At 37.8% G+C, this 57,671-nt stretch carries 42 protein-coding genes, 2 tRNA genes and 5 pseudogenes (2 of these 49 only partly in view); 11 read left to right on the top strand and 38 right to left on the bottom strand.

Translation table 11 applies throughout. The annotated features are described in order from the left end of the window. Window positions 1-64: the start of a phosphoserine transaminase gene (locus tag MF1_RS01350; RefSeq protein WP_042995301.1), read on the bottom strand. 1,100 nt of this gene lie to the left of the window's left edge; only the first 64 of its 1,164 coding nucleotides appear in the window; the start codon lies at window positions 62-64; its stop codon lies beyond the left edge, outside the window. A gap of 402 nt (window positions 65-466) precedes the next feature. Between MF1_RS01350 and MF1_RS01345 the strand changes: the two genes are divergently transcribed. Then, a tRNA-Phe gene (locus MF1_RS01345) sits at window positions 467-539 on the top strand. A 102-nt stretch (window positions 540-641) separates the two neighbouring features. Here MF1_RS01345 and MF1_RS01340 read toward each other — a convergent pair. After that, a pseudogene (locus MF1_RS01340) lies at window positions 642-991 on the bottom strand (exocyst complex component 4). 267 nt (window positions 992-1,258) lie between these two features. On the opposite strand from MF1_RS01340, the gene MF1_RS01335 reads away from it, so the two are divergent. Further along, on the top strand, window positions 1,259-1,555 hold the full coding sequence (locus MF1_RS01335) for a hypothetical protein (RefSeq protein ID WP_161510295.1): 297 nt from the start codon (window positions 1,259-1,261) through the stop codon (window positions 1,553-1,555). A 267-nt stretch (window positions 1,556-1,822) separates the two neighbouring features. On the opposite strand, the pseudogene MF1_RS06750 reads toward MF1_RS01335, so the two are convergent. The 5 genes and pseudogenes from MF1_RS06750 to MF1_RS01315 all read right to left on the bottom strand — a co-directional run. Further along, window positions 1,823-2,122: pseudogene (locus MF1_RS06750) on the bottom strand (hypothetical protein); the annotation flags it as partial. 1,493 nt (window positions 2,123-3,615) lie between these two features. Next, window positions 3,616-4,170, bottom strand: coding sequence for a biotin transporter BioY (locus MF1_RS01330; protein WP_161510294.1), 555 nt, complete (start codon window positions 4,168-4,170; stop codon window positions 3,616-3,618). A gap of 15 nt (window positions 4,171-4,185) precedes the next feature. Next, complete coding sequence (locus tag MF1_RS01325) at window positions 4,186-4,824, bottom strand: energy-coupling factor transporter transmembrane component T family protein (RefSeq protein ID WP_161510293.1); 639 nt, start codon at window positions 4,822-4,824, stop codon at window positions 4,186-4,188. Next, entirely contained in the window at window positions 4,821-5,501 is a 681-nt protein-coding gene (locus MF1_RS01320) for an energy-coupling factor ABC transporter ATP-binding protein (RefSeq protein ID WP_042995551.1), read from the bottom strand. The genes MF1_RS01325 and MF1_RS01320 overlap by 4 nt, the downstream gene beginning before the upstream one ends. Before the next feature lie 41 nt (window positions 5,502-5,542). Then, the gene (locus MF1_RS01315; RefSeq protein ID WP_161510292.1) at window positions 5,543-6,973 is read right to left on the bottom strand and encodes an amino acid permease; all 1,431 of its coding nucleotides are present in this window, start codon (window positions 6,971-6,973) and stop codon (window positions 5,543-5,545) included. A 183-nt stretch (window positions 6,974-7,156) separates the two neighbouring features. Between MF1_RS01315 and MF1_RS06745 the strand changes: the two genes are divergently transcribed. Then, window positions 7,157-7,477: a hypothetical protein gene (locus tag MF1_RS06745; protein ID WP_151244735.1), complete on the top strand. Its 321-nt coding sequence runs from the start codon at window positions 7,157-7,159 to the stop codon at window positions 7,475-7,477. 1,315 nt (window positions 7,478-8,792) lie between these two features. After that, a tRNA-Thr gene (locus tag MF1_RS01305) sits at window positions 8,793-8,865 on the top strand. A 564-nt stretch (window positions 8,866-9,429) separates the two neighbouring features. On the opposite strand, the gene MF1_RS06740 is transcribed toward MF1_RS01305, so the two are convergent. Beyond that, a complete protein-coding gene (locus tag MF1_RS06740; protein ID WP_244614190.1) occupies window positions 9,430-9,582 on the bottom strand; it encodes a hypothetical protein in 153 nt (50 codons plus the stop codon). A gap of 226 nt (window positions 9,583-9,808) precedes the next feature. Then, window positions 9,809-10,799, bottom strand: a pseudogene (locus MF1_RS01295) (late control protein). 1,011 nt (window positions 10,800-11,810) lie between these two features. Here MF1_RS01295 and MF1_RS06600 point away from each other — a divergent pair. From MF1_RS06600 to MF1_RS01285, 3 genes are all read left to right on the top strand, one after another. Next, window positions 11,811-12,062 carry a hypothetical protein gene (locus MF1_RS06600; RefSeq protein WP_042995297.1) on the top strand — a complete coding sequence of 84 codons (252 nt, stop codon included), beginning with the start codon at window positions 11,811-11,813 and terminating at the stop codon, window positions 12,060-12,062. 721 nt (window positions 12,063-12,783) lie between these two features. Beyond that, entirely contained in the window at window positions 12,784-13,446 is a 663-nt protein-coding gene (locus MF1_RS01290; protein ID WP_161510291.1) for a gene transfer agent endolysin BgtA, read from the top strand. After that, a complete protein-coding gene (locus tag MF1_RS01285) occupies window positions 13,443-13,709 on the top strand; it encodes a hypothetical protein (protein WP_161510290.1) in 267 nt (88 codons plus the stop codon). Before MF1_RS01290 ends, MF1_RS01285 begins: the two co-directional genes overlap by 4 nt. A gap of 1,664 nt (window positions 13,710-15,373) precedes the next feature. Here the strand turns inward: MF1_RS01285 and lldD are convergent. Both lldD and MF1_RS01275 read right to left on the bottom strand, forming a co-directional pair. Beyond that, window positions 15,374-16,525: an FMN-dependent L-lactate dehydrogenase LldD gene (lldD, locus tag MF1_RS01280; RefSeq protein ID WP_014923778.1), complete on the bottom strand. Its 1,152-nt coding sequence runs from the start codon at window positions 16,523-16,525 to the stop codon at window positions 15,374-15,376. A 979-nt stretch (window positions 16,526-17,504) separates the two neighbouring features. Beyond that, a complete protein-coding gene (locus MF1_RS01275; RefSeq protein WP_161510289.1) occupies window positions 17,505-18,593 on the bottom strand; it encodes a 2'-deoxycytidine 5'-triphosphate deaminase in 1,089 nt (362 codons plus the stop codon). Between the two features lie 299 nt (window positions 18,594-18,892). Between MF1_RS01275 and mutL the strand changes: the two genes are divergently transcribed. Then, a complete protein-coding gene (mutL, locus tag MF1_RS01270) occupies window positions 18,893-20,731 on the top strand; it encodes a DNA mismatch repair endonuclease MutL (RefSeq protein WP_014923777.1) in 1,839 nt (612 codons plus the stop codon). Window positions 20,732-20,846: 115 nt separating this feature from the next. Continuing rightward, window positions 20,847-21,083 carry a DUF2093 domain-containing protein gene (locus tag MF1_RS01265; RefSeq protein ID WP_014923776.1) on the top strand — a complete coding sequence of 79 codons (237 nt, stop codon included), beginning with the start codon at window positions 20,847-20,849 and terminating at the stop codon, window positions 21,081-21,083. A 32-nt stretch (window positions 21,084-21,115) separates the two neighbouring features. Here MF1_RS01265 and lpxK read toward each other — a convergent pair whose 3' ends face one another. The 8 genes from lpxK to MF1_RS01225 form a co-directional block, all read right to left on the bottom strand. Further along, window positions 21,116-22,147: a tetraacyldisaccharide 4'-kinase gene (gene lpxK / locus MF1_RS01260; RefSeq protein WP_161510288.1), complete on the bottom strand. Its 1,032-nt coding sequence runs from the start codon at window positions 22,145-22,147 to the stop codon at window positions 21,116-21,118. After that, window positions 22,137-23,459, bottom strand: coding sequence for a lipid IV(A) 3-deoxy-D-manno-octulosonic acid transferase (gene waaA, locus MF1_RS01255; RefSeq protein ID WP_161510287.1), 1,323 nt, complete (start codon window positions 23,457-23,459; stop codon window positions 22,137-22,139). Before waaA ends, lpxK begins: the two co-directional genes overlap by 11 nt. Before the next feature lie 839 nt (window positions 23,460-24,298). Continuing rightward, window positions 24,299-24,544, bottom strand: coding sequence for a DUF4170 domain-containing protein (locus MF1_RS01250; RefSeq protein ID WP_011179065.1), 246 nt, complete (start codon window positions 24,542-24,544; stop codon window positions 24,299-24,301). Window positions 24,545-24,589: 45 nt separating this feature from the next. Further along, the gene (locus MF1_RS01245; RefSeq protein ID WP_042995294.1) at window positions 24,590-25,393 is read right to left on the bottom strand and encodes a 3'(2'),5'-bisphosphate nucleotidase CysQ; all 804 of its coding nucleotides are present in this window, start codon (window positions 25,391-25,393) and stop codon (window positions 24,590-24,592) included. Next, on the bottom strand, window positions 25,380-26,711 hold the full coding sequence (locus MF1_RS01240) for a TldD/PmbA family protein (protein WP_161510286.1): 1,332 nt from the start codon (window positions 26,709-26,711) through the stop codon (window positions 25,380-25,382). The genes MF1_RS01245 and MF1_RS01240 overlap by 14 nt, the downstream gene beginning before the upstream one ends. A 1,305-nt stretch (window positions 26,712-28,016) precedes the next feature. Beyond that, window positions 28,017-28,265 (bottom strand): SRPBCC family protein, encoded by a 249-nt coding sequence (locus MF1_RS01235; RefSeq protein WP_014923771.1) that lies wholly within the window; start codon window positions 28,263-28,265, stop codon window positions 28,017-28,019. A 1,294-nt stretch (window positions 28,266-29,559) separates the two neighbouring features. Next, complete coding sequence (gene rsmD, locus MF1_RS01230; RefSeq protein WP_161510285.1) at window positions 29,560-30,117, bottom strand: 16S rRNA (guanine(966)-N(2))-methyltransferase RsmD; 558 nt, start codon at window positions 30,115-30,117, stop codon at window positions 29,560-29,562. Continuing rightward, window positions 30,098-31,504: a pseudouridine synthase gene (locus tag MF1_RS01225; protein ID WP_161510284.1), complete on the bottom strand. Its 1,407-nt coding sequence runs from the start codon at window positions 31,502-31,504 to the stop codon at window positions 30,098-30,100. Before MF1_RS01225 ends, rsmD begins: the two co-directional genes overlap by 20 nt. A gap of 260 nt (window positions 31,505-31,764) precedes the next feature. Between MF1_RS01225 and MF1_RS01220 the strand changes: the two genes are divergently transcribed. Beyond that, complete coding sequence (locus MF1_RS01220; RefSeq protein ID WP_014923767.1) at window positions 31,765-32,211, top strand: nucleoside deaminase; 447 nt, start codon at window positions 31,765-31,767, stop codon at window positions 32,209-32,211. Window positions 32,212-32,336: 125 nt separating this feature from the next. Here the strand turns inward: MF1_RS01220 and MF1_RS01215 are convergent, their stop codons facing one another. The 17 genes from MF1_RS01215 to gshB all read right to left on the bottom strand — a co-directional run bounded on the left by MF1_RS01215 (window position 32,337) and on the right by gshB (window position 54,541). Next, complete coding sequence (locus MF1_RS01215; protein WP_161510283.1) at window positions 32,337-32,894, bottom strand: hypothetical protein; 558 nt, start codon at window positions 32,892-32,894, stop codon at window positions 32,337-32,339. 202 nt (window positions 32,895-33,096) lie between these two features. After that, window positions 33,097-36,012, bottom strand: a complete 2,916-nt coding sequence (gene ileS, locus MF1_RS01210) for an isoleucine--tRNA ligase (protein ID WP_161510282.1) — start codon at window positions 36,010-36,012, stop codon at window positions 33,097-33,099. Between the two features lie 254 nt (window positions 36,013-36,266). After that, the gene (locus MF1_RS01205) at window positions 36,267-37,604 is read right to left on the bottom strand and encodes an outer membrane protein (protein ID WP_161510281.1); all 1,338 of its coding nucleotides are present in this window, start codon (window positions 37,602-37,604) and stop codon (window positions 36,267-36,269) included. A 498-nt stretch (window positions 37,605-38,102) separates the two neighbouring features. After that, entirely contained in the window at window positions 38,103-38,921 is an 819-nt protein-coding gene (locus MF1_RS01200; RefSeq protein WP_014923763.1) for an outer membrane protein, read from the bottom strand. Between the two features lie 318 nt (window positions 38,922-39,239). Then, a complete protein-coding gene (locus tag MF1_RS01195; RefSeq protein WP_042995291.1) occupies window positions 39,240-40,073 on the bottom strand; it encodes an outer membrane protein in 834 nt (277 codons plus the stop codon). A gap of 1,144 nt (window positions 40,074-41,217) precedes the next feature. Beyond that, complete coding sequence (locus tag MF1_RS01190; RefSeq protein ID WP_161510280.1) at window positions 41,218-41,532, bottom strand: hypothetical protein; 315 nt, start codon at window positions 41,530-41,532, stop codon at window positions 41,218-41,220. Between the two features lie 570 nt (window positions 41,533-42,102). Continuing rightward, complete coding sequence (locus MF1_RS01185) at window positions 42,103-42,723, bottom strand: ribonuclease D (protein WP_011179052.1); 621 nt, start codon at window positions 42,721-42,723, stop codon at window positions 42,103-42,105. Then, on the bottom strand, window positions 42,724-44,112 hold the full coding sequence (locus MF1_RS01180) for a dipeptidase (RefSeq protein ID WP_161510279.1): 1,389 nt from the start codon (window positions 44,110-44,112) through the stop codon (window positions 42,724-42,726). An 83-nt stretch (window positions 44,113-44,195) separates the two neighbouring features. Beyond that, window positions 44,196-45,071, bottom strand: a complete 876-nt coding sequence (gene mutM, locus MF1_RS01175) for a bifunctional DNA-formamidopyrimidine glycosylase/DNA-(apurinic or apyrimidinic site) lyase (protein ID WP_161510278.1) — start codon at window positions 45,069-45,071, stop codon at window positions 44,196-44,198. A gap of 56 nt (window positions 45,072-45,127) precedes the next feature. Further along, the gene (locus tag MF1_RS01170) at window positions 45,128-46,375 is read right to left on the bottom strand and encodes an aminopeptidase (protein ID WP_014923758.1); all 1,248 of its coding nucleotides are present in this window, start codon (window positions 46,373-46,375) and stop codon (window positions 45,128-45,130) included. A gap of 32 nt (window positions 46,376-46,407) precedes the next feature. After that, window positions 46,408-47,268, bottom strand: a complete 861-nt coding sequence (locus MF1_RS01165) for a cell wall hydrolase (protein WP_161510751.1) — start codon at window positions 47,266-47,268, stop codon at window positions 46,408-46,410. A gap of 767 nt (window positions 47,269-48,035) precedes the next feature. Continuing rightward, the gene (phoU, locus tag MF1_RS01160; RefSeq protein ID WP_011179047.1) at window positions 48,036-48,758 is read right to left on the bottom strand and encodes a phosphate signaling complex protein PhoU; all 723 of its coding nucleotides are present in this window, start codon (window positions 48,756-48,758) and stop codon (window positions 48,036-48,038) included. A 21-nt stretch (window positions 48,759-48,779) separates the two neighbouring features. After that, window positions 48,780-49,538, bottom strand: a complete 759-nt coding sequence (gene pstB, locus MF1_RS01155) for a phosphate ABC transporter ATP-binding protein PstB (RefSeq protein ID WP_014923755.1) — start codon at window positions 49,536-49,538, stop codon at window positions 48,780-48,782. A 58-nt stretch (window positions 49,539-49,596) separates the two neighbouring features. Beyond that, complete coding sequence (pstA, locus tag MF1_RS01150; RefSeq protein WP_161510277.1) at window positions 49,597-50,889, bottom strand: phosphate ABC transporter permease PstA; 1,293 nt, start codon at window positions 50,887-50,889, stop codon at window positions 49,597-49,599. After that, window positions 50,886-52,346 (bottom strand): phosphate ABC transporter permease subunit PstC, encoded by a 1,461-nt coding sequence (pstC, locus tag MF1_RS01145; RefSeq protein ID WP_161510276.1) that lies wholly within the window; start codon window positions 52,344-52,346, stop codon window positions 50,886-50,888. The genes pstA and pstC overlap by 4 nt, the downstream gene beginning before the upstream one ends. A gap of 60 nt (window positions 52,347-52,406) precedes the next feature. Beyond that, a complete protein-coding gene (locus MF1_RS01140) occupies window positions 52,407-53,453 on the bottom strand; it encodes a PstS family phosphate ABC transporter substrate-binding protein (protein ID WP_011179043.1) in 1,047 nt (348 codons plus the stop codon). A gap of 149 nt (window positions 53,454-53,602) precedes the next feature. Next, the gene (gene gshB, locus MF1_RS01135) at window positions 53,603-54,541 is read right to left on the bottom strand and encodes a glutathione synthase (RefSeq protein WP_161510275.1); all 939 of its coding nucleotides are present in this window, start codon (window positions 54,539-54,541) and stop codon (window positions 53,603-53,605) included. Window positions 54,542-54,629: 88 nt separating this feature from the next. Here gshB and MF1_RS01130 point away from each other — a divergent pair, with 88 nt between their 5' ends. Then, window positions 54,630-55,418: a molybdopterin-synthase adenylyltransferase MoeB gene (locus tag MF1_RS01130; protein ID WP_161510274.1), complete on the top strand. Its 789-nt coding sequence runs from the start codon at window positions 54,630-54,632 to the stop codon at window positions 55,416-55,418. Here the strand turns inward: MF1_RS01130 and MF1_RS01125 are convergent. Together MF1_RS01125 and MF1_RS07215 are read right to left on the bottom strand one after the other, a co-directional pair. Beyond that, a pseudogene (locus tag MF1_RS01125) lies at window positions 55,364-56,999 on the bottom strand (ATP-binding cassette domain-containing protein). The gene MF1_RS01130 and the pseudogene MF1_RS01125 sit on opposite strands and share 55 nt — an antisense overlap. After that, window positions 56,996-57,671 (bottom strand): annotated as a pseudogene (locus MF1_RS07215) (ABC transporter permease subunit); its annotated part runs 358 nt beyond the window's last position; the annotation flags it as partial. The pseudogenes MF1_RS01125 and MF1_RS07215, both read right to left, overlap by 4 nt.

Below are 57,671 nucleotides of genomic sequence, written 5' to 3'. Positions count from 1 at the left end.
TACAAGGTCCTGAAGAAAAATTAGGATTATTTGGACGACAACTTGGTTTTTTTAACATTATCATTGTTCTCCCCTTTCAAATGGCGTGCCTTTCTTTAAAGAAAAACGCCTTATTATTAAAGGCTGTGCCAATAGTCTCTTTAGACAAAGATCAAATATTCTCGACTTATTTCGTAAGCTTAAGATATGCGGGAACCTGTGTGAAAAATATTCCTCTCAATCATGCTTCATAGATTGATTCTTGAAAAAGATTTCCTCGTGTCATCACCACGATAAGAAAACACCTTGATAAGAAGACACTAACGTATCGCAATATACCTATCAAGTTTATTTGACGGAAAGAGCAATTATAATTGCCCAAAATACGGAAATAAAATTATAAAAAATCAATTATTTTTCTTTTGATGGCTGGACAGAGAAAATTTTAATGTTATAACCGCACACGTTTCACGTGTTTTGTGAAATTGCCCAGATAGCTCAGTTGGTAGAGCAGCGGACTGAAAATCCGCGTGTCCGTGGTTCGAATCCGCGTCTGGGCACCGTTTTCTTTTTTATTATGCATAACCTGTTATTTTTGTTAGCGTTTTTAAACATGAGGGATGCCTAAATAAAAGCGGGCAATAGAATTTTCAAACCTAGCTTTACAAAGCGCGTTCTTTTTTGCTAGCTTTTTCTAGAAATTGTTTGAATTTTGCTAAGTTCTGTTGTGAAAAATACTGCAAATTTCTAACAAACATGCCAAAAATTATTTTACAGCTCAATGAATCTGAAGGCTTTATGGTAAAATCCTTATGATAAGCATCTGCTTCTTTTCTCAATAGTGCTGCTGTCTCTTGACCTAAATCGTACAGCTCTATGATCTTGTCTTCCATTCCAAATGTACACACTTTTTCCCAATCTCTACAGAAGATAAAAACGTTATCAACACACCCAATTTAGAAGACATATCTAGAAGACATTCAGCCCAATCAATGCGAAGTTTGCGTAAAATTTTACCAAAAGTTTCTGTTCACAACTCTAGAATAAAAAAATCCGACGAATAATAATTGACCCCCGCAATACGTTGATCAATCGCAGCATCACGAGGAAAATCAATAATATCCTTCTGAAAACTCATCTCAGGATTTTTTTTACTTTATTTTTTCTTCGTGGATGATAATTGATAACCGCTTATGAAAAGATGCTTAAAGATTTTCGGCCATTGAAGATTTTTTTCTGATGTTAAGAGTAAATTCTGTTCTAAGATTGGATCCCCATTATGATAAGTCTTCAAAAATCTAATTCTATTAAGTACATTAAACATATTACAAACCTTTATCGTATTAAAGCTTTAAAAGACTTTTCTGAAATCAAAGCTGATAATCTCGGCGATTTTATTGAAAAGGAAAGAAACCTATCGCATGAGGATAATTGCTGGGTTTATGATCATACCCGAATTTATGAAAATTCAAAAGTATACAATGATAGTAAAGTTTGTTGTCAAGCTTATGGCAATGTTGTGGCTTTTGGCACGGCTTTCATCTTTCAGCTCCAAATTGGCTACATTTTGTTGTAATATACTTTGATGGGCTTAGCTGTGTAATGGTTAAGAGCGGTGATTGTTTGTCCAGCGGCTAGTCCTATGCCCTTTGTCCGAGCTTACCTGTAAAGATGATGGTGCCATTGCTGACAGGGGATTGAGGAAACAATCCCGCACAGGCAAAAAAAAGCAAGCATGTGAAGGTTGTTGCTCATCACCAGCAGAAAGACTTAAGGCTCATATTCCGATGTATTTTTATAGTCTTTTACAAAAATGCTTATTCAAGCGCTTCTTGAAACTTCACTGAGGGATGACAGCGCCAGGACAACAAATCGGAAGATTCTCTTCTTGAAAATTCTCAAGTTCCCTTCCGTTTATCTTTATCATGGAATCCTGCTTGAACCACGCAAGCATAAATTGTTGCTTTTAGATTGATACTTAACTTTTTTCTGAATCGATATCATAAGGAATTGACATTCCACATTCTAACAATGCTCTTCCTACCTCATAAAGTCTGCACCCCAGTTTCTCCCACCGATATAGCTCTCCTGAAAGAAGCTTGAAGAAATCACATCCAGCAATAGTTAACAGAACCATTCCCATTAAAAACTTCTAGCTAAAAAGCACGATCAGACTGAGAATCTTCACTTTCCATTTTTACCAGAAAACCTGCAAATTCATCTTAAACAAGCAACACTCTACGCAAATTTTTATTCAGCAGTTCACTCGGCTTTTCTACAAGCGCGTCATTCACAATGAAACGCGACATTGAAGTATCATACTTATCTTTGTCATCAACAATAGCATTCACCAAAATTGCACGCGTAACCTCACAATCACTGCTCGTTTAACTGTTGGAAAATTAATAGGATCAATTTGTGCAAAGTTAAAAAATAATTTTCTCAAACAAACTAGCGCCACCCTAATTGTTTCACGAGATCATCAAAATTGTTCTTCCTACATTGTAAAAAATTTGTGGCCTCACTATTATGATCATTTATGTTATTATTGCTTAACGTACTAGACATTTAAATTTGCAACACATACGATTTTATTCATATATGCGTGCACAATATCCACTTCTTACCTTGTTAATAAATCTAACTTTCTTCTCTCAACAAAATTTGAACATTCCCTAAAGCGATATTTACGTTTTTACTGTAGAAAGTAAGCTAAAAAACATTTATAATATATTTTTTTATCATTACTGAAATATGGAAAATAGGGAAGCGTATAAATATAGCCCTAATTTAGTGTACAACTGTCCCAACTTTTGAAACCAAAATCCTACACTTTTCCAAAATACAGTATGGTTACCTGGATGAACCGATATAATAACTTTATTCAATAAAGGATTCACCTGTTTACTAAAAAACAAACCTGTCTCAGAAACAGTATGAAAAATAATATCAGGTCTTGCTTTTTGAATAACTGTATGATCATTCGCTTTTACGACAGAGGAAAAACTTAAAACAATAGCGCATAGAGCAAAGAAATATTTTATATTCATATCTTTTTTATTTGTATAATTTATTTTTTTAATAATCTGTAATGAATTTAATATTAATAACATTTTGTTTTATATATCATAAAGGATATGATTGCAATAAGAATAAAAATATTTCCAAAATTTAGATATTAAAAAAGTATTTTATACATAAATAATATTACATTCTACGTGTTTATAAATAAATCACTTACTCCTATTTTTTAAATAAAATATGATCAGAGTACTAATTTTTATTTTTTCATTTTAACAAAAATTTTGCAAGTTTGTTCATAGAAAAATAATGGTTTATCTTCAAAATATCATCTGAATTTTTAATGATAATACCATTCCCAAGAAAGCATAAAAAATAAGTTATATTGCTTATCAATGTCATTTCCACACTTTTCATATCTCTTAGAATAGATATGAAGTTTACAGTACTTCTCTTCTTTTTGAAATGGTCACTTAGAAAATATATAAGAAGTTTCTTTATCCTCCATATTTCCTCTCCATTAAAGCGCAAATAAACAGGATAAAAACTTTACCATATTAGCTATTTTTACCTTCAGATGTACCGCAATACAAAACCTTATTCAAGATAAAAGAACTACCTTTTCTGTGATGAAATTAGGGAGACGGATTTTTTAACTGTAAGTGCTACAAAGGATGCAATCAGCACTTTTACACAATCACCAATCAGAAAACCTGATGAAGCTACTAAAACTTTCAGTAAAGAGATTTTAGTCATATACGCCGTCCATGAGATTCCAAAAGCATAGACAATCCCTATACCACCCACAGCATTTATCACAATTAATGTTATAAAATTTAACCGATGCCAAAACAATTCAACCATAAAGCCAATAAAAAATGCAGCAAATGGAAAACCTATCAGATAACCACTAGCAACCCCTGAAAAGACACCGATTCCACCACGACCACCAGACAATAAAGGTAATCCAATAGCAACAAGGACAAGGAAAAGAAGCGTTGCTAGAGCTCCTCTTTTTGCCCCAAGTATAGATCCGGCCAACATCGGCCCCATAGATTGAACTGTAATAGGAATCCCAAGAAGGAAAGGAAGAAAAATAGGCGGGAAAAGACCCAAAACTGCATAAATAGCAGCAAATAATGCAATATGTGTCAAATCTTTTGTATCCATTTGATGATTCTTTCATTACGAGCGATTTTTGTTATCGTTAGATACTGAATCAACAGTATCAGCATTATAAGAACGTGCCTCCAATGCCTCCGCAACTTCTGAAGCCATTCTCATGGTTCGTATAATTAAAGGTATTGCAAGAGCTGCAATGTTTGTATTAAATCCACGTACTCGCTGTGCCTCACGCACCTCATTGAACTTTTCACTCAAAAGAGGAATAAATCTGATCGTCATAGAGACAACCATACTCACTTTTAATGGATTTATACCAAAGCAACGAAAGGGCTGAAGCCCTGCTTCAATCGAAGCTATCATATCCGAAACTCTTGTTGTGAATGAAACAAGTAATGATAAAGAAAAAAGAATAATGAGGCGTAATATGACCTCAACACCGATAAGCCAATTAATAAAAATAGCTTGAAACACAAATATAAGGACTAAAAACAGTCCCATTGATTTAAACTGCTTTAACACAGTGCTAAAAGGAACCTTGGCAACTCTATAGAATAAGGCTACGAACAATAAAAGCAGTACCAGAATAGGTATAGATGAAACCATTAATATAGTCGTTCCACACACCGTAAAAAATAATAACTTAATACCTGGTTTCAGTTTATGGATAAACGTCTCCCCGGGAAGATATAAACCGATCATGACATCCTTCTTATATATTCCTTGATAGCAACCAAAGGCACATCATCAACAGCTATCTCCCCCTTATCAAAAACGAGTATTCTATCAAAATTTTTCAAAAATTCCAAATCATGTGATACAACGATCGCTGTTTGTGGTAATTCCTCTATAACTTGTGTAACACGGCGTTTATTTCGTAAATCAAGTAATGTCGTAGGCTCATCAAAAACAATATAGTCTGGCTTCATTGCTACTACACTAGAAATGGCAACGAGTTGTTTTTGTCCACCACTCAATAAATGAACTGCGTGATTTTTAAAGACCTGGAGATCATAACGCTGTAAAATTTCATCCACACGTTTCTTGATTTCATCCTTACTAAGGTTCAAATTTTTTAGACCAAAAGATAAATCTTCTTCCACTAACGGTAATACAATCTGATTGTCGGGATTTTGGAAAACAAATCCTACTTTACGCTTTACCGCCTTTGCATCGCGTTTTGTATCAAGCCCATCAACACTCACAAAACCATTTGATGGAAGTTGTAACCCATTAATAAGACGGACGAATGTACTTTTTCCAGAACCATTCGCACCAATCACTGCAATTCGTTTCTCAGTAAGCTGTACAGTAATATCCCTTAAAACGCACAAATCACCAAAGACCTGTGTGACCTTATCAAATTTTATGATTCCCAAGATCTCTTCCAATAACTCTCTTTATATTGCCTTTCCTATTGCTATCGCTTAAGTTTATAGCCTAAGAGCAAAAGTAAGCACCACAGAGGAATGATAATAACTGCCAAACTCATATCAGGCATCTGTGCAGGGATATATGATTCAACAGAGGATGCACTTATTCCTACCACATTGAACAGTTGAGCCATTAATCCATTTTTCCCAAAGCCACTTACAAACATAATGCAAAACAATGCAGCAAGAAAGCAGAGACAAAGATAGTTGGCGTAAGGATATAAAGCAAACGCATAAATAAATGCCCCTTTTCTGTCTTTATGTACTTTTCGAAACTTTAAATGAACAATAACAATAATAGACCAAGTAATAATTGCCGCTGCGTTCGCAAGAGCCATGATACGCATAAAACTATTATTGGGAACAAAAGCATTCACAACGATGATTATTGCAGTACAGATCGATGAAAAAAGGATAGCAACATAAGGAACGCGGGCAGCACTCAGTTTACTAAAAATATGTGGTGCATTTTTTTGTATAGCTAAACTATAAAGCATACGACCATTAGAATAAATGCCACTATTGTAAACTGAAATAGCAGCCATAATGACCACAAAATTCAAAATATGACCAGCTGCAGGAATTCCTATAATTTCAAAAATTTTTACAAAAGGGCTAACATCTTTTCCGATCATATTCCACGGACTTATCATCATAATAACGCTAATAGAACCAATATAAAAAATTACAATCCTCCACATAACTTTACGAATAGCGATTGGTATTGTTTTTTGTGGGTTTGATACCTCTCCAGCAGCAATACCAATAAGCTCTGTTCCACCGAAAGAAAACATCACCACGCAAGTGGCCAAAACAACTCCCATTGCACCATAAGGAAAAAAACCACCATGATCCCAAAGATGAGAAATACTCGCTTGATTCCCACCTATCTCAGTGACAATGAGAAAAATTCCAAAAACAATCATACCAACAACAGCAGCTACTTTAATCAAAGCCAAGCCAAATTCAAATTCTCCGTAAAAACGAACATTCAATAAATTGATCAATGTTACCAACAAAAGCACAATGAAAGATGACTTCCAGTGATCGATCAAAAGCCAATGATCAAGATAAAATCCGACAACTGTTAGTTCGGTCATACTGACAAGAATATAAAGAAACCAATAGTTCCAACCTGTTATAAAACCAGCTAAACTCCCCCAATATTTATAGGCAAAGAAGCTAAAAGCACCTGAAGTTGGTTCCTCTACTGACATCTCACCAAGCATTCGCATGATGAAATACATAATAAGTCCTCCAAAAAGATAAGCTAAAATGGTTGACGGACCAGCTAATCGTATCGATTCTGTTGATCCATAAAAAAGGCCTGTTCCAATAACTCCTCCCAAAGCAATCATTTGAACATGGCGATTTTGAAGGCTACGCTTCAATTTATTGTGTTTTTCGTCAAACAGCATATCTCATTACTCTGGTTGGATTTAACTTAAATTTTTATCGAGAAAACCAACCGTGATTTTCATATATTTTTTTCAAAAAAAAATCACAAAAAACGAACGTCAACTTATGTTTCTTATCACAATGCAACTAGTTGTCTTTCTCTACGTTATGTGAATGTTTCGTTAAAATGGTTAAGAAAAAATATGCTCCGTCATCTCCTTAAATTAATGGCTTTCATTTTCGTTACATTGACGATTATAGTCCTGGCCCTTGATAGCACGCATTCTGTAAGCGCCTCACATTGGACAACAACCCCTCTCAATAAAATGTTAGTAAACCTCCTCAAAACAGATATCTATGGACTTAATCAATCGATACGTAATATCATGCCACCTTTCTTATCCTCAATTTGTATTACTCTAACTTGTTTACCAGGATGGTCTATTTTAGGAGCTTTAGCAATAGGATTTTGTCTCTTGAATTACAAAAAACAAAAGCCTTTTCACAAAATCTCATATACGTAAGGGAAATACATTTGATATTAAGAGGATTCCTCTAAAATTCATTTGTGTCATCCATAACTGATACATTTTAGAGAATTTCATCTTATCAAAATAGCTTGAAAGTCATTTCGTTCATGGGCATAAATTAAGAGAACCTTATTATGAATCTAGATACCACCTCATGATTGCTATAAACTTATTACATCAACAATAAGCTTATTGGGGTCAATTAAAAGTATTTAGCCACTAGGGAGCTTCACCTGCAATCCCATCGGAGAGAAAAATTTGTACGGGAAGAAACGAACATGTTAAGGGGAGCTAAAATTGTCTATGGCTTCTAGTTTATCTGCTAAAAAAGCTTCTCTTTGTTTTTTCAGTACCGCACTTATATATAAAATGCACCCGAAATAACATCAGCGCTTTTATGGAAATTATGATAATATAGAATTTACAAAAACCATCGCACACTGCACGGACTAAACGAAAAAATCTGAACAGTGAACTGACTGTAATTGCTATAAAAGAGCATTTCGCACTATTGTAGTTCTGCTAAGCATTATAATCTTTGTAAAAACCAAGAAGCTTTACCGGAAAAAAATTTAAAAGCTTCAAGAAAAGCATCAAGCATTCCTATTCATGAAGGAATGACGTAACAATGTTTTCAGAGAAACTTTGTTCTTCTAAATCTGAAAATCGCCTCGTTAAGGCATTAATTTTTCTTAAATATTTCATCTAACCTTTTCCATTGATCAGTTACCATGAAAGAAATTTTTTTCTTGATACGCTAGCGCTCTATTTCTAGTTCTGTCAGCAGATTTTCATCCGACATAGTTCTCTGCTTATTCTATCTTAAATAAAAAAACGCGTCCAATTTTATCAAATTGTTTATTTTATCTTTATTCCTATAAGAATGAAAAATAGCTTTTCTAGAAAACAATTATCACACTAATTTATCTTCATATCATAAAGACTGATGACAGTTTTTTTATTCACCAAATAGGCTTATCAAAAAATTTCTCCCTTTTCGATTCCGAGAAAAAACGCAAATATCTTCATCTGTACAAAGATATCTTAACGCCACTTCCTATCCTTAAAGACGCGTTTTTATATCATCTCCAACGTTGAACGCAATCGTAAATGAAGAAGACATATTGGCAATTTCATAGTATAAAGATCAAAAAATCCTACTTTGCTGCTAATTTCCGCAACCCATTCATTTTACCTCAATGGCTGCAACATCTTATAAATTATCAAATAAATTGCATACTTGCTTTTGTACATTCTTTTAGCTATTACCGTCAAACTAACTTTGGTCTGCTCAATAGTATAAGCCTACGCCGCATTAGCTCAGTTGGTAGAGCACATCATTCGTAATGATGGGGTCGCTGGTTCGAACCCGGCATGCGGCACCGTTTTATTTGCTCAACATATCGAAATATATAGATTTTTTTCTTTAATAATCGGTGTAGCTTATATCAGGGTTTGTTTATTTTTTTCAAAGAGTTTTAAAGAGTTCTCAAAGGGTCTTCAAGGACCTTTTAAAAATCATTTAAAAACCCTTTAAAGAATATTTTTCTTTTTTTAGAAATTACAAATTGGTAACGATCAGTTCCTTAACCGAAATTGTATTATTTGAAGAGCAACATGGATAAAATGCTGTGATCTCTTGTATATGGCAATCAACTGAAAGTTTTTCGGACCTCTGGCACATCATTTCAAAGACAAAGGAAACTTTTCTTTTAGATGTGTAAGCATCATGGCCATTGCCTGATAATCCTCCCGCTTAACCAAATCCTTTCCGTAATAATCCTCAATACCCCCAATAAGGCAGGTCAAGATAAAAAAGGTGTTTAACCGGTCAGGGAATAAAATTAGACCAGTTTAAATGTTTAATGGTAACACCTGCTAAATAATGGTAAATATTTTAATAAGGCTTCAAGTTTGAAAGTATTAAACTGTGCACTCCAACTGATTTAAATTCCAATCGGACGATTGGTCACCTGACCACTAAAGCTTAACCCCTGCAAATATAAAAACTGGAAAGCCCACTCTAAATCAGTGAGAGTTTCTGGATCTTGCATGCGGAAATGTTGAAACTCTTCACAGCCACTAATCTGGAACTCCAACAATTCCATAAAAGGTTTAATGACGTTGCAATACCTGAAAAAAATTCACCGTATCTCCGAAAGATTATTGATAATTTCAGCAGGTGGTATTAATTTCTACCTCAAGAAAATCCACCCGTGAAAAATATTTTTCCAAGTGATTAAGAAGTGGCCACGATATCAGGCTTTCTGGTATCAGACGAGTGCTTGCAAATTATTCCTGTCGGCTGGGTGACTAACCCAGCCCCTATTCTGTGCTACTTTTCTTTCCCTTGTTCGGGTCTTCTAATATGATTTCTGTGGGATAGCCGCTCGTCTTCTCATAGCGATGGGGCACGGCAGCAGCATCCCATGAACCATTGATTTCCTTACGAAATCCCTGCAGAAGAAGGGGCTAGATAGCCATGATTTCGGTGTGCCCCTCGAGTGCCAAAGGACCACTGCCCACAAGCACGGCAGAACCTATCCCCTTCTGATGCAGCCACCACTAAAGACTCCTCCTCACAAGTGTAACAGTTGTGTAGACAGCGAATGGGACCGGTAAAATCCGTTTGATGCTTGACTTGATGCTGTTCCCCCTTGGCATGATCAAAATAACGCGCTTCAATGATGCTGTATTGGATGCAAGACTCTCAAAGTGTAAACTCCCAATGAGAGCAGTCACATTGATGAATTTCTTGTATGAGGAAATTGTCGCCGCTTAAAAACAAAAACTTCTTGTTTTTGAGCAAAAAACGCATCTGCATCCAGTCTGCAAAGCGTGTTAAAAAATCAAGCGCTGACTGATCTGTACGAATCGCATAAAGCAAGACTTGTTTAATGAATTACTGACTTATTTTTGTTTGATAACCATGACATTTGGCTAATGGTTCGACAATCTTCCCAATGGTTTGATTATCGAAATGTTCACTGCTCTGGTCCTTAATCTCTTTATGCATCAAAGTGCTTTTGCCACAAAGGCGCAAAATTTCTACATCACTGCTGCCACAACCAACTCCACAATAAACGTCCCATAAAAGCAATAATGTTGTTCTCATAGCAAAAGATGACTTAATAGAGTGCTATCTTAATGGAATCTCTAAACCATTGCCACTATCATCAAATGCTGCTTAAAAACTATCTACTTCATTGCAAACATAATCCCATGACGGTTGCCGTTATTAAAGACGCTGGTAAAAAAACTGATGAACAAGCCTGTCTCCTAACTTGACAAACACAATAAAGGAGCGTGTACGCATTAATCTCGTAGCCGCTTCACCGTGCTTTGGAGCTTGTGAATACAAATCAGGCAGAAGATGAGATTTTTTTATGAAGACGTTCGCAATGGCGCTTATCTTGGATTCTAGATGGTATAAGACTGATCTGTCAAACGAAGTAGTAGTGTTTGCATCAGGAGCATTTATCACAAAAAGTGATCGTTGGCTCCTTCATACAGATGCCAACCAAGCAGCAGATAAAGGAAGCATTCATCGAACTATCTACCCTGATAAAATAGGTTGCGTATGATGATGAACAAAATACCTATGCATTGACCATCAAAATCAGGAGGGAAATTTATCCTTCCGATCTCTTATCGCGTATTGATAAAAAGCGATAGCGCTACGTTAGAGCTGAGAAAACCAGAGGACATAAAGATTGCCTCAAAAAGTGACCTCAGTTTAAGCTTAAAGGTAAGTATTATCCTCCACAAATGAGTGGTGATGTTTCACTCACTTTGAATGACAATATTCTCTTCATTTAGGGTATGATGTTTCCCTCCATTCAAAGGCATTAAGACATAACGGTAAAAATGTAGGCGCAACACATATTCAGCGATGTTGCTCCTAGTGCCTTTATGACAGGAGGTCCAAATTGAACAGGGAAATGGATCGGACAACAGGACAGCCATTATCCGGTATTGATTATTTTCCTGGTCGATCATTGATATCTTGTCAAACACGGATTGTTACACGTGTGATGTAGCATGATTAAGTCCACGCGTTGCTGAACTAATTTATACAGCGTTTTTTTAACTAATATCGTTGGTTTATATAATTATTATTTCCCAAATATGTTGTGTTTTTATTCAAAAACAACCCCCATAAGAGAAAAATCAGCTATAGCCGTTATGTTTCTTATTATTGATTTTTTTGAGGCAATTAAGGCAATTAGAGAGCAAAATTAAAGAATAGTCAAATTAACTGTAGATTTTTTTGCTAAGACATGTATAATACATTACGTATTTTGAATATGGATTGTGAGGCACTTTAATGAATACGAAACGTTTAATTATAGTATCTTTTTTTGCCTTGATGACGATTTCTACAATACAAGCAGCGGGTGTTATAGTTCTTCAAGATTCTACACCTATTATTTCATTCATTATTCTAATCCCTACTCTTTCTTGGACAGATTCTTACCTAAGTGTACAGATTGATGGTTTGTCAAGTAAAGCTACTCTAAAGCCGCCAATGCTGGAAGATAAATATGGGTTGATGAAAATTCGTTATTTAAACTTTTAAGGGCTCATGGAGGATTTTTGTGCAGATTCTAATAGATTCTAATATTGGCCTCAGAAATAGGTTTATTCTGAGTAGCGGTCGAGATGTTGTATAGCTTGGTAACGAGGATGACGGAAAACAATGATTGATTATACCCTTGGTATTGGTTTTAACTTTGCAACAATCAGCAATGTGGCTATGTGCACTGAGTGTTATTACTCAGGTTTTTGCAAAAGAAGGTCACAAAGGACAAGCTGGAAATTAGCTCAAGACCAATGATTTCCTTATTGGTATAGCTTAAATTCTACTTTATCCGACGTGCCGTAAAATTTGTTCTTTAGAGCAGTAATATGAAGGGCATGTAATTTAGTTGATCAAATTTTTACATTGTTTGATGTGTTATCGCAAAGATGATTTCTCATTCAGATAAATAAATATTCAAGACAGAATTTGCACTGAAGTCAGTGGTGGAATCCCATTGAGAGAAGCCCTTCTGATTACGAATTGGATCGAATAAAATTGTTTTTTTCAAGTAGAGAGGAAGTTAATTGCTACAGAATGAATAATATTAACATAATTTTTTCTAACGAAAAGCTAACATAGATCTTAACAAATCCTATCGTCAAGGTCTTCTAACTCTAACAGACCATTTTACTGTCCCGTTCTTTCAAATGGAACAGATGTAAGTTTTGAATTTTTAATTCATGTCCTGCTTTATGTAGGTTTTTATGGGATAAGGATAATGCGAAAAATATCAAAAAAAGGGTTTGCACTGATTAAACAATGGGAAGGTTTGAATTTAAACGCCTACGAAGCTGCCATTGGTGTGTGGACAATCGGTTATGGACATACAAGCATTACAGGTGCTCCAGCAGTCCATAAAGGCATGCAGATTACGCAAAAAGAGGCGGAAAAGATCCTTTGTCAAGACTTGAAACAATTTGAATGTGTTGTTGAACAAACTGTTGCTGTTCCTTTAAACGATGAGCAGTTCGCCGCCCTTGTATCGTTTTGCTATAATGTTGGAACAGAAGCTTTTCGTAGTTCTAAACTTCTAAAAAAGCTTAATAAAGGGAATTATGAAGCTGTCCCTATTGAATTGCAAAAATGGACAAGAGCAGGAGGAAAACGTCTTCAAGGACTTGTCAATCGCCGAGCAGCCGAAGCAGGGCTATGGGCTCAAGGTGCTTATGTGTCTCCAAATTATCAAAGAGTAGAAGCACAAGGTGTTACAGGTATTTGCAAAGTAGAAGCTCTTGCACCAATCATAGGTTCTTTCTCAGGCCTTGGAGGACTGTTCACAGGTAATGGTCCTGTTCAATGGGCTTTAGCAGGCATTATGGTTTTGGCTGCCTGTACGGCTATGATATATATTGCTAAACGCTTCCAGGAGCACCGCCTATGATTTTACGGATAAAAAAATATCTGATGATAATAGCAGCAATCTTAGCAGCTTTTTTTGTTGCTTTGGCGAAAGCCTTTTTTCTTGGAAAGAAAACTGAACAGAAAAAACAAACAGAGAAAGCTTTAAAAGCAGCAAAAACACGGCTTAAGGTAGAAAATGAAGTTAACAAGAAAAGTGATGCTAATGTGCGTAATGAGCTTTCTGGCTGGTTTGCGCAACGAATGAACGAACTTCTTGCCTTGGGTGGCTGCCAATTTATTTGAACCAGCAAGATCTCAATGTGATTAGCCCAAATTTGGCGAAAGACATCCTAAAACATAACAAGCAAGGTGAACGTTTGTGTGGGTGGAAACGTGGACAGAAAACAAAGTGATGGAAACACAGAGTTTACAGATCAGAAAAACAGCTTCTTCAGGAAATAATCAATACCTACCAAGGTGTGAAAAGAGTATCTTATTGTATGAAATGGGGTGTGTTTATCATATTCTTATCGGTTATTGATTTTCCCCGTTTTATAGATGCGATAGACGATATCTGTACACATTTGCATCAGTGGTTCTCAAAAAATTGAAAAACTGTTAATGAAAAAAATGTTTCGCGAAAACCCTCTTTTCATAGGCTGTGGCTCCAATCTTGAACACAACTCAAATGCGAACCAAAATCGTAAGAGCTTTAACATTGATTAGCATTCGGCCTTTTGATAAATCAAAACAAAATCCGGCTTGATGTGACAACAACGACAATTATGTCATTGCCCTAATTAATGCACGATCTCGTCATACCCCTTTAGGAGGTTCATTTTCTGCTAATATTAATACTTTGATCACAAGTAGAAAATCTGCCTTTCATGTAGTGGATGAAGCCCTCTTAGCACTTCAAAGCATTTTCAATTTTAAAAATCTAAGTCTTACGTAGATCTTTCTCATCCTAATTATGAAGATTCAACACAAACTTATCTCGGATCATTTTTCAAGATACACACCATATTCATGAAATTATCGACAGAAGAGTCATCAACCTTGCGAAAGGGCAAGAGGATCTAAATAAAAATTGTCTGAAGTATCAAAAAGATTGACACCACATTGCTCCCAAGAGCTTAAAATTTATATTAAGTTCCTTTCCCTAATCTGCCTTCATTCCCTCTAAAAGCTTATCCGTTGTAATATAAAATAAAAGTCTCTAAAGCATCATTTAAAATATAAAAATCAGAATCTAAATGCCTCCCGAAAAAGATATACTTAACAACTTACTTTCTTTGATCTTTAACCCTTGGCTACAAAAAATTCACATATTTTTTTCTACAAAATTGAAGAGAAGATATTTGCGTAAAATCATACCCGATCAAAGAAAATCTCATCTCTAATGTAAGCTATCATTCCATAAACTCAACGTAAATAATATATCGATTATAAAAATAATCTATTCTTAATTATAATGATATATTTAATAACACATATTAACATAAGCTATAAAACCAATTAAGTATTAATAAATAAATGATATGTATAAATTTTCTCTATTTATAATAATAGAGAAAATTTAATTGACGCATGATAACGTAGATGTTTTTATAAATAGAAGGAAAAAATGTTTACGCCATTCCTTATAGCTATCTTTTTTATATCGATGGTCTTTGTGCCTTTTGATAGCAGCTCTTGTTCCTTTTTATCCTTAAACTGAGCCTTATCGACAAAGCGAATAAAAAATACACGGTATTCTTTATAATTTTTCTGTGCCCATTATTATTTTAGCTTTTATCCCTCCTTTTGACAGAGTTATAGACGTTTGCTATAATTCTATTGAATACTTGTTGGTCTCTTCACTTTTTCATCAAATATTAAGAAGCACATTGTATCTTTAAAATATACAAAATGTACCTCTCTATAAAAGAGATTTGCTTTTTCCAAAGCGGTACAGGATATTTCCTTCATTGGTTAAGAGCATCTGTACTTGCTAAACTCTCATGTGTGATTTCTTTAACTGCGCGCGCACCAGTCAATGTCATAGCTACACGCATTTCATTAGCAAAAAGATCAAGGAGATGCATAACACCTTTCTCACCTGCTGCTGCAAGCGCATAAATAAAAGCACGACCAATCATAACTGCATCTGCACCTTGGGCTATCATGCGTACAACATCAAGACCAGAACGAATACCAGAATCAGCTAAAATGGTTAAATCACCCGTTACAACCTCCGCAATTGCGGGTAATGCCCGTGCAGTTGACAATACACCGTCAAGTTGACGTCCACCATGATTGGAAACAACAATACCATCAGCACCAAATTGTACCGCCTCTCGTGCATCTTGTGGATCGAGAATACCCTTCAAAATCATTTTTCCCTTCCAAAAATCTCGAATCCATTGCAGATCAGACCAACCAATTGATGGATCAAAATTTGCGCCAAGCCAACCAACATAGTCTTCCAATGTAATTTTCTTTTGAAGATAAGTAGAAACATTTCCAAGATCATGTGGACGCCCCATAATACCAACATTCCAAGCCCAGTGTGGATGGACAAAAGCCTGTAAAATACGGCGTAATCCGGCATAAGGTCCAGACATCCCTGAATGAGCATCACGATAACGGGCACCAGGGACCGGCATATCAACTGTAAAGACCAATGTACGTACACCAGCCAGCCAAGATCGCTCCAAAACATCACGCATAAACCCACGATCTTTGAGAACATAAAGTTGAAACCAAAATCCACTTCCAACCTCTGCATGCACTTCTGCAAGGGAGCAAACTGAAACTGAGGAGAGTGTAAAAGGAATGCCTTTCGCAACTGCTGCACGCGCAGCTTTTACCTCACCACGACGCGCATACATGCCGGTTAACCCAACAGGTGCAAGCACAATCGGTAGATTAAGCCTTTGATCAAAAAGCTTAATTGAAAGATCAACTTCACCAACCTGCCTTAGAATCCTTTGACGCAGTGCAAGTGCTTGAAGATCCGCATAATTACGTCGCATCGTTTCCTCAGCATAAGCCCCACCATCAATATAGTGAAAAAGAAAAGGGGGAAGCCGGCGCTTTGCTGCTTTGCGGTAATCAAATGTTGAAGAAATAATCATAACAATACCATTATTCCTGAATAAAAAGTGAAAATACCCTAAAATCAATAAGCTCCAACCCACGTGCCTCCTATTAAATATCCCAATAAAACGCTCTCTTCAGTAAATGCAAGCAACTAAGATTGCAATTCAAAAAACTAATCGATGAAAACAACATTTATTTTTATTCTTTTTTAGATTAAAAATCTAATGGTACTAAGCTTCAATCAATGCGAACAAACTCGTATAATATGTATCCAAGAATTAAGAGCTAACAATCTTTGTAGCCAATGCCTTCCGAGAAGCATTGGCTTTAGTTTTAGTCATTTCTTCCATTTTAAACCGATATCCTTCTAAAAAGATGTCTCATAATACAATTGTTAAGAGTATTGCCAACTCTTGCGTATTCCCCAATCTGCTATAAAGTTCAAAAAGGCCGTTAATAAACACACTGTTGAATGCATCCGGAAATTTTTTCAAAATAAGACATCCCCCTTGCAAATTTCCTACTCATCAAAATTTATCAAAGCACGCTCTTATATTTTACGTAGAGCATTTCAGAGAATTTTAAACACCAGCAGATAGAAACAGAGAAATTACACCTTTTGTTGAGCAATTTTCTGATCATACTATAAATTGATGACACACAAAGGAAGTTAATCGATAAAATCACCCAAATGGCATTTAAATCAGAAATGAAACAGATTTAAAAAATCTACAAATAATGCTAAATTGAAGAACTTTTCGATTTTTTTGAAAAAGCTTATAACTGCACCTATCGTTGAAAATCGATCTATTCACCCTTTCATGACATTTTATAGGGGACAAAATGCACGATATCATCCTCTAAACTCTCTGGAATCGAGTGAACAGTGTCAAACGATGATGTATATCTGAAAAATTAACAAACTAAGAGTCTATCCTATTCGTGAAAAGCTAAAAGTTTCTTTCAATTGAGATACTTTCTACACAGACTTTATAAAAGTCAGCATTTTCAAACTTATTTAAAATGCTTAGACAACTTTAATCCCTGCGCTTGATAATGTGATCCAGCATCATGCCCATAAAGTGCTAATGGTCGATTAAGCAGGTGCTCATAAACTAAACGGCCAACAATTTGACCATGCTCCAAGATAAATGGAACTTCATGGCTGCGCACTTCTAAAACTGCCCTAGCCCCTTTTCCACCTGCCTCCATATGCCCGAAGCCTGGATCAAAAAAACCTGCATAATGCACCCTAAATTCACCAACTAAGGGATCAAAAGGAGTCATCTCCGCTGCATAAAGCGGTGGAACATGGACAGATTCTCGTGAAACTAAAATATAAAACTCATCAGGATCAAGCACCAGTTCCCTTTGACCACGGTCAAAAAGAGGTTCCCAAAAATCTAAAACGTGAGCAACAGCGCGCTTGTCAATATCAATAACACTTGTATGACGTTTACCACGATAACCCACCAGCTGGTTTTCATTGCCTTTTAAATTAATGGAAAGCCCAATACCACCATCACTAATATTAGGAAAATCATCCGATATCAGGGTTTCCTCCTTATGCAAAGCGTGCAGCTCAATTTCACTTAAATAACTTTGACCTTTGCGAAACCGAAGCTGAGATAAATGTGAGCCGGTACGCACCAAAATTGGAAATGTACGTGGACTAATCTCGAGATAAAGTGGACCGTGATAACCTGCACAAATTTTATCAAACTCCTGAGCATTATCGGTAATTACACGTGTAAAAATATCTAATCGTCCTGTAGAACTCTTAGGATTAGCAACTGCAGACAAATTTTTGGGTAAAGCCAAACTTTCTAAAAGAGGAACAATATAAACACAGCCTGTTTCCAAGACTGCTCCGTCTCGCAAATCAAATTCATGCAACTTTAACCGTACGAGCTTATCCAAAACTTTTATATTAGCCCCCGGCATAAAGGAAGCACGTATACGGTAGGCTTTGTCGCCTAAACGCAGATCAAGACTTGCGGGTTGTATTTGGGCTGCATCAAATGGCCAAAGAGCCTTAAGAATGCCATTATCAATTAAAGCCTGTATATCACTATCTGCCAAAATACCGCTTATACGCGCCATATGCCTTGCCTTCCATCTTTACTTTGCTTCTTTTTTGCACCAAATGATTGATTGGCGAAATTTTTTTTAGGACGATAAAGATTATTCCCCTCTGTTGTGCCAGTCAATTTGCTTCCAGAATCAATACTAGAATCCCACAAACAATGAAACAGTGGTTGGTAAAACACTGTTTAAAACTGAATAAAAAGTTATCCTGCGGATGATACCTTTTCAACTTTCTTATCCTTGAATGTTGAGCAAATGATGTTATCATGAGTTAAAACTTCATCGAGTGCGCACGAATCTTTTCAGAATTTATTATGATTATACGCCATCTCAGCGAAAATATTATTAATCAAATTGCCGCAGGTGAAGTCATTGAACGTCCGGCAAATGTTGTCAAAGAGCTTGTTGAAAATGCCATTGATGCTGGAGCAACACGAATCGAAATTGTTACAGCAAATGGTGGAAAAAGCTTTATAAAGGTAAGTGACAATGGCTGCGGTATTCCTGCAGATCAATTAACTTTAGCAATTTCTCGTCATTGTACATCAAAAATTACTGATGATGTGCACAATATCTATTTCCTTGGTTTTCGAGGAGAAGCTTTACCCTCTATTGGTTCTGTTGCTAAACTTAAATTAACCTCACGAACGCAAGAGGCTGAGAATGCTACTGAAATTATCGTCACAGCAGGAAGAATTATAGGACCAAAACCGGCTGCCGCTAATCCTGGCACAATCGTTGAAGTTCGTGATCTCTTCTTTGTCACTCCAGCACGACTAAAATTTATGAAAACTGATCGTGCTGAAACAAATGCCATTAGCGATATGATTAAACGCATTGCTATCGCTTTTCCGCATATCCGCTTTTCTCTTTCTGGTCTAGACCGAACTTCCATGGAACTCCCTGCTACGGCAAATAATACCCAAGGACAATTACAACGTATTACACAGATTATGGGAAAAGAATTTGCTCCCAACAGCATTGCACTTAATGCTGAGCGTGAATCAATCCGTTTAACTGGTTTTGCTTGTTTGCCATCTTTCAACCGTAGTAATAGCCTTCATCAGTTTGCTTATGTTAATAGACGCCCAGTGCGCGATAAATTTCTCTGGGGGACAATCCGAGGAGCCTATGCTGACGTCATGGCTCGGGATCGTTATCCTGTATCTATCCTTTTTATTGACCTGCCACCCGCTGATGTGGATGTTAACGTGCATCCAACTAAAGCCGATGTACGATTCCGTGATCCAGGGTTAATTCGCGGTTTAATTGTCGGAGCAATTCATGAAGCATTACATCAAATAGGTGTTCGTCCGACTTCAACGTGCTCTGAAGCAATGCTGTCCGCATTTCAAACATCACAACCATTGGAAACTTTTAAGAGTACTCACCAGACTTTTAGCTCACAACACCATAATCTTGCATCAGCAGCCGCATCACCACTTCACAAACCACTAGACGCTACAAAATTTGCCAATTTAAGAGAGGAAGCTGTTCCACTTATGGAGTGCTTAGATATGCCAAGTGGTGATATTTGCACTGCAAACACAACACCTTCATCGGAAGAATTACATTATCCACTGGGAGCTGCAAGAGCACAAATCCATAAAAACTATATTATCGCTCAAACCCAAGACAGTTTAATCATTGTTGATCAGCATGCTGCTCATGAAAGGCTGGTTTATGAAGCACTCAAGGATGCACTTTATTCCAAACCACTTCCTTCACAATTGTTGCTTATCCCTGAAATTGTAGAACTTTCTGAAGAAGATGCAACGTGCCTTTTAACGCATAAAGATGCTCTGCAAAAATTTGGCTTAGGAATAGAACCTTTTGGACCTGGTGCAATTGTTGTACGCGAAACACCTTCCATGTTAGGGGAGGTCAACGTACAAGCCCTCATTAAAGATCTTGCAGACGAAGCAGCTGAATATGATACGACAAACAATTTAAAAGCAATGATTGACTGTGTTGCAGCAACTATGGCCTGTCACGGCTCAATACGGTCAGGGCGTCTTTTACGTGCCGAAGAAATGAATGCACTGTTACGACAAATAGAAGCAACACCCCATACAGGCACGTGTAACCATGGCCGTCCTACTTATATTGAACTCAAATTAGCTGATATAGAACGGCTTTTTGGCAGAAAATAAGTTCTCGTCGTTTTGGTGAAGAGAAATATTTTTTAATTCACTCTCGACTTTCTAATACATCTTATGGCACTTTATTTAAATCATCTCTCATAAAGATAAAAAAGGATTATAAAAAATGTTTTCCAATGATGAACGTGAAGCAAAAATCCATTATTCCAATAATGGATATAAAATCGTAGAGTATGGGACCTATACTCTTTGTGCTGTCAGCGGACAAAAAATACCTATAGATGATCTAAAATATTGGAATCATCACCGCCAAGAAGCATATGCCAGTTGTGAAATCTCCTATCATCGCGAACTTGAATGCAATCCTTATCTTAGCCAATTGTTAAAAACACAGAAAAAATAACTCATTGAAAACTATGAATTCAACCCTCACATTCAAAAGTGCAAATTAAAGAGAGTTTTTCGTTCCCTAAAACGGCTCATAACTTCCTCAAGGATCATACGGCAGAAATCTTCTTGCACAAAATCAACTTCAACATCAAATACAATAAGATTTTTTAAATCTTTTTGCATATGACTTGTCTGGATACGTGTATAATCCTTAGCTGTTGTAGCCAACCATAAATTGTTCATTTTAGCCTGTTGAATAAGATTTTTTAAATCTGTATCGGTAAAAAAATAATGGTCAGGATAAGAATAAGTTTGCACAACATGACCAGATAGCTCTTTAATGGATTTAAAAAATTTATTTGGATTGCCAATACCTGCAAATGCCAAAAATGATTTTCCCATAACCTCATCAGATGCTAATGATTTAAGGTGAGCATGATGCAAAGCCTTTCCAGTACGGGTAACAAGAAAAACTACATTTTCACATGCATTCGAATGACCAATCAATAAAACACTATCCATCAAAGAAAACTGTGTTTTTAATGGTGCACGCAAAGGGCCTGCTGGGAAAACAGCTCCATTACCAAAGCCACGCATTGCATCCACAACAAGCAACGCATAGTCCATGTAAAGACGACGACTTTGAAATCCATCATCCATTAAAATAAGATTACATCCTTCTTCCTTAAGTCGTTGTGCCGCCGCATAACGATTGGATGATATAGCAACAAAAGCGTGTCGTGCAAGTAAAAGTGCCTCATCTCCAACATCGCGTGCATTGTCAAATTGCTCATTTATAAGATGGACTCCCTTAACCGCCCCACCATAACCACGCGATACAACACCAGGCAGAAAACCAAGCTCTTTAGCCACTTTAGCAAAAGCAATAACAACAGGGGTTTTACCCGCACCACCACATGTAAAATTGCCAATACACAAAACAGGAAGATCAATAACGGGGAGCTCCCTTGCCATACAGCGATGTGAAAAATAACCATAAACCCACGAAACTGGAGTTAATAAAAAACGCAAAAAACTTTTATCTTTCCACCAAAAATGAGGTGTGCTAATAAGCATATCTCCCCCGATGCTGACTCAAAACTGTTTGGATCACAAGGGGTTGCAAAAACGGATCAAGAGCTTTTAATGTGCGCTCGAGTGCACCTGCCATATCTGTTGCTACTTCATAGGCCTTATCAACCATTTCTTGGCGCAATGCTTCATTTGTTAACAGCCTATAAACCTGAATAGCAAGCTGTTTTGTATCTTGAACCATACATGCTGCATCACATGTCAAAAATTGTTCAAACATCTCTTGAAAATTTGAGATATGAGGCCCCGTCAAAATAGCTGAGCCAAGCAAAGCCAACTCCAATGGATTATGTCCACCATCTCCACATAATGACTTACCAATGAAAGAAACTTTCGATAAGCGAAGAAAAAGCCCCATCTCCCCGATTGTATCCCCTAAAAGAACGTCCGTATCCCTAGCTGGAATAGCATTGTTGCTTCTACGAATAAAACGCAAACTTTTATTATCGCATTTTTTGATAAGATCTTCTGAACGTTCAGGATGACGAGGCACAATGATTGTCAATAAATCTGGAAAATAATTTTTAAGAATCTTATGAACCTCAAAAGCTATTTCCTCTTCTCCTTCATGAGTTGAAACAGCTGCCCAAACAGGGCGATTGCCAATAGCAGCACGATAATACGCAAGCAATGCTTGATCTTCCGCCCAAAAAACATCCGCCTTAAGATTGCCAGAAAGTGTAACAGATTTTATCCCAAGCGCACGGTAGTAAGCTACATCTCTTTCATTTTGAGCAATAGCCAGGTCAATATGCTTAAAAATATGTCTGGCAAGAATGCGTCTTTTTTGCCAAGCTTTAAAAGAACGTTCAGACATATGAGCATTAACCAAAATCTGTGGAATGCGCATTTTGGCAAGTTCTTTAATACGTAGAGGCCAAATTTCCGATTCACAAGTCAATGCTAAATCAGGCTTCCAATGACTAATAAAACGGCGCACCGCTAAATCTAAATCCAACGGAGCATATTGATGAATTAACCGATCATCAAAATGCTTTCTCACGAGATAAGAAGATGTTACTGTCCCAGTTGTCAATAATACATTGATTTTTAATGATAAAATATAATTAATCAATGGAAAAAGAGCAAGTGTTTCTCCCACACTGGCTGCATGCAACCAAATGAGTGGGCTTTGAGGACGTACTTGATGACTTTTGCCTAAACGCTCTTTTTTGCGATCCCATTCTTCTTTTCCACGGATAGCACGAAAAAACAAATAAAAAGGGACCAAAGGACGTAAGCAAAAACCGATCATCCGATAGATTAAAAGAGCTGCATGTGCCTTTAGTTCCACCATTTAAAATCACCTCATTCACCTGTTTTGAGACATTTACAACCTTCTTTTATTAAATGATTTACTAACTTTATTCATTGCACCCATTTTTCGTCTCATGAAATACCACTCGCATTCTTGGGAACAAAAAACGTCTCATCCCTGAAAGAATTGAATATCCAAAGGGAAGAAAAAATACAGCTCTACTCAAATATTTTTTCAAGAATTCCCTCCTGTAGAACAGGTCTATAAACAAAATACAATAGGGCACAAAGATGATTTGGCTATACAATAATCCCTTCCCTAGTTTTACGTGCTTTTCCATGTCAGATATCCATATTCATAGCCGTCTTTTTCCAGAATTTAAGAGCATTTCAAGCGTTAATAACACCTACCTTCCCTTTTATAAACATGATACGTTTTACCTCGTTCCATCCGAACCATGCACAATTTCAAGCTCTCACCTTTTTGTAAATTGCACCTTTATTTCTGCACCAAAAGAATGAGAAAATATAGCAAAAACTTTCTCACTTTAAAAATGAAGAAAACTCTCATGATATGCCACTCATGCAAAAAAGTGATAACAAATGGATGATAAGCACTCTTTGCGCTTTACCAATATAACCTAGACTTTTAAACTGCAAATTTGGCTTATAAACAAAAAGCAAACATCGTAAACAACCCACACAATAAAAACCTGTTCAATCACATTTTCATCGATGAATTCTGCTTTTCTCGCCAAAAAGGCTTAAAATACACTGCTTTTTTTTGAATTGTCTCACACCCATCCTGATGTAAAATCTAGAAAATTCAAACTTGCTGCACGTACTAATCCAAGAAAATGATGACCAAATATTCAAACTTTACTCTGCATCATCGTTTTCTAGATCAAGAAGCCGATGTAAATCTACAATGTAATAACGTTGTAATGCGTTATCTACACTGCTTTGCGCTTTTGCCTGCCATGCTTCTTGAGCTGATTGGTAATCAGGGAAAATACCAACCACATCTAAATCATCAATATTCTTAAATTGATTACTATTAAGATTTTTCAATTCCCCACCAAAGACAAGATGTAAATATTGTTTTTTTTCCTTGGCTTCAATCATGTATGCCTCCATATCATTCAGAGATTTTAGCGCGTTTTTATGTGATTAAACTAACTTTGCTTGACGAACAACATCTATCATATCTTGACAGCAATTATTTTTACCAGCAACTAAAAGTCCATATTGATAAGGTTCAATCCCGTAAGATATAAAAGATGCATCAAGCGGTAAAAAACATCCTCCGCATTCCTGCAAAATAAGATCAGCGGCAGCAATATCCCATTCATGACAATTCGGACGAACCAACACGATATCAATTTCACCTTGAGCAACAAGAACAATACGATAAGCAAGAGAGGGAATGTAACGGTAAAAGCTAACCTGATTACAAAAATCATTCGGCAATTTTTGAGCTAGCGATTTATCAAGCGAAACTTTATATTTCCGATCAACCTGAGATGCCAAAAGAGGAAGTTTTATGCCATTTAACGTCGCCCCTCCACCAGTAACAGCTGCATAAACATCCCCTTGAGCGGGACACTGCACAACACCTACGATAGGACGCCCATTCTCAATAATGGCAATCGAAACACACCAATAGGTACTGCTGGAAAGAAAACCACGCGTTCCATCAATAGGATCAACCACAAAGGAGCGTTCATAGACCCGTTGCCCCCGATTATCTTTTGTTTCTTCTGAAATCCATCCATAATTCGGGCGTGCTCCGAGAAGCCTTTCCTTTAAAAAGTGATCTACCGCAAAATCTGCCTCACTAACTGGCGAATTGCCATCCTTGATCCAAATATCTAACGCACATCCAAAATACTTCATTGCTAAATCCCCTGCATCTCGACAAACATTAAGCAAAAGATTTAGATCAGAAGAATGACGTATATTATTTTCCTGCAAGTGTCATTCCTTCAATTAACAATGTCGGAGCAGCTGTACCATAACGCCGATCAATATCGTTCGCAGGGGTTAAATGTGCTAACATATGGAGCAAATCAGAACCTAGCGTTACTTCGCTCACTGGATAAGCGATTTCGCCATTTTCAATCCAAAAACCGGAAGCACCACGACTATATTGGCCCGTAACAAAATCAACGCCATGCCCAAATAATTCTGTAACATAAAAACCACTCTGCAAATCTTTTATCATATCGGAAGGTGATACTAAACCCGGTTCAATAGCAAAATTGGTACTCGCCGGCTGAATCAACGACCCTGAACGCACACCGTGACCATTAGTTTTAAGACCTAATTCACGTGCTGAAGATGAGGAAAGAAGCCAGTTTTTTAAGATACCATTTTCAATAACATGCAAGGTTTGCCCCTCTACCCCCTCTCCATCGAAAGGGCGAGAAGAATTCCCACGTAATCGCAAAGGTTGATCTGTCACATTCACATCGCTCTTCATCACTGCTCTTCCCAGAAAATTTTGTAAAAGACTTGTTTTGCGAGCTACAGATGCCCCATTCACCATATGGGCGATATGCCCAGCAATTCCACGAGCTGTACGCGGATCAAAAATAACATCTACATCCCCAGTCGCAGCACGAACTGCTCCTAAACGTCGAACTGCACCTAATCCCGCATTTCTGCCTACAATTTCTGCTGCTTCCAAATCAGAAAAATGTAAGGCAGTTGTATAATCATAATCCCGCTCCATTCCTGTACCCTCCCCAGCAAGCGCACTGCAAGAACGTGAAAAATAACTAGAGCGATAGTCTCCACAAAAACCATCACTGGTCACAAGAACAAATCCGCGACAGCCATAAGCTGTCGCAGCTCCACCAGAATTTTTTACTCCTTTAACATCAAGGGCTGCTGCTTCCATTTTCAAAGCATCTTCTGTTAAAAAATGACTGTCCGGAACAAAATCATCAAAAAGATCAAGATCTTTAGGATGCGTAATCAAAGACTCTTTATCTGCCAAACCTTCAAATAAACTGTCTGGAGAGGCTTTAGCCATCGCAACAGCACGTTCTGCCAGTTCCTGTGGATAAGCCGCTAAATTAGCAGAAACACTTGCTACTTTCTTACCAACAAAAACCCTTAATGTAAAATCATTGCTCTCTGAAGATTCTGTCGTTTCGATTTTTCCAAAGCGAACCGACACACACAGAGAATGTGAACGAACAATAACAGCATCAGCAGCATCTGCCCCAGAACATTTTGCCGATTCCACCAACGAAGCGGCTTGATCAATCTGGCTCTTTTCACTCATCTATAGACTCTCCTCAAATATTGATCATTTATATTGATCAGCAATTTGGCAAATTTATACAAAAATGTAACCCTTGTGTGCTCAACGATAAAAATTATATAGCATTCATGCACTTTTTTATTTCAATGAATCAAAAAATTTCACTTTTAACTTCTTTTCGAAAAGGTTCAACATGTTGTAAATTTCTTTGGCTGACAACCTTTTCAATCCATTTGTGCATTCCACAAGCCAAACCCGCTTATAATCAAATCAATAGCCATCGCAACAGCACATTCTGCCAGCTCCTACGGATAAGCCACTCAATTAGCAGAAACACTGACTACTTTCTTGCCAACAAAAACCCTTAATATAAAATCATTGCTCTTTAAAACTTCTGTCGATTTGACTTTTCTAAGTAGAAAATTACACAATAATGCTTAGCTCTAAATCCAAATTCTAAGCATTCCAATAACCAGAAGATAGCCTCAACTCTCTGCTCATCGAACACGACGCACTAAACCAATCTTCATTTTCTCGCTTAATAGCATTCTTTAATTTCTACACAAGCGTAAGGAAATCCTCTCACTATAGTATACTCCACTCCCTCTTTGATGTTTATTAGCTCACTCATCATGAACTTAATAGTCTTGTGAACGCAACAAACCATAGACATATTCTAAAGATAACTTCTTTTCTTATGACTTTACTAAGATCAGCTGCAATAAATTTCTTTAATCCATCGTAAGTAATAACATCAGCGTGAACTCTCTCTTTTATCTCTGTTGGAAATAAATTACGATTATAGCATTCTTTCTCGGTGCTATAGGATATAAACGATAGCATCATGTCTTTTCTTATGAATCAGTTACTTCATCATTAAACAAGAAAAACCTGATCAACTTCCTATTCTCAAAATACAAATCCAAAATGACTAGAAAGGATCTTGATTTAAACATTGACACCTTTTCCCTAGCTTTTAATGGATGCGTAGTGCCATGTTATTATGAATGAGCGATAGAAAATTAAAACTCTTAGAGGAATCTCAAACATCATCTCTATCCCTGGATTCAATTTGCAAATAAAAGTATCCACTTACTTAATTTTGGAAGAACCATAGTCCATAATCTTTTTGACAGCTACAAAGGCATTTGCCAGTAACGAAACATAGGTGCATAAGAAAACAATCATTTTTTTAACAGATATATCCAATGAAATCATGTCAATCTTTTTGGTGTAGATATTGAGCTTATTTCACCACCGATGAGCCTTTCAATTGTACTCTTTAAAAAAGCAACCAGAGAAGAAATTATTTGGCTATGGAAACTCCTATAGCACAACAAAATGAATATACTTATGATCAAAAGTCATGCGTGTAAAAGGAAGTTTAGCATAATCAGAAAAGCAAACGTTTTTTATAACTTTTTCAAGTGTAAAAATCACTTTCTGTCCTTTTTTAGGTTTTATTCGCCCAATAGCTCCTGCTTTGAAAGCACCAGAAAGTTCTACCCATCCAAGTTTGTGGTCCCCAAGGTCATGTTGCCATATTTTCCCATATGGCCAAAATTTGCTCAGCACTTGCTTCTGTTTTAATTCTTTCGCTATATATGTCTATTTAAACATGAGAGAGCTCTTTTTATTTTGCAAAAAATCCCGTTTAAGAGATTAAGTATATAATATTCAGGCTAAAAAGAAATTATTAAACTTAAGATGCTCCCTCCTCTTATAGCTCAGTTCTGAACAGCAGTACCATCACAAACAGTGAATCTATACCAATTTATCATTTTAGAGCATGCTTTAATTAGTGAAACCGTTCAGTTTCTGAAAGAAATTTTCTTTAGATACTTGATCAAAAAAGAAAAAACAGTTGAATAATTAACGAATCCGAATTGCTTCGCAAATTCGGGCTGCATCACAAGCTATCATTTCAAAAAAAATTCATCGCGCTAACACCCCCAATGAGGGGGTTGATTAAAATCAAGATTTTGAACCGCTTTTAAAGCAACAGATTGAGCTTGTTTATTAAAAATAACCCTTCTTCGAACAAGTCCGAAACGAAGCGCTTGCTCCACTTGGATAAATTTGATTATTTTAAATATCCACTGAAATTCTATTTTTGAAGTACCTGCCCAATACCCATTTTGCACTGTAGACAGTAAATAAAGACTTCATCTTCCTTAGATGTTTCTCAAAGTGCACCAGCTTTACTGTGACAGACTTGAAGAAAACCCAATTTGGCTGCAAAGCATGCGTGCACTTGAAAAATTACAGCTATTCAATGTCTCATTTATATTCACTATTTCACAAAGTATGCAATATTTTCTACACTAAGTGAAATATCGCTTTTTTTAAATTATCCAATAACGAAAATGAACTCTCCGCACCACTGAAAATACAGATGGAAAATGAGTAAATTAAATTTGGAAATGGTTAATAAGCCATTCATAATATTAAAAAGAAGTCATAACACTTGTAATAATGAAGTATCCTCAATGAGAAGCTCACATAAATAGTTATTCAGTTAAAGCAGACTTCAGGATTACTAAAATCTCCAAAATAAACCACTCTCTTGCATTTGTTTTTAAAAACGATGCATTCTATTGTTGCCAACCATCTAACTCACATTACAATCGCTATAACTTTAAAGCATAAGATATCGGAAGCCCGATGTGAGAATCAAAAATACACGAAAGAATAATTTATTTAACGTGATTATAAAGCCCTTAATGAAAAGAGAAAGTTTTACGATTTCTTGCTCCGTAGCTTACACTCACGAAACAATCACTCCATAAGAAAAGTGCAATCTAACAAGATGTACAGCATAATTTTTCTCATCCTATCGGATAAAAAAGAGAATTTTCTCATACCTGAACTATGATCGTAGTTTGTAAAGACGTATTGCCGTCTCACCGTAAAAACGCTCATCATCTAGATAAAATATATCAGGTAAATGAATAATTGCATCTTTCTTTTCTTCGAGTACAAAGAGTGTATTAGCTTTTGCCCACTCTCCTCTCAGAGCTTCTACAAAAGCACACTCACCTAAACACTGTCCATAAGGAGGATCAGCGAAAATAACATCAAATGGACGCATTGTCCCAATATTACCCAATTTTTTTGCATCACGACGCAAGATGCGCCCTATTGACTGCAATTCAAAAGCTTCAATATTTTTTTGAAGCAATCCACGCCCCTCAACTGAATTTTCAACAAAAACAGCAGCTTTTGCGCCACGTGAAAGAGCCTCAATGCCTAAAGCACCTGTACCAGCAAAAAGATCAAGAATACGTTTGTTGGTCCAAAATTTTTCCTCTCGGCTCGCCAAAATATTGAAAAGGCTCTCGCGCGTACGATCACTCGTTGGACGAATCGACTGCCCTACAGGTGTAAACAAAACACGCCCAGCAAATTTACCGCCAACGACCCGCACATGGTCCTCCAAATCGCTTCGCTGTTTTTGCACTATCACTATACGCTTTAGATTTTTTCATGAGACTGTCAAATGGCTTGATGACTCTTCGCTTATTCTCAAAAGAGCGCTCATCATGAGCACTCTTTATAACTTTTCCTTCTTTCTTTAAAAAACGATTCTTCTTGCCAACAATACGCGGCTCACCATAAGGTTTTTTACTACGTTTTTGATCAAAACTAACACTGTTTTCTTTCCATGATTGGCTTTCTTGTGGTTTTTCCTTGCCTCTATGAAGAGATCTCTTACCGGCTAAATTACTTTTATAATCATGAGGAGTATCCTCACTATAGAATGACTTCTTACGCATACTCTGGGGACGTGCACCAGGTGCCATCCAAACATTAGAACGACGGGAACGAGGCAAAAATCGCTCTGCTTTTCCACCCTCACTCTTCTCTTGACGCATAAATTTCTCACCTGGCTTTGTGCTCAATCGTGCTCGACTGCGCTCAGAAAAACCACCGCGCCGTCTGCGCTGTACATCTCCAATACTTGAAAAAATCCAGCCATCATTCGTAATAGCAAGATCTTTATGGTTTTGTTTTTCGGCAACAACCACAGAATTTGAAAATGACTTAAGAATAGGAGCATCAAAATTTGCATTGGCTTGCATAATTAAACGCTCACCCAATTGATCACGTAACATCCGACCTTTTAACTCACGAACAGCTCCTTCTTCTAAGTCAGAGAGCTGAAATGGACCATAAGATACACGAATTAAACGATTAACCGATAATCCTAATGCACCCAGAACATTTTTTATTTCACGATTTTTTCCTTCACGCAAAGCCACAGAAAGCCATATATTTGAACCTTGTTCACGTTCAATCGATGCTTCAATCGAACCATAGAAAATACCTTCAATTGCAATGCCATTTTTAAGGTTATCAAGCGCACTCTGTTTTACTCTTCCATGAGCACGAACTCGATACTTGCGTACCCACCCCGTTAAAGGAAGCTCTAATACCCGTGCTAAACCACCGTCATTGGTCAACAGCAAAAGTCCTTCCGTATTAATGTCAAGTCTACCCACGGAAAGAACACGAGGCATTCCTTTCGGCAAATTGTTAAATACCGTGGGCCTACCTTCAGGATCACGGTGAGTAGTGACAAGTCCTGCCGGCTTGTGGTAAAGCCATAACCGCGTTCGTTCTATAGGAGATAAAGGTTTGCCATCAACTTTAATGACATCAGAGCGAGTAACATTAAAAGCAGGTGTTGTCACAACTGTATCATTAATAACAATACGGCCTGCAACAATCATCATTTCTGCATCCCGACGCGATGCAATACCAGCACGCGCCAATCTCTTGGCAATCCGCTCACCCTTACTGTTTTCATTCATTTGCTTTTCACTCCAGTACTTCAGCAAACTACTCATACGTACCATACTGATTATCCTGAAAAGAGGAAGTAGCACAATCGTTTATCATTTTCTATCCTTTAGCAGCACAATGTACCTGTTTACTTGCAAGCTGGTTTTAAACACTTTTAAGAGTAATCACATCCCCTTCGTTAAAAAGAGTAAGAGGCTCATTCACTTCACAGCATCCATCTCTATGAGAAAGCCTTTTAGCCCTCTACACTTTAAGTAGAAAGAACACTATGATTTTGACTCCTATGGAAATAGCTCTTTTAGAAGCACGATGGGCAGAAAAAAAAGACGAGGTTCCCGTAGGCGCCGTTATCACATACGGACAATCAATCATTGCACGCACTGGTAATTATATAAAAGCTGCATACGATCCTACAGGACATGCAGAAATGCGCGTTATCCGTATGGCTTGCGAAACATTCCAAAGTGAAAGACTTCCTGATTGTGACCTTTATGTAACGCTCGAACCTTGTGCCATGTGTGCCGCAGCCATTTCATTTGCACGCATACGGCGCCTCTACTACGCAATAAGCGATCCCAAAGGAGGTGCTATTGAACACGGCCCACGTTTTTATCAGCAGTCAACCTGTCATCATAGACCTGAGGTTTATTCTGGTTTCAAGGAAAAAGAAGCCGCTCAATTGCTTAAAGATTTTTTTGCACAAAAGCGGTATTAAAGATGATTCCCCTATTCTCATCCACAACACCGATCTTTTATTTAACAATATTAGCTTCTATTAGCGCTCTTTAAAAGGTCACTAGCCCTTTGTTACTGTGGCCAACTTTCGAAGTGCTTCTTCTTTCATGCTCTTTTAAACGTTTTATCGTTACTCTGTTGACCAACAGGTGTAATTTTTGCCGGTTGACGATAATTTAAAGGTGGCTCAGTGAGATACTGACGATACTTCGCACTTCCAACTTGTGCTCTCTGACGACGTAAATATTCATATCGTTGCGTTGCATTCAACTGTGAAATATTTTCTGAACTATCAATATCAGCATGCCCATTAACCGATGATACTTTTTTAGGAAAAACAAAAATTCTGCCATCGCCACCAACATGCGGTTCCGATGTTGCTCTTCTATTGAAAGAGCTATCTTGTTCTACATCTTGCTCCGGCAGTGGTAAAACTCCAAGCGAACCAGGGCTTGGCATTACAAGTTTTGGATGAGATTTTATAACAAGTTGACTATTGTTGTTTGTCGGTTTTAGTGAGGTAATGTTAGCGACATCTTCAAAAAATTGTAACGAAGCTGGTTTCCCTGTACCATAGGTAGGGGCAGATAAATTACATCCCGTTAAAACAAAGCACATACCCAAAATACTTGCTGAAAATATTTTTATTTCACGTTTTTTCACTGCTTACCCATTTTCCTAAGTACAAGTTATGGCTGATTAATATTCTGGCGATTCACTGGAGACCAAATCCATGCACACCCCCCCCCAAGATAAACGAACGAAACTTACCATTAACATAAAAAACCATACGCATCAATGACAGAATTCAAATGATAACAATGCTGTTTTTAATCTTACACTTTTCCACTCTAATCCAAAACTTTTAAATCTTTCCGAGCATTTGTAACTCCCGCAAAGCAGCTGCATCGCGGGCAGATACATCAGGATAAGCTGGATCGCTTCCAACATCTTGTGTATAACGCCAAGATCGAGCACATTTTGTACCCAAGGCCTTGCCCGGATATACAGCAACGCCTTCAACATCGCTTAGAATAAAAGCATCCGAAGGCGGTACATCCTGAGTAATTGTTAGAGCACTGGTGATACAAATTTCTGCCATATCCAAATTTTCTAACGCCTCCAGTAAAACCGGATTAGAAATAAAGACAATAGGCGCTGCTTCTAAAGATGATCCAATACGCTTGGCGGCTCGTTCAAACTCTAAAGCACCCGTCACAACTTTACGGACCTGCCGGACCTTTCTCCAACGTTCAGCCAAAAATCCGTTCTGCCATTCCCCTGGCACAGAGCGGAACTGCTCTAAATGCACCGAATGACTTTTGGGGGAATGTTCCAACCATGCTTCTTCCATAGTAAAAGGCAACATTGGAGCAAGCCATGTTACCATTCGTTCAAAAATCTCACGGATAACTTGCAAGGAAGCCTTGCGCTTTTTTGATGAAGGTGCATCGCAATAAAGAGAATCTTTGCGGATATCAAAATAAAATGCCGATAACTCAGTAATCGAAAAATCCAATAATGCGCGCATAATCTTTTTAAAATCAAATTCATCATAAGCTTGATTAATCAACTGATCAAGTTCAAAAAGTCGATGCAATATAAATTTTTCAAGGTCTGGTAGTGCACAATAAGATATTTTTTCTCCTTCATCATGTACTAAAATTCCAAGCATCCAGCGAATCGCATTGCGCAATTTACGATATAAATCCATATTCGTCTGAAGAATTTGTTTGCCTAAACGCTGATCTTCCCAATAATCGGTCGTCATTACCCAGAGACGAAAAATATCAGCACCAGATGTTTTAATAATTTCTTGCGGAACAACTGTATTTCCCAAAGATTTAGACATTTTCTTGCCATTCTCATCCAAAGTAAAACCGTGTGTGATTACCGCTTTATAAGGGGAACAAGCGCGTGTACCGCAACTTTCCAAAAGAGAGGACTGGAACCACCCACGATGTTGATCAGATCCTTCAAAATAAACATCAGCAGGCCATTTTAAATCATCCCGATCTTCTAATACAAAACTATGGCTCGCTCCAGAATCAAACCAAACATCAAGAATATCAAGGACCTGAACCCAAGATTCATGTGCACGTTCACCTAAAAAACGCTCACGGGCTCCTTCAGCAAACCATGCATCCGCTCCTTCTGCTTCAAAAGCCCGTAAAATACGCTCATTCACTCTCTCATCTTTAAGAATGACACCATCCTCATTCGCAAAAATACAAATCGGAACACCCCAAGCACGTTGACGAGAAAGAACCCAATCAGGACGATCTGCTATCATAGAAGCCAAACGGTTTTGACCAGAAGAAGGTACAAAACGCGTCATCGAAACAGCCTCTAAAGCCCGACTGCGTAAAGTTGAACCATCTCCAAGATCTTTATCCATCGAAATAAACCATTGGGGTGTATTACGGAAAATGACCGGTTTTTTCGAACGCCAACTGTGAGGATAGGAATGTTTTAAACGACCGCGTGCAAACAACCGATTCGCTTTAATTAAAGCGTTAATAACCTCTTTATTGGCATCACCCATTTTTCCATTATCATCAATAACGCGCACAGCCCCCCCTTCACGGTTTGGTCCAAAACCAGGAGCATCCTTCGTATAAAAGCCAGCATCATCAACGGGAAACGGTATAGATGTATCAATACCAGACTGCTCCAAAAGTGGTTTATAAGCATTCCAAATTTCAAAATCTTCACGTCCATGGCTGGGCGCTGTATGAACAAAACCTGTACCAGCATTCTCGGTTACGTGCGCACCATCAAGCATCGCAATCTTATCATTATAACTTCCAGCCAAACCTTTTAATGGATGAAAAAGAAAAAGAGTTTTAAGCTCATCAGCAGAAATAATCCGCAAACGCTTCAAAACAAGTTTTGCTTTTTCTGCACAACTCATAGCCAAAGCATCAGCAAAGAGAAGTCTTTCCCCAACTTGAGGACCAAAATCATTTTGCGTGCTTGCAACCTCGTAAACACCGTAAGAAATCTGCGAAGAATAACTCACTGCACGATTACCAGGAATTGTCCATGGAGTCGTTGTCCAAATCACAACATAAGCACCACATAAGTCACTAGAATCGGCTTGCAAAACAGGAAATTTAACCCAGATAACCTCTGATTCATAATCATGATATTCAATCTCTGCTTCAGCCAAAGCAGTACGCTCAACAACAGACCACATCACAGGCTTTGAACCACGATAAATCTGACCTGACATAGCAAATTTCATCAATTCACTGGCAATGCGTGCTTCTGCATGAAAGGCCATTGTCGTGTAGGGACTGTTAAAATCTCCGACGACACCAAGACGTTTAAATTCTTCACTTTGAACAGTTATCCAATATTTTGCAAACTCACGGCATTCTTGACGAAATTCATTAAGGGGCACATCATCTTTATTTTTGCCTTGCGCACGATATTTTTCTTCAATTTTCCATTCAATCGGAAGTCCATGACAATCCCAACCAGGTACATAATTTGCATTAAAACCACGCATTTGGAATGAACGAATAATCACATCCTTTAACACTTTGTTTAAAGCATGCCCAATATGGATATGGCCATTTGCATAAGGAGGACCATCATGAAGAATGTAAAGTGGGCGGTCTTTTGCTTGCTGACGCAATTGAGCATAAAGGCCCATATTGTCCCATCGTGCTATCAGTTCAAGCTCTTTTTGTGGCAACCTCCCACGCATTGGAAAATTTGTTTGTGGGAGATAAAGAGTTTTCGAATAATCTATTGTTTCATTTTTCACAGTCATTGTGAAATATTCCTGTCCACTTTTACGATTTCATTTTTTCATAACTTCCCTGAACCCTGCAACTTTGGTTTTTTGATCTACGAGGAAAGCCGAGCGAATTATTCGTATTAGGCAGCGATCAAGAAGATATATTATCACATTTCACGGGCTTTATCATGAAACTATCAAGAAAGAAAACCCCAAAATGATTCTCTCAAAAAAAATAAAGGCTCCACCGCCGGCAGAACCTTTTAAAAACTTAGTCTTATAATAAATTAGAATTTATAAGCTACACCAATACGAAAATCATTGGTTTTATAGTTAACTTCAAGCTTTTCCTTTGCAAATTTCTTTTTACCAAAGCCTGAATAACGATATTCCGCACGAAGTAAAACATTGTCAGTCATTGCAAAGTCAATACCACCACCAAGAGTATAACCGATCAGGGTCTTTGTTTCATTGGTTAAATTCTTATGAGAAACCGCTTCTCCATCCTGTTTCTTAAGTGATATCGACACGACATCTTGGAGCTGTGTATAGGCAATACCACCAGCAACATAAGGCATAATGCGATCAGCAGCAAAACCGATACGTACCCGTGTAGCACCAGCCCAATTTTGTTTTAAAGTATGGGTTAAAGTTTCAGCTCTACCTCCTTGGTCCAGTCCGAGAGAAGAAGCCACCTTCTTCACTTCTTCTATACCATATACACCAGCACTTTTTTCATTCACAGTTTGCTCACCTTGTGCACTCCGTCCAGCTGCACTCGATCCACCATGCGGATTACTGTGTGGATTATTAGCGCCGTGTGAATGAGCACTCTGTTCAGCACCATGATGTGCACTGAGATGAGCACTAACTGGCTTATTGACAGCAGATTCTATTCCTGATTGCGCTTGTTCTGATACTGATTGTTCTGACACCAATTTTTGTTCTGAATCACCTGATCGTGCTAAATGTAATCTCTCTCTTCTTTGGGCTTCTACCGATGCTGCCGTTGCTGGTGCTGGTGCCGTTGCTGGTGCCGTTGCTGGTGCTGGTGCTGGTGCTGGTGCCGTTGCTGGTGCCGTTGCTGGTGCTGGTGCTGGTGCTGGTGCCGTTGCTTGTGCTTTTCTTCGTACTTTTGTTTCTCCTTGTTTCTTTAGTAATGCTGATAATGTTGATGTTTGTAGTACGTCGGCTGATCGCAATGATCTGCGAGATCTTGTGACTAAATTGTCTACTGAAACATTATCAGATGCGCCTAAAGAAATAGTCTTTGTGTATTTTTGTCCAGACCAAATTAAATCTGTATCGATATTAAAAATAAAGTTATCACCAAGATCAATATTAGAACCGGCGTAAAGACCACTTTCAAAACCTGAAAGTTTAGGCAACAAATCTTTACTTAGTAGTACAGCTTTTCCCTTACCAACAATACTCATATCAGTTCTACTTGAAAAACCACCAATTTGAATCCCCGCATAAAAACCTGTCCACGTAAAAGCAGGAGCTGCAATAACTGGCAAAGAAGTTGGTGCTGACTGATGTGGAATTCCCACATCAGCTGCCTGTGCCGCAGAAGCTGAAACCAATGCAAAAATAGATACTGTTATTAAACGTTTCGTATTCATAAAATGTCTCCAAATATCCAAAACGAAGTATATATAGAAAGACCTTTTTAAAATATCTGTAGTAAAAATGCCACAGTCCACAGAAAAAATAGAATGTTTATCAAAGATAGAGCTTCTTATATTTTTGCACTCAATGAGAATTTGTAAGCGAAACTAAAATGCAAAGTAATATTATTCAATTATTGCCAGGTTAATTTCACCACCAATGGTAAACTAACCATCGTCTTACCATCATACAAGATAATATGCACAAATGCTGTAGATTGGTCTGCTACCTTTTTTCTACTAAAACCAAATGGACACCCTGCATCCGCGCATACGCATAAAGGCAATATTAATCAGTGACATAGAATCTTCATGTAGCCAGTAGCTATAAAACCAATACATATCCATGTAATCTTTAAAAGATCTGTAGTAAAAATGATACAATCACAAAAATAGAGGCCCGTTAAAAACGAAGCCTCTTCATAATTCAGACGTGTGTTAATTTACACTCAATTAGAATTTATAAGCTACACCAAAACGGAAATCATTGGTTTTATAGTTAAATTCCTGTGTATTATTTAAGAATTTCTTTTTACCAAAATCTGAGTAACGGTATTCTCCACGCAGCAAAACATTTCCGGTCATTGCAACATCAACACCACCACTAACGGTAAAACCAACCATCATCTTAGTTTCATCATACAAGCTCCCACCCAACTTTTTATTTTTAGCAGCATTCATTCCTGAAACTGACTTCATGCCCTGCATCCGCGCATAAGCAACACCACCAGCAAAATAAGGCATCACACGGTCAAAAGCAGAAAAACCGATACGTGCCCGCGTAGCACCGAACCATTGTGCTTTGTAAGTATAATGATCGCTTATCGTGTCATTTTCTGAAAATTTATCCTTTAGCGTAATTCTAGCAGCCTTAAATTCATCGTTAAGAGAGTTGGCTTGAGGTACAGAAAGAGTTCTTGTAACGCTTGTTTTCGTTGCTTCACAATCAGCCCAAATTGCATCGGTTTCAACCCCTAGAATCAGACCACTTCCAAGATCTATATTGGAACCTGCATAAATACCTCCCACAATGCCTGAAAGCTGAGGTGTTAACTCTTTAGTAAAAATGCTTGTTTCTTTTCCTAGACCCTTTATTTTATTATCACTTGTAAAATTCCCAATCTGGCCACCAATATAAAAACCTGTCCAAGAAAAGGTAGGGGTAGTAATAACTGGCGCTGCTTCATGAGTAGCAATAATATCAGCAGCTTGTGCCGCAGAAGCGGAAACTAAAGCGATAACAGAAGTCGTTATTAAAGATTTTATATTCATAAGCTGTGCTCCTTCATTTATGAAGCATATGTTACACACCTATGCAAAAAAATCTGTAGTAAAAACGACACAGTTATGAAAATAGAAGCCTCTTAACAACTTCGTTCTACAGGAAAGTTTGTAAGTTACATATATGCCGAAGCTATTGGAGTTACAGTTAAACTCCTGTTTGTTGTTTACAAATTTCCTTTTACAAAAATCAACGTGTAACGATATTCTGCCTGCATGATAATATGAGCCCTGTGACAATAATATCACAAAAAACACCCGAGGCTCCGCCAAAGACAGGGCCTCTTAGCAATTTAAGCTTACAAGACGTTAAAATTTGTAAGCCACACCAACGCGAAAATCATTGGTTTTGTAAGAAGTTTCAAGTTTTCCTTTTGTAAATTTCTTTTTACCAAAATCTGAGTAACGATATTCCGCACGGACAATAACATTATTGGTCATTGCCAAATCAACACCAGCACCAAGGGTGTAACCAACAAACGTCTTCGTTTCATCAGACAGGTTACCAGAAGCAATTACTTTACTTGAATCCTTGTTTTTTATTGATATTGACGCGATATCTTGAAGCTGTGTATAGGCAATACCACCAGCAATATAAGGCATAATGCGTTCAGCAGCAAAACCAATCCGTACCCGCGTAGCACCAGCCCACTTTTCTTTAAAAGTAAAACTGTGCACTCGTTTAACACCAGGTTTGAGGTCATTTTCACTAATGGCAATTCCAGCCTCCGTTAGCATCTTCTTAATATATGGTATATGCTGGGCAATAACCTCATATACTTTCCCCGTTTTTGTATCCTCTTTATCAGACCAAATAATATCTGTATCAACACCTAAAATAAGACCATTACCGAGATCAACATTAGAGCCGGCATAAATGCCACCCATGAAACCTGACAATTTAGGCAAAAAGTCATCTTTCACCGGAAAGGTTTTTCCGTTAGCAAGAATATTCATCTTCGTTTTGCTCGAAAAACCACCAATCTGGCCACCAATATAAAAACCTGTCCAGGAAAAAGTGGGAGCAACAATAACTGGTGCAATGGGTGTAGATCTAGGGGGAACAACAACATCAGCTGCCTGCACTGTTGAAGCTGAAACAAAAGCAAAAGCAGAAGCCGTTATTAACCATTTCATATTCATAATTTTCTCTCCATAGCTTAATATTTGAACACCTGGTCTCATATAGAGCTACAACTATAGATATCTGTAGTAAAAATGATACACCCATAAAAAAAACAAGAAGAACGTCAAAGATCTTCTCCCTTTAGTCGTTTAATACGTAATATCTGTAAAATGAGAATTTCTAGGTTATGACAGAGCAAAAATTATTCTCTTGTCATTAATGCTGTTCTTTATATACAAAATTTGGACAACATACTCTCCCTGTGAAGGAACTCTCCGTCATTGCAAAATGCAATACTCCTACCTGTATGGACGTACACAAACAACATCTTCGGCTTTAACCATCGCATTCCCCGATCACTGACTTGATCCATAAAATTTCTCTCTCATAACTACAAAGGAAAGCTTGCATCTACACTTCAAAAAAAACCCCTAACAACACAAAACACCATACAGATGGCAAAAAATCCACACACTCTCACACCTCTAGCGCATTTTTCTTTAAAAATGAGACTCTTTATGCATTTGATATTTTGTTAAAGATCAATCTCGCCATTTTATTTCTGCTTCTTCCACCCTTTAGAAAATTCTTCAAAGCATTTGCACAATCCTAGGTAATGTTGGCCATCTATTTTATGCTCGTTAAGGCTAAATCGTACCAATACTTCAGAATAAACGCTGGAACTTGCATAAAAACTACCTCTGTAACCGGAAAACTGAGGTATAACCTCTGCACTAAGCCAGAAAACTCTCTTCAAATCTTCAAACCCAATCTTACTCAAAATCAACCTGAACAAAAAAACAACTGATGTTGATTAGGAAACACGAAGCATCTTGAATCTTGAAACTTCTGCAGTAAAAACAACACAACCCAAAAGAAACTTTATAACACTTTAAATCACCAATAAAATCTATAAACCAGCCCTCCCCGCTCAGACTTTGTAACTATGCATTTGCCATTACACCCACTCATCATTCCGAAATCGGAATACCCACATCTTCCACGAATGGTCTCCCCCGTCACTATAAAACCTGCACCACAATTACAAGCGCAAATGAACAGCCTTTCCCATCTTTCAAGCCGGCAAAAGTACCCCGCTTCTTTAGACTTCATTGATTAACAAGAATAAAATCACACCTCCTGATGTTGCTGCTTCGCTTACTAAAAACTCATCGGGCCTCGCGAAAATCGAGGGCGTCCTAATTTCTTTCCCGATTTTAAACCTCCTTTTTTAGCTAAAGACGAGGCTACAAGTACTAACTCAACAGCTTGTTTCCCTTGATTATTATCAATAGAAGAAAATTTCGCTCGTAAAGTTTCACCTAAAGGTTTGCTAACCTGTTCACGAGAAAAAAAATTTTTAGAAGAAACTTGCTCTACCAGCTTTTGAGTAACCACAAGACCGGCTGTAGCTGCCTGAGCCACAAAGATTGAAACAAAAGTAGCAGAAGCTGTAATAAAATATCTTATGTTCATAGATTTATCTCCATAATATCCATAATGGGTTTTATCTAGTGCCCTCGCTTCAAATTTCCATAGAAAAAAGAGAGCTCTCTAAAAAACCCTCCAGCACTTTAATTTTAAAATAAATGGGAATTCTTCTATACAAACATAGAAATCACTGATTTTGTAACCAATAAGAACACAATGCACCGTCAAATGTAAAATACCAAACGGATGTTTAGCAACACACTTCGCTCGCAAGAGCATTTCACCCTATACCGACAGCATTCGTATGGAAAACCTTCTATGTGACATTATTACCCACATTTTCTGCCACTGCCTCCCCATAAAACTGCCCGTCTCTTTTTGTTCAACTAAAAAACAAAGACAGTTATAAACACAAAAAGCAGGGATTCATAAATGGACTTTGTAGTGTGCACTCTTCAAATTAAAGAGCGCTCACTCCATAAGAATTCTGTCATAAAAAGCATTAATCAAAAAAAACGAGAGAACAAAAAATACAAATGCCTATAAGATATGGGCATTTTATTCTATTGCATTAATAATTCTCTCTACTCTCGGTTTAAAAGCAAATTCTTAAACTCAGCTATGTGCAAAAATATCAACCTCCGACCATCCCAAAAGATCAAGTTTCGCCCTCATCGGCAAAAACTGAAAACATGCCTTCGCAACATTCTCTCGTTCTTCACGCTTTAAGCGTTCTTCAAAGATATCTCTTAAACGGTGCAAATATAAAACATCCGAAGCAGCATATTCAATCTGTGCACGTGACAAAATTTCCGCTGCCCAATCCGAAGATTGTTGCTGTTTAGAAATATTTACATTCAACAATTCACAACAAATTTCCTTTAATCCATGACGATCCGTGTAAGTACGAGTAAGTTTTGAAGCAATCTTTGTACAAAAAACGACATCCGGCATAACACCAAATGTATATGCTAAAATAGCAAGATCAAAACGCCCAAAATGGAATATTTTAGTAATCGCCTTATCTTTAAGCAATTTGACCAAATTAGGAGCACTCTTTTGTCCTTTAGCAATCTGTATAATGTCAGCAGTACCATCTCCAGAAGAAAGCTGAACAACACATAAACGATCACGGTGCGGTTGTAACCCTAAAGTTTCGGTATCAACCGCAACAGCGTCAATTTGATAATTGTCCAAGTTTGGTAAATCACCTTGATGAACACGAATTTCTTTCATCTATCCTCCTGTTTTTGCTAAAGCGTCAAGAATACGTACCCAAGACCGTTGCCCCTTATGAAACGACTTAAGATTATATTTTTCATTAGGTGAATGAATACGGTCATCAGCTAATGCAAATCCAACCAAAACAGTTTCCATATCAAGAATTGACTGAAAGTCTGCAACAATTGGGATCGAACCACCTATGCCTGTTAACAAAGCCGGATTACTCCACTCTTGCGATAAAGCATCCTTCGCTGTCTCGATAAAAGGGGAATCATAGGGAAGCTGAATTGCTGGAGAAGCACCATGCTCCTTAAATGCAACTGTACAGTCAGCAGGAATAAGACTACGCACATAATCACGAAAGGCTTGACGTATTTTCTCTGGATCTTGCTTATGCACTAAGCGAAAAGAAACCTTTGCACTCGCTTGAGAAGCAATAACTGTTTTAATTCCCTCTCCCTCATAGCCACCACTAATACCATTAATTTCTGCTGTAGGACGCGCCCATATAAGTTCTAAAATGCTCCGTCCTTTTTCACCAGCAGGAATGGAAAGCCCAATAGGACCAAGAAAATTTTCAGCATTGCAATTAAGCACATTCCATGATTGCAAAATCTGGGGAGGTGTTTCTTCTACTCCATCATAAAAACCAGGAATTGTTACTCTATTATTTTCGTCATGAAGACTTGCCAAAACTTTAGCTAAAATACGAATGGGATTAGCTGCTGCTCCCCCAAAATAACCAGAATGCAAATCACAGTTAGCTGCTGTGATAATAATCTCTTCTGCAAACATTCCCCGAAGAGTAACAGAAACAGATGGTGTATCTGCATCCCACATCGATGTATCACAAACCAATGCGCAATCAGCCTTAAACTCATTCCTATTTGCTTTCAAAAAAGGAACAAGAGAAGGAGATCCACTTTCTTCTTCACCTTCACATAAAACAGTAACTCTCACAGGAAGCTGCCCCGTTTCTTTCTTAAACGCACGACATGCCTCAATAAACGTCATGAACTGACCTTTATCATCTGAAGCTCCACGAGCACAAATAACTTCCTCTCCCTCTCTCTCTTTTAAAGAAGGTGTAAATGGGTCATCCTCCCATAAACTCAGCGGATCAACGGGTTGAACATCATAATGTCCGTAAAACAACACATGCAGACACTCATCTGAAGGTCCTGGATGATGCCCAACAACTATTGGATGACCCGGTGTATCACGGCGCGAAGCTTCAAAGCCAATGCTTTTTAAATCCTCCACTAACCAATCAGCAGCTTTACGACACTCATCTTTATAAGCCGAGTCTGTAGAAATCGATTGAAAACGTAAAAATGAAAAAAGGCGTTCAAGGTTCTTTTCTATATTTGCATCAAGATGTGTTAGCACTTTATCTAGCATATAAAAAAAACTCCTAAGCCTTGTGTAATTATAATTATAGATGTGACTTTAAGCCTCTTGTAGGATTTTGCAAGACATCTTATTTATTTTTGACACTGTGAACAGTAAAAGCTTGAGCGTCCAGACTGTGAAATACGTGTAATAGGTGTTCCACATTGAAAGCATTCTTTGCCTTCTCGTCCATAAACTGAAAAAGAATGTTGAAAATAACCAAGTGAGCCATCTGTACGAATATAATCCCGTAAAGTAGATCCACCAAAAGAAATTGCTTCAGCAATCACATTGCGTATATTCTGCGCTAAAGAATCTGCAAATTCGCGTGCACGTACAGTCTTCAATGCTAAGGTGAATGCTCCACGTTGTGGAGACAAGCGACTACGCCAAAGCGCTTCGCAAACATAAATATTCCCAAGACCTGCAATAATAGACTGATCAAGTAAGACTCCTTTGAGAGATATTTTTTTATTAACAAAAGCTTCTTGTAAATAACGACCAGAAAACTCATTGCTCAAAGGCTCGAGCCCTAGTTTCTTTAAAAGCGGATGCTCATAAAGCCTGTTTGTATCTAGTAAAAGCATAAACCCAAAACGACGAACATCATTATAAGTAAGATGATAAACTTTGCCATCCTTTGCTTGAATATCCATGAGAAAGTGATCATGCTTAACAAATTTCCCTGCAGCAGAATATGTTTTTCTTAAAAGATCATCCTCTATACGCCATGATCCCGACATTCCTAAATGGCTCAAAATTGTTTCATTTTGCGAAAGATGGAATAACAAATATTTCGCGCGTCGACCAAGTTCCATAATTGTTCTGCCCACAAGCCTCTCAGAAAAGGCCTCAGGGAAAGGAAATCGTAAATCTCTACGATTAAGCGTGATTGATATAATCTTTGCACCAGTTATAACCAGCTCAAGTCCACGACGAACTGTTTCTACTTCAGGGAGTTCAGGCATCTATTTTCTTAAATAATGACGCATTTTCCAACAAAATACCATCGAAAAAAATAATATTAAGCCCATTCACCCTTACGAAATACAGGAACTCTCATACCATCCTGCGTAATGCCGTCTATGTCGATTTCATCAGATCCAATCATCCAGTCAATATGAATCACACTTTTGTTACCACCACGCGCTGAAATTTCCTCTGCCGTCAATGATGCTCCATCTAAAAAGCACTTGGAATAACACTGCCCTAAAGCAATATGACATGCAGCATTTTCATCAAACAATGTATTATAAAAAAGAAGATTGCTCTTAGAAATTGGTGAACAATGTGGAACAAGAGCAACTTCGCCCAATCGACTAGCCCCTTCATCAATTTGCAAAACCTGTTGCAAAACTTCCCTCCCCGTCGAAGCACGTGCATCAACAATACACCCCGCTTCAAATCGCACCTCAATATTATCAATGAGCGCTCCTTGATAGGAAAGAGGCTTCGTCGAACGAACAAAACCTTCAACCTTATGAGCATGAGGAGTAGTGAATACTTCTTCTGTCGGAATATTAGGATTGCAGACAACACCATTTTGGGCAACTGATGCACCACCATGCCATTCATGATCATCTGCCAAACCAACCATTAAATCAGTCCCTGGCCCTGTAAAATATAGAGCAGAAAAACGCTGTTCATTAAGCCAAGATGATCGCTGCTTCAAAGTTGCATTATGGACAACCCAGGCATGCACTGGATCCTCTTGCGTAACACGTGAAGCAGAAAAAATTGCATCAGCTAATTTCTTAATCGCCTCATTAAGTGGCAAAGAAGGGAACATCGCCTCAGCCCACCCTGCTGTTGGATAAGCAACAACCGACCAATTCACGGCAAAATTTGATATTTTTTTGAGAGCAGGCTGATAAGCCATTGAAGTCGCCTTATTTAAACGTGTAACCTTATCAAAATCTTGATTGGAAAACAGAAAAGGATTATCACCAACAATAGCTAAACGCGCAGCCCCATTTTCAAAAGCCTTCGCCATTCCCTTATACAGCCAAGAAGGTGCACAATCAAAACTAGCAGTATGTGCATTTTCAAAACGTGTAAGCGATAACATATCATCACTAAAAATTGGTGTAATCACACCAGCTCCAACTTTATAAGCATGATATGCAATACGCCGAACAAAAGGTAATGCTGAAACTGGAGCAGTTAAAACAAGATCCTGCCCCTCTTGTAAATTTAGCCCGACTTTTACCGTAATTTCTGCAAGGCGATTAAGCATTTCAGGCGAAATTATCTCATGAATATCAAAGTACATTACCAATACCCTTCCTTGTGATTGTGAAAAAATTACCGGATTCTGTACTGTTCTTCTAACATTGCAACAATTGCAATTAACTGATCTGATGAGGGCATAGTATACACTGTAACGGGTTTAGCTTCCCCTTTCTCATCTGGACGATTAGGTGCATATGTGGGAATAGGAACTTTATCAAGCTGTGCCACAACAAAAGGTGTAGTACGTACCTTGCTCACCTGTGCTATCTTTACCGAAGGAGAGGCATTTCGTCTTTCCTCTGTTTTTATTCCCTTGCCTGCTAAGCTTGTATCCATGAAACTGGGCGCATTGCCAGAATGTTGTTCTTGGGCAAAAGCATAAGCAACATCATAAGAACGATCATTCGTAGGAACCTGAAGCGATCCATCACGGGATCGCTTTTCATAAAAAGCATTCCCTCCTGCAACACGTACATAGTGCATGTTTTTATAAGGAAAAGATAAACCAGCGGTATGAAAAAATTTAGCGTTTTTAACTTTCTTATCCCGTTCACCGTGTAAAACAGCATTAGCTGCCTCTCTAACACGAGCAACGGATGCCGGCTCTGTCATAGGACGTGTTAAAACACCGGGAGCAAACTGTTTGTACTGACCGACAACGCCGCAAATCGTCTTTGGATAAGCAGTTGAATTAACACGATTCATAACAACCGTTCCCACTGCAATCATCCCTTCACGGCTTGTGCGATTCGATTCAAAATACATTGCACGCATGAGACATTCGCGCTCTGTCAACGGATACATCTCTGCTTTTATTTTCTTGTTATCATTGCCCTTTCGAGCACTAAAATGATCTGAAGCACATCCCACAACAACCAACGGTGCTACAGCTACACAACAGCTAACAAAAATAGCCCAACATTTCTCTTTCATCTTATGCAACATATTTTTCTATCTTTGAAATATTCAAAATTTGAATGCGTTTTAAATGTATCTTCAAAGAAAATATACGGCAATTGTTATAACTTAGTAAAATTTTAATACAAGCAGTAATAAAATTAGGAATTAAAAAGCATTTATGCGAAATATAAAAAAAACTCTTACTTTGAAGAATCGATCATTTCATAAAGTAGACACATTAACAATATTTATTACTAACGACTAGATGGAGATCATCCAATATCAATCCCCACGCTTCAATCGCAACAAAAGACTACCTCTCTGAAAATTATCTAACATTTATGTATACAAAAAAGACGATCTAGAAAGCATTAAAAAAATTCTGTTAGACTCAAAGTATCATCTTTGAAAAGTTATGATGTGTACAATCAAAATTTTAAATTCCCCCTGCCTCAAAAAGTATGAAGCCATACAATTCACTTTAATACCGAAAAATTCGGCACTAAAATTGTCTACATCAATATTGAAACAATCAATATGAATTACTACAAGTTTTAATAAAATGATCAGAAGGGTTCTTTCCCTCTGGCTAAAACATAAGTGATGACACCATCCCCTATCCAAATGCATTAAACTAAGAATTAAAAAAAATCTGCAGTATTACCTTTAAAAACCCCTTTGCTTTTTTGCCATTACCCATAATGCGTAGACCATATTCCCTTCTCCAGCTATACTGAAAGAAAGCGCCCAATACTCCTTATCTTCAGTAACAAAATCATTGTATGCATCTGAGAAAAAATTTAATCTATTTTTTGCTCATCTACCCCAACTTTATAGGTCAGATCATCGCGGGGACGATCAAAAGACATATGATAACCCGTTATGATATAATGAAGTGTTTCAGCAATATTGGTGACATGATCACCAATTCGTTCGATATTTTTTATACAAAAAAGTAAATGCGTGCAAACCGTAATATTGCGCATATCTTCCATCATATAAGTTAAAAGTTCACGAAAAAGAGAGGTATACAGAGCATCAATTTGACCATCACGCTCGCGGACTGCATCAACATGATCCAATAAACGGCTCTTGTAAGCATTCAATACTTCCTTTAACTGATTGAGTGCCAAAACTGTAATTGTTTCAAGTCCACAGTAAAAAGCTTTCGGTTGACGTATTTCTGAAAGTGCAACTGTCCGCTTAGCAATATTTTTAGCCATATCCCCAATCCGCTCAAGATCAGAAGAAATGCGAATAGCACCAACAATTTCACGTAGATCAACAGCCATCGGTTGGCGCTTGCAAATAATTGTAATCGCTTTTTCATCAATGTTGCGTTCTGCTTCATCTAAAAACAGATCATCGGCAATAACTGTCGTAGCAAGCTGAAGATCATTCCGCACAATCGATGCGACAGAATTTTCAATCATTCTTTCCGCATAACCGCCCATTTCTGTAATCTTTGCTTCCAAATATTTTAGTTCTGCATCATAAGAACGAACAGTATGTTTCATAGACATATTCTATACTCCTCAATTCATCTATCCAAAACGCCCCGTAATATAATCTTGTGTACGTTGCTCTTTTGGTGAGGTGAATATCATTTCAGTTGCACCAACTTCGACCAAATGCCCTAGATGAAACATGGCTGTATATTGAGAAACACGCGCTGCCTGCTGCATTGAATGCGTCACAATGACGATTGTATAATCTTTTCGTAATGCATCGATAAGTTCTTCAATACGTGCTGTTGCAATTGGATCAAGAGCCGAACAGGGCTCATCCATTAAAATAACTTCAGGACTAACCGCAATAGCACGCGCAATACACAAGCGCTGTTGCTGCCCTCCTGACAAACTTGTCCCTGTCTCATGAAGGCGATCTTTTACTTCTTCAAATAAACCTGCCTGTCTTAAACTTTTTTCAACAATATCATGCAATTCGGCACGCGATTTGACTAAACCATGAATGCGTGGCCCGTAAGCAACATTTTCAAAAATAGATTTTGGAAAAGGACAAGGTTTTTGAAAAACCATACCAACACGCGCACGCAATTCTACAACATCAATTTGCGAATCATAAATATTTTCTCCATCTAAGGTAATAAGACCTGTTATTTTAGCACCTTCAATTGTATCATTCATACGATTAAAACAACGCAAAAAGGTCGACTTTCCGCACCCTGAAGGACCAATTAAGGCAGTAACCTTATGTTCAGGAATATCAAGCGTAATACCATGGAGTGCTTCTTTGTCTTTGTAAAAAACTTTCACATCTTGACCACGCATTTTAATCTTCATTACAGAATTCACCTTACTTTAGAACACAAACGTTATCGAGATTACTGCTTTATAGAAGTTATCGGCGCCTTTCAAATCGTCGACGTAAAAAAACAGCAGAAATGTTCATGACAGAGAGAAAAACCATTAATACGATAATAGCACCCGATGTCTTTTCAACAAAAGCGCGCTCTGCCTCACTTGCCCACATAAAAATTTGAACTGGTAGAGCTGTCGCCGGATCCATTGGTGTAACAGGAATATTCGCAACAAAAGCAACCATTCCAATCAAAAGCAAAGGGGCAGTTTCACCCAGAGCCTGAGCTACACCAATAATCGTACCAGTCAAAATACCAGGCGCAGCTAAAGGAACAACATGATGAAAAACCATTTGTGTTTTCGATGCTCCCAATCCTAAAGCTGCCGCGCGAATAGAGAGAGGAACAGCCCGCAAAGCGGAACGTGTCGCAATAATGATTGTTGGGAGCGTCATAAGAGCCAAAACAAGTCCACCAACAAAAGACGCTGAACGCGGTAACCCAAAAAAATTAACAAAAACTGCAAGTCCTAAAAGACCAAAAACAATCGAAGGAACAGCCGCAAGATTATTGATATTAACTTCAATAAAATCCGTAAATTTATTTTTGCGTGCATACTCTTCAAGATAAAGAGCTGTCGCTATCCCTATTGGTAGCGAAATCACTAAAACTATAGCTATCATGTAAAAAGAACCGATTATCGCAACCCCTAACCCTGCAGTCTCAGGGCGACTTGAAGCACCAAAGGTAAAAAAACCAAAATTGAATGTTTTATAAAGCGTACCATCATACGCTAAGCGTCTCATCCATTCTACTTGGCGATTAGAAACTTTGCGGTTTTTTTCTGCTACATGCAAATCAATCTGTCCTTTATAAGCAGCATCAATATTTGCTGATGCTAAGACTTTGATTTTTCGCGTTTTTCCAATCAGCTTTGGATTCTTTGTCACCATTTCACGTAGTTGAACACGTACGCTGTTTGAAAACATACGGTTAACATCCCGCAAAGCTACTCGATTATTTTGATCTATACCAAGCTTTGTCGCCAAAGCATTTTGTACAAGAAGCGGATAATTTGCTGTTATAAGCACCTGTGGATTTGTTTCACGCTGACCATTTGGATCAATGACCTTTTCATCCAAGTAAATCGACAGAGTCATCTCGCTTTGAAAAAAAGCTGCATACCCCTGACTCATGATCGACCATAAAAGAGCGAACAAAAAAAACAAACCAATAAAAATGGCAATCAAACCGTACGCCCGGAAACGACGTTCAGCCCAATATCGACGTTTGATGCCAATATTACGCCGATGCAAAAAAAAAGCCTCACTCATTCATATTGTTCCCGATATTTACGCATAATGTAAAGAGAAAGAATATTCAACAAAAGGGTCACAATAAAAAGCGTCGTCCCTAAAGCAAAAGCGACAAGAGTTTGTGGAGAATTAAATTCAAAATCACCTGTTAATTGATTAACAATCTTCACCGTCATCGTGGTCATTGCTTCAAATGGATTAAGCGTTAAATTTGCTGCAACACCTGCTGCCAAAACCACAATCATTGTTTCCCCAATTGCGCGTGATGCTGTCAATAAAATCGCTCCTATAATTCCTGGGAGCGCTGCCGGTATAATAACTTTTTTAATCGTTTCAGATTGTGTTGCTCCTAGACCATAAGATCCTTCGCGCAAAAAACGGGGGACAGCTGTAATAACATCATCCGACAAGGAGGAAACAAAAGGAATCAACATAATCCCCATCACACATCCAGCTGTCAAAATGCTTTGGGCCATAATAAAACCAACACCATCAGAGAGAGAAACAGACAAATCATGTAAAAATGGTCCTACAACCTTCAAAGCAAAAAAACCATAAACAATGGTTGGAATACCAGCAAGCACTTCCAACAATGGCTTCACAATTGACCGCAATCGAACAGAAGCATACTCGGCCATATAAAAAGCCGAAAACAATCCAATAGGAACAGCAAAAAGCATTGCTACAAACGCAATATAAAGTGTACCAATAAGGAGCGGTATTAAACCAAATTGCCCCACTTCATTGCCCGAACCACTGGCTGAAAACCGCGGATCCCAAACTGTTCCAAAAAAGAAATTTGAAAAAGATACAGACTGAAAAAAACTTACTGTCTGAAAAAACAGAGAGAGTACAATAGCTGCTGTCGTCAAAACTGCAATTATAGACGCACAAACCAACCCTATAACAATCAAACACTCAACTTTATTGCGCGCACGCTGATATGGAGTAATTTGCATAATTCCACAGATAAAACCAAAGGATGCAATTATAAAAAGCAAACCATGACCAATAAATTGTAACTTTTCAGAAGAAGAAACCCATGATTGCGCTATCCTTAATACATCATCTGGTGCTTCACGAGGCAAAACAAACCCTTTCGCGAATAATTGCGCCTGCACTTCTTCATACGAAGCCTTAATAAGATCCCCCTCAAAGTGTTGAATCATTTTAACCAGACTACGGATAGCCCCTAAAATAATGTCATAATTAACAACTTCTGTCACGCGTGCACTATACGCACCAATTTCTCGCGAAGCGCTATATTCTAAATAAATTGCACTCCCACTATCCCAAAAAATTAAAAAAACGAGAGCAGGAATAACAGTTATCAAAAATGTCCACCAGCCGTAATAATATGCACGAGAATGCATCTTGTATTGTGTGTATTCAAGATAGCGAGCCCGCATATAAGAAATACAAAAGCCAATAAAACCAAGAAGCAATAGGAAAAAAATAATACAGGAAATGCGCATATTGTCTCTCAATTTTTACAAGGAACAGCTCAGAAAACTCCTACATTACAAATTAGAAAATTATTTCAAAGTCATCACTCGGCCAGCAGAAAAAGCAGAACGCTGTGCTTGACGCTCCTTGTCAGAAGCAACAACCAAACCATATTCAGCCAATGGACTATTTGGACCAATCATTTGATCAGAAAGAAAAAAATCAACATATTCCCGCAAACCTGGAATAATATTCAAATGCGCTTTTTTAACATAGAAGAAAAGTGGACGAGAAATCGGATATTTGCCACTAGAAATTGTTTCAACAGTTGGCGCAAAACCATTAATGTCTGCAACCTTTAGCCTATCAGCATTATTTTCATAAAAAGATAAACCAAAAACACCAATCCCTGTTTTATTCGAAGTCAGACGTGCAAATGTTTCAGAATAATCACCATCAATATCAATCACCTTTCCATCCTTACGTACAGCAATACAAGCAGCATGGATCGCCTTATCATCCATTCCCAAAAATTTCATCGCTTCAACTGCTCCACTGGCCTTACAGCCTGCAACTAGCAATTTTTCTTCAAAAACTTCACGCGTTCCATGTTTTTCGCCAGGAATATAAGCTGCTATTGGCCAATCAGGAAGAGTGCTCTTGATCGCCTTCCATTTCGAAATTTTATTTGACTGCAATTTCCCATTCACAACAACTTGAGCAGCGAGCGCCCTATAAACATCTATTGGCTCTAATTTCCAATCAGGACCATTTATATCTGTCGCAAAAACAATACCATCATAGCCGATGCGTATTTCTTCAACATCTTTTACACCAGCATCAAAGCAAGACTGTAATTCACTAGGCCTCATTGCTCGCGAAGAATTAACGATATCAATTGTGCTCTCCCCAATGCCACGGCAAAATTCCTTAATACCCGCACCTGAACCACCTGATTCGATCACTGGAATCTTTAAATGAGGGTAAATTTCTCCAAATATTTCAGCAACAATTTTTTGATACGGTAAAACAGTAGATGAACCAGTTATCTGAATTTGATCGCGTGCATTGCCAACATTCACTGACAACAAAACCACAAAAACCAGTCCCACTCCAACTGATAATAATTTTTTCATCCATAAACTCCCTAGAATGTGAATCAGGATCTCTTGTTCATTATATGATAATCTAAATTTTAATTCATATTTGCAGCATGACAAATATAAAAAAACAACATTCATAATTTTTCTGACAAAATCACCTTTTAACCCTCTGCTTAAAAAATTTAATTTGAACGCTTGGATTCAACGACATCCCAGAAAAGATGAGCAATATCTGGGCCACCAAAACGTTTAATTTCACGAATTCCAGTAGGAGATGTCACATTGATTTCTGTTATATAATCTCCAATTACATCAATCCCCACCAAAAGAAGACCACGTTCCCGCAAAGCTGGACCAATGCGCTTGCAAATCTCATAATCACGTTCTGTTAAATCAATATTTTCTGCACAACCTCCAACATGCATATTAGAACGCACATCCATTTCTGCTGAAATCCGATTAATCGCTCCAACAGGTGTACCATCAAGCAAAATAATTCGTTTATCCCCTTTTCGCACTGCATCTAAATAGCGCTGAACAATAAAAGGTTCGCGATAATTTTGTGCAAACATTTCCAACAGCGATGCTAAATTGTGATCATCCCGTTTTAAGTAAAAGACACCTGTTCCCCCATTGCCGTAAAGTGGTTTGATAATAATATCACCAAACGTAGCTCTAAAAGCCGTTATTTCTTCAATGTCTTTCGTAATTAACGTTTCTGGCATTAAATCAGAAAATTCAGTCACAAAAATTTTTTCTGGACTATTGCGCACCCATGTTGGATCATTCACAACTAATGTCCTAGGATGAATACGTTCTAACAAATGAGTCGTGGTGATATAATTGAGATCAAAGGGCGGATCTTGCCGTAAAAGAACCACATCCATATCCATCAACTGTGTGCGGACAGGATTCCCCAATTGATAGTGATGCCCCTCTTGATCATGCACCGTCAATGCTTCCAATTGCGCAATCACACAACCATCGCACATAGACAAACGATCTGGTGTATAATGGAAAAGAGAATGTCTGCGTTCTTGCGCTGCTAAAGCAAGTGCAAATGTCGTATCCCCTTGAATTTGAAGTGTTGAAATATGATCCATCTGCAGAGCAATTTTCATGAATAAAACCTCCCTATAACTGAAAACATACTAGCCTATGCATCATAAACTTAGTAAACAATAAAGGAATTATGACAAGAGAAATCCTATGACACAAGAAGCTAAGACAAACTTAAGCAGCGAGGAAATCGAGCGCTATGCACGCCACATCATTTTACCTGAAATTGGTGGTGTGGGACAACAAAAGCTCAAAGCTGCACGCGTTCTGGTTATTGGTGCAGGCGCTCTTGGTGCTCCTGTTCTCACCTATTTGGCTGCCGTAGGTGTTGGCACTCTTGGAATTGTTGATGATGACATCGTTTCGCTTTCCAATTTACAACGCCAAGTTATTCACAAAACAAGCACAATTAACCAATGTAAAACCGACAGTGCTAAAGCCACTATAAAAGCAATAAATCCTCATGTTATGGTTGAAAAACACAGCCTACGCTTAGATAAAAGTAATGTGGATAAACTGCTAAACGCCTACCACATCATTGTTGATGGAAGTGATAATTTTGCCACACACTATCTACTTGCTGATCATGCTGCTCAATGCGCAAAACCTTTAATAAGCGGTGCTGTAGAACGTTTCGACGGCTCACTGACGGTGCTTATGCCTTATAAAGACAATAACCCTCACTATCGTGATTTATTCCCCAACCCACCACCTCCTGGCACTATCCCAACATGTGCTGAAACCGGAATCGTGGGTGTTTTACCTGGAGTCATCGGAACTCTGCAAGCAATGGAAGCCATTAAACTTATCACAAACATTGGTGAACCCTTGGTAGGAAAAATTCTCCTCTATAATGGATTGTTAGCGCAATTTAATATCATTACTTATAAGCGGCCAGATTCCAGTGCAAATACAGCATCTATCAAAGTCTGTGTATAAAAATTTTTGGGACGAGAAAAAATACGATGAGTAAAACCATGCTCAACCATTTCTCCATTGCGCACAACAATCACTTCATGTGCAAGTGCTTTGACAAACTTCAAATCATGACTAATAAACAGATAACCTAAATGATATTTAGTTGTAAATAATGTAAAAAGATCAATGATCTGTGCCTGAGAAGATGTTGGTTCATCAAGCATCATAATTAAAGCGAAACTTGAAGGTAATTGCACGTGCAAGGGCAATCCGCTGTCTCTGTCCACTAGAAAACTCATGGGGATAACGGTATCGGGTATAAGGGTCGAGACCAACCTCATGTAAAGCTGCAATTACACAGTCATTGCGTTCAGAAGAAGAGAGCTGCGGATCATGAATTGATAACCCTTCAGCAATAATTTCACTCACAGTTATATGCGGAGAAAGCAAACCGAAAGAGGATCTTGCAAAATAATCTGAATATGACAGCGTAAAGAACGCAATTTTCTTAAAAGTAAAATTGCTCACATCAATATAATATCATCAAAGATGATCTGGCCCTTGAAAAACAACTTTCGAATCAGTGCAAGCCCTAACGTGGTTTTTCCTGAACCCGATTCACCTACAACACCAAGCGTTTGACCAACACGAATTGTAATATCGATATCCTGAACAGCCTTCACATAATCAACTGTTCGTTGTAATAAACCCTTTTTAATTGGAAAATAAACATGAACTTTCTTGCCTTGCATCAAAATGGGGGCCTTCTCATCTATCTGAAGGAGATGACCTTTAGGTTCTACTGCCAAAAATTGTCTCGTATAGGGTATAGGGCTGGCTGTTGAGGGTTTTCGAACAATTCATCTTTTGGACCAATTTCAACAATTTTTCCTTTTCTCATCACATAGATGCTATCTGCAATACAGCACACAACGGCTAAATCATGGGTAGCAAAAAGATCGACATAATTATTGCGCTTTTTAAGCTGTACCAAAAGCTCAAGAATGCGCGCTTGAACGGTTACATCAAGTGCCGTTGTCGGCTTCATCAGCAATCAATAATCGTAGGCTATTGGCAATCCATCATTGCAATCATGACACGCTTCCGTTGGCCCACCTGATAATTGGTGAGAAAATAAACCCAAATGTTTTTGTGGTTCATGAATTCCTCTCTCTGTCAGTCAGCAAATCAATAACCGTGCACGCAGTAATTAATTTGTCATATCTGAATGCATTTTGAGAACTTTACCTATTTAGCATTCTACACTATGCAAAGGATTAAGAGCGGTCATCAGCTCCTAAAAAATCATGGTTATATCTTTGCCACGCACTTTACGTAAATTTTCTTCTTTTTACTTTAATAAATCCCTGTTATTAAAGATAATTTCTCCTGATTGATAAAGCCTTTTCAAAAAAGGCAATAATTGCAAAATAGACAGTGCTGTTACCGATTTTCCAGAACCAGATTCAGATTCCCCCCACCAGAACCAGAGCAACCGTTTCCCCTTCTTTAATCTCAAACGAAACTTGTTCAATAATGTATTTTTTCTTGTCCCTGGCGGAATGCAAACGAAAAATTACGTACTGAAAGCAAATTCGTCATTGTAATGTTTTCCGCGGATCAAAAGCATCCTCGCACGGCCTTCAACAATAAACGCCAACAACGACAATATAACAGCAAGGACAAAAAAATCTATAATACTAATCCAGAGAGCGTTCAAATGAGTGGTAGCTTGCCACATCAATTCACCGAAAGAAGCATAACCAGGAAGGAAGACTAAACCCCAAATAATCAAGGGATATAAGCAATGAAACCCCCGATGTTAATAAAAAAGGCAATAGGTCAAAGCAACAATCATCGCATTTAGCAATAAGTGCCGCACCATATAGTGCCATTAGGAACCCCTAAAGCACGTGCAGCATCGACATAAGTAAAATTGCACGCACGTAAAAATTTCTCCCGCACCACACCAACCAATGTCACCCATTGAAAAAGGAGCATACCCACCCCCAACAAAACCTACAAGCTCTTTGCCAAAACTGCAGCCATGATAATAACTAAATAAAGTGACGGCACTGAAGACCATATTTTAAATTAAGTGCTAGAAGATTAAATCAATCCAACCACAAAAATATTCCTAAACAGCCTCTGCGATCACACCAATGATAGTAGAAACAACCGTTAAAAGAATACTAAAAGTTATCGATACTCTAAAACCGTATAAAACATGGGCGAAAATATCCTGTGTCAGATTGTCTGTTTCAAGCCAATTCC

It is taken from the genome of Bartonella quintana, from assembly GCF_009936175.1.
In the GTDB taxonomy this organism is placed as follows: domain Bacteria; phylum Pseudomonadota; class Alphaproteobacteria; order Rhizobiales; family Rhizobiaceae; genus Bartonella; species Bartonella quintana.
The sequence above is the reverse complement of the archived record's forward strand: the minus strand, read 5'-3'. Positions and strand labels throughout refer to the sequence as shown.

Bases quoted from the DNA above. Each gene is read 5' to 3' on its own strand.
- pstB (WP_014923755.1), bottom strand. From the start codon at position 49,538: ATGAAGATTAAAATGCGTGGTCAAGATGTGAAAGTTTTTTACAAAGAC.
- MF1_RS01140 (WP_011179043.1), bottom strand. From the start codon at position 53,453: ATGAAAAAATTATTATCAGTTGGAGTGGGACTGGTTTTTGTGGTTTTG.
- MF1_RS06745 (WP_151244735.1), top strand. From the start codon at position 7,157: ATGCTCCGTCATCTCCTTAAATTAATGGCTTTCATTTTCGTTACATTG.
- waaA (WP_161510287.1), bottom strand. From the start codon at position 23,459: ATGGTGGAACTAAAGGCACATGCAGCTCTTTTAATCTATCGGATGATC.
- gshB (WP_161510275.1), bottom strand. From the start codon at position 54,541: ATGAAAATTGCTCTGCAGATGGATCATATTTCAACACTTCAAATTCAA.
- MF1_RS01250 (WP_011179065.1), bottom strand. From the start codon at position 24,544: ATGATTGAAGCCAAGGAAAAAAAACAATATTTACATCTTGTCTTTGGT.
- MF1_RS01285 (WP_161510290.1), top strand. From the start codon at position 13,443: ATGATTTTACGGATAAAAAAATATCTGATGATAATAGCAGCAATCTTA.
- mutM (WP_161510278.1), bottom strand. From the start codon at position 45,071: ATGCCTGAACTCCCTGAAGTAGAAACAGTTCGTCGTGGACTTGAGCTG.
- MF1_RS01200 (WP_014923763.1), bottom strand. From the start codon at position 38,921: ATGAATATAAAATCTTTAATAACGACTTCTGTTATCGCTTTAGTTTCC.
- MF1_RS06600 (WP_042995297.1), top strand. From the start codon at position 11,811: ATGAATACGAAACGTTTAATTATAGTATCTTTTTTTGCCTTGATGACG.
- MF1_RS01335 (WP_161510295.1), top strand. From the start codon at position 1,259: ATGATAAGTCTTCAAAAATCTAATTCTATTAAGTACATTAAACATATT.
- MF1_RS01130 (WP_161510274.1), top strand. From the start codon at position 54,630: ATGACACAAGAAGCTAAGACAAACTTAAGCAGCGAGGAAATCGAGCGC.
- lldD (WP_014923778.1), bottom strand. From the start codon at position 16,525: ATGATTATTTCTTCAACATTTGATTACCGCAAAGCAGCAAAGCGCCGG.
- MF1_RS01265 (WP_014923776.1), top strand. From the start codon at position 20,847: ATGTTTTCCAATGATGAACGTGAAGCAAAAATCCATTATTCCAATAAT.
- MF1_RS01185 (WP_011179052.1), bottom strand. From the start codon at position 42,723: ATGAAAGAAATTCGTGTTCATCAAGGTGATTTACCAAACTTGGACAAT.
- pstC (WP_161510276.1), bottom strand. From the start codon at position 52,346: ATGCGCATTTCCTGTATTATTTTTTTCCTATTGCTTCTTGGTTTTATT.
- MF1_RS01195 (WP_042995291.1), bottom strand. From the start codon at position 40,073: ATGAATATGAAATGGTTAATAACGGCTTCTGCTTTTGCTTTTGTTTCA.
- MF1_RS01315 (WP_161510292.1), bottom strand. From the start codon at position 6,973: ATGCTGTTTGACGAAAAACACAATAAATTGAAGCGTAGCCTTCAAAAT.
- MF1_RS01220 (WP_014923767.1), top strand. From the start codon at position 31,765: ATGATTTTGACTCCTATGGAAATAGCTCTTTTAGAAGCACGATGGGCA.
- MF1_RS01180 (WP_161510279.1), bottom strand. From the start codon at position 44,112: ATGCTAGATAAAGTGCTAACACATCTTGATGCAAATATAGAAAAGAAC.
- MF1_RS01165 (WP_161510751.1), bottom strand. From the start codon at position 47,268: ATGAAAGAGAAATGTTGGGCTATTTTTGTTAGCTGTTGTGTAGCTGTA.
- mutL (WP_014923777.1), top strand. From the start codon at position 18,893: ATGATTATACGCCATCTCAGCGAAAATATTATTAATCAAATTGCCGCA.
- phoU (WP_011179047.1), bottom strand. From the start codon at position 48,758: ATGTCTATGAAACATACTGTTCGTTCTTATGATGCAGAACTAAAATAT.
- MF1_RS01325 (WP_161510293.1), bottom strand. From the start codon at position 4,824: ATGATCGGTTTATATCTTCCCGGGGAGACGTTTATCCATAAACTGAAA.
- MF1_RS01330 (WP_161510294.1), bottom strand. From the start codon at position 4,170: ATGGATACAAAAGATTTGACACATATTGCATTATTTGCTGCTATTTAT.
- MF1_RS01240 (WP_161510286.1), bottom strand. From the start codon at position 26,711: ATGAGTGAAAAGAGCCAGATTGATCAAGCCGCTTCGTTGGTGGAATCG.
- MF1_RS01225 (WP_161510284.1), bottom strand. From the start codon at position 31,504: ATGAATGAAAACAGTAAGGGTGAGCGGATTGCCAAGAGATTGGCGCGT.
- pstA (WP_161510277.1), bottom strand. From the start codon at position 50,889: ATGAGTGAGGCTTTTTTTTTGCATCGGCGTAATATTGGCATCAAACGT.
- MF1_RS01290 (WP_161510291.1), top strand. From the start codon at position 12,784: ATGCGAAAAATATCAAAAAAAGGGTTTGCACTGATTAAACAATGGGAA.
- MF1_RS01170 (WP_014923758.1), bottom strand. From the start codon at position 46,375: ATGTACTTTGATATTCATGAGATAATTTCGCCTGAAATGCTTAATCGC.
- MF1_RS01275 (WP_161510289.1), bottom strand. From the start codon at position 18,593: ATGGCGCGTATAAGCGGTATTTTGGCAGATAGTGATATACAGGCTTTA.
- ileS (WP_161510282.1), bottom strand. From the start codon at position 36,012: ATGACTGTGAAAAATGAAACAATAGATTATTCGAAAACTCTTTATCTC.
- MF1_RS01190 (WP_161510280.1), bottom strand. From the start codon at position 41,532: ATGAACATAAGATATTTTATTACAGCTTCTGCTACTTTTGTTTCAATC.
- MF1_RS01205 (WP_161510281.1), bottom strand. From the start codon at position 37,604: ATGAATACGAAACGTTTAATAACAGTATCTATTTTTGCATTGGTTTCA.
- lpxK (WP_161510288.1), bottom strand. From the start codon at position 22,147: ATGCTTATTAGCACACCTCATTTTTGGTGGAAAGATAAAAGTTTTTTG.